This is a genomic window from Bowmanella denitrificans (genome assembly GCF_002887595.1).
Lineage (GTDB): Bacteria > Pseudomonadota > Gammaproteobacteria > Enterobacterales > Alteromonadaceae > Bowmanella > Bowmanella denitrificans.
This window is the reverse complement of record NZ_PEBU01000004.1, coordinates 115,344-173,014: the sequence shown is the minus strand read 5'-3', so window position 1 is coordinate 173,014 and position 57,671 is coordinate 115,344. Positions and strand designations below refer to the sequence as shown.

Annotated in this window: 52 protein-coding genes and 2 tRNA genes (2 of these 54 cut by a window edge); 24 read left to right on the top strand and 30 right to left on the bottom strand. The window is 51.2% G+C overall.

What is annotated here, in order from left to right; all coding sequences use genetic code 11:
* From CSR04_RS09940 to CSR04_RS09905, 8 genes are all read right to left on the bottom strand, one after another.
* Positions 1-3,678, bottom strand: the 5' portion of a protein-coding gene (locus tag CSR04_RS09940; protein WP_102796131.1) for a non-ribosomal peptide synthetase. Its footprint begins 8,925 nt before the window's first position; only the first 3,678 of its 12,603 coding nucleotides appear in the window; its start codon is at positions 3,676-3,678; its stop codon lies beyond the left edge, outside the window.
* Between the two features lie 166 nt (positions 3,679-3,844).
* Positions 3,845-4,996 (bottom strand): sulfotransferase family protein, encoded by a 1,152-nt coding sequence (locus CSR04_RS09935; RefSeq protein WP_172449309.1) that lies wholly within the window; start codon positions 4,994-4,996, stop codon positions 3,845-3,847.
* A complete protein-coding gene (locus CSR04_RS09930) occupies positions 4,989-6,185 on the bottom strand; it encodes a GNAT family N-acetyltransferase (RefSeq protein WP_172449308.1) in 1,197 nt (398 codons plus the stop codon). Before CSR04_RS09930 ends, CSR04_RS09935 begins: the two co-directional genes overlap by 8 nt.
* A gap of 171 nt (positions 6,186-6,356) precedes the next feature.
* Entirely contained in the window at positions 6,357-6,779 is a 423-nt protein-coding gene (locus tag CSR04_RS09925; RefSeq protein ID WP_102796288.1) for a CBS domain-containing protein, read from the bottom strand.
* Between the two features lie 142 nt (positions 6,780-6,921).
* Positions 6,922-8,394 (bottom strand): DNA recombination protein RmuC, encoded by a 1,473-nt coding sequence (rmuC, locus tag CSR04_RS09920; RefSeq protein ID WP_425427686.1) that lies wholly within the window; start codon positions 8,392-8,394, stop codon positions 6,922-6,924.
* A gap of 187 nt (positions 8,395-8,581) precedes the next feature.
* Positions 8,582-9,088, bottom strand: a complete 507-nt coding sequence (locus CSR04_RS09915; RefSeq protein ID WP_102796128.1) for a hypothetical protein — start codon at positions 9,086-9,088, stop codon at positions 8,582-8,584.
* Between the two features lie 6 nt (positions 9,089-9,094).
* Complete coding sequence (locus CSR04_RS09910) at positions 9,095-9,718, bottom strand: 3'-5' exonuclease (protein WP_172449307.1); 624 nt, start codon at positions 9,716-9,718, stop codon at positions 9,095-9,097.
* A gap of 166 nt (positions 9,719-9,884) precedes the next feature.
* Positions 9,885-11,315: a chitinase gene (locus tag CSR04_RS09905; protein ID WP_102796126.1), complete on the bottom strand. Its 1,431-nt coding sequence runs from the start codon at positions 11,313-11,315 to the stop codon at positions 9,885-9,887.
* A 179-nt stretch (positions 11,316-11,494) separates the two neighbouring features.
* Here CSR04_RS09905 and CSR04_RS09900 point away from each other — a divergent pair, with 179 nt between their 5' ends.
* Complete coding sequence (locus CSR04_RS09900) at positions 11,495-11,836, top strand: FKBP-type peptidyl-prolyl cis-trans isomerase (protein ID WP_102796125.1); 342 nt, start codon at positions 11,495-11,497, stop codon at positions 11,834-11,836.
* A gap of 71 nt (positions 11,837-11,907) precedes the next feature.
* Here the strand turns inward: CSR04_RS09900 and CSR04_RS09895 are convergent, their stop codons facing one another.
* Together CSR04_RS09895 and CSR04_RS09890 are read right to left on the bottom strand one after the other, a co-directional pair.
* Entirely contained in the window at positions 11,908-12,285 is a 378-nt protein-coding gene (locus CSR04_RS09895) for an antibiotic biosynthesis monooxygenase (RefSeq protein ID WP_102796124.1), read from the bottom strand.
* 15 nt (positions 12,286-12,300) lie between these two features.
* Entirely contained in the window at positions 12,301-13,419 is a 1,119-nt protein-coding gene (locus tag CSR04_RS09890; protein ID WP_102796123.1) for an MBL fold metallo-hydrolase, read from the bottom strand.
* A gap of 117 nt (positions 13,420-13,536) precedes the next feature.
* Here CSR04_RS09890 and CSR04_RS09885 point away from each other — a divergent pair, with 117 nt between their 5' ends.
* Complete coding sequence (locus tag CSR04_RS09885; protein WP_102796122.1) at positions 13,537-14,136, top strand: TetR/AcrR family transcriptional regulator; 600 nt, start codon at positions 13,537-13,539, stop codon at positions 14,134-14,136.
* A gap of 254 nt (positions 14,137-14,390) precedes the next feature.
* On the opposite strand, the gene nadA is transcribed toward CSR04_RS09885, so the two are convergent.
* Positions 14,391-15,449, bottom strand: a complete 1,059-nt coding sequence (nadA, locus tag CSR04_RS09880; protein ID WP_102796121.1) for a quinolinate synthase NadA — start codon at positions 15,447-15,449, stop codon at positions 14,391-14,393.
* Positions 15,450-15,563: 114 nt separating this feature from the next.
* Here nadA and CSR04_RS09875 point away from each other — a divergent pair, with 114 nt between their 5' ends.
* The 3 genes from CSR04_RS09875 to CSR04_RS09865 all read left to right on the top strand — a co-directional run bounded on the left by CSR04_RS09875 (position 15,564) and on the right by CSR04_RS09865 (position 16,724).
* Positions 15,564-16,298 carry a ferredoxin--NADP reductase gene (locus CSR04_RS09875; protein WP_102796120.1) on the top strand — a complete coding sequence of 245 codons (735 nt, stop codon included), beginning with the start codon at positions 15,564-15,566 and terminating at the stop codon, positions 16,296-16,298.
* A gap of 221 nt (positions 16,299-16,519) precedes the next feature.
* A tRNA-Lys gene (locus tag CSR04_RS09870) sits at positions 16,520-16,595 on the top strand.
* A gap of 53 nt (positions 16,596-16,648) precedes the next feature.
* Positions 16,649-16,724 (top strand) — tRNA-Lys (locus CSR04_RS09865).
* A 233-nt stretch (positions 16,725-16,957) separates the two neighbouring features.
* Here the strand turns inward: CSR04_RS09865 and CSR04_RS24925 are convergent.
* The 8 genes from CSR04_RS24925 to ybgC all read right to left on the bottom strand — a co-directional run bounded on the left by CSR04_RS24925 (position 16,958) and on the right by ybgC (position 22,316).
* A complete protein-coding gene (locus CSR04_RS24925; protein WP_172449306.1) occupies positions 16,958-17,131 on the bottom strand; it encodes a hypothetical protein in 174 nt (57 codons plus the stop codon).
* A gap of 115 nt (positions 17,132-17,246) precedes the next feature.
* Entirely contained in the window at positions 17,247-17,996 is a 750-nt protein-coding gene (ybgF, locus tag CSR04_RS09860) for a tol-pal system protein YbgF (RefSeq protein ID WP_102796119.1), read from the bottom strand.
* Between the two features lie 9 nt (positions 17,997-18,005).
* Positions 18,006-18,548, bottom strand: coding sequence for a peptidoglycan-associated lipoprotein Pal (gene pal, locus CSR04_RS09855; RefSeq protein WP_102796118.1), 543 nt, complete (start codon positions 18,546-18,548; stop codon positions 18,006-18,008).
* A gap of 37 nt (positions 18,549-18,585) precedes the next feature.
* Positions 18,586-19,938 carry a Tol-Pal system beta propeller repeat protein TolB gene (gene tolB, locus CSR04_RS09850; protein WP_102796117.1) on the bottom strand — a complete coding sequence of 451 codons (1,353 nt, stop codon included), beginning with the start codon at positions 19,936-19,938 and terminating at the stop codon, positions 18,586-18,588.
* Positions 19,938-20,810: a cell envelope integrity protein TolA gene (gene tolA, locus CSR04_RS09845; protein WP_102796116.1), complete on the bottom strand. Its 873-nt coding sequence runs from the start codon at positions 20,808-20,810 to the stop codon at positions 19,938-19,940. The genes tolB and tolA overlap by 1 nt, the downstream gene beginning before the upstream one ends.
* Positions 20,811-21,233 (bottom strand): protein TolR, encoded by a 423-nt coding sequence (gene tolR, locus CSR04_RS09840; RefSeq protein WP_102796115.1) that lies wholly within the window; start codon positions 21,231-21,233, stop codon positions 20,811-20,813.
* Between the two features lie 8 nt (positions 21,234-21,241).
* Positions 21,242-21,928, bottom strand: a complete 687-nt coding sequence (gene tolQ, locus CSR04_RS09835) for a protein TolQ (RefSeq protein ID WP_102796114.1) — start codon at positions 21,926-21,928, stop codon at positions 21,242-21,244.
* Positions 21,918-22,316 (bottom strand): tol-pal system-associated acyl-CoA thioesterase, encoded by a 399-nt coding sequence (gene ybgC / locus CSR04_RS09830; protein ID WP_102796286.1) that lies wholly within the window; start codon positions 22,314-22,316, stop codon positions 21,918-21,920. The genes tolQ and ybgC overlap by 11 nt, the downstream gene beginning before the upstream one ends.
* Positions 22,317-22,955: 639 nt before the next feature.
* On the opposite strand from ybgC, the gene CSR04_RS09825 reads away from it, so the two are divergent.
* Positions 22,956-23,570: a hypothetical protein gene (locus CSR04_RS09825; RefSeq protein ID WP_102796113.1), complete on the top strand. Its 615-nt coding sequence runs from the start codon at positions 22,956-22,958 to the stop codon at positions 23,568-23,570.
* A gap of 70 nt (positions 23,571-23,640) precedes the next feature.
* Here the strand turns inward: CSR04_RS09825 and ruvB are convergent, their stop codons facing one another.
* The 5 genes from ruvB to aspS form a co-directional block, all read right to left on the bottom strand.
* Positions 23,641-24,648 carry a Holliday junction branch migration DNA helicase RuvB gene (gene ruvB / locus CSR04_RS09820; protein WP_102796112.1) on the bottom strand — a complete coding sequence of 336 codons (1,008 nt, stop codon included), beginning with the start codon at positions 24,646-24,648 and terminating at the stop codon, positions 23,641-23,643.
* A gap of 32 nt (positions 24,649-24,680) precedes the next feature.
* On the bottom strand, positions 24,681-25,301 hold the full coding sequence (ruvA, locus tag CSR04_RS09815) for a Holliday junction branch migration protein RuvA (RefSeq protein WP_102796111.1): 621 nt from the start codon (positions 25,299-25,301) through the stop codon (positions 24,681-24,683).
* A gap of 266 nt (positions 25,302-25,567) precedes the next feature.
* Positions 25,568-26,092, bottom strand: a complete 525-nt coding sequence (gene ruvC / locus CSR04_RS09810; protein WP_102796110.1) for a crossover junction endodeoxyribonuclease RuvC — start codon at positions 26,090-26,092, stop codon at positions 25,568-25,570.
* A 2-nt stretch (positions 26,093-26,094) separates the two neighbouring features.
* Positions 26,095-26,538: a dihydroneopterin triphosphate diphosphatase gene (gene nudB, locus CSR04_RS09805; protein WP_102796109.1), complete on the bottom strand. Its 444-nt coding sequence runs from the start codon at positions 26,536-26,538 to the stop codon at positions 26,095-26,097.
* Complete coding sequence (gene aspS / locus CSR04_RS09800; RefSeq protein WP_102796108.1) at positions 26,535-28,295, bottom strand: aspartate--tRNA ligase; 1,761 nt, start codon at positions 28,293-28,295, stop codon at positions 26,535-26,537. The genes nudB and aspS overlap by 4 nt, the downstream gene beginning before the upstream one ends.
* A gap of 174 nt (positions 28,296-28,469) precedes the next feature.
* Here aspS and CSR04_RS09795 point away from each other — a divergent pair, with 174 nt between their 5' ends.
* From CSR04_RS09795 to CSR04_RS09725, 16 genes are all read left to right on the top strand, one after another.
* Positions 28,470-29,330: a DUF72 domain-containing protein gene (locus tag CSR04_RS09795; RefSeq protein WP_216362542.1), complete on the top strand. Its 861-nt coding sequence runs from the start codon at positions 28,470-28,472 to the stop codon at positions 29,328-29,330.
* A 123-nt stretch (positions 29,331-29,453) separates the two neighbouring features.
* Complete coding sequence (locus CSR04_RS09790) at positions 29,454-32,741, top strand: S41 family peptidase (RefSeq protein WP_102796107.1); 3,288 nt, start codon at positions 29,454-29,456, stop codon at positions 32,739-32,741.
* Positions 32,742-33,191: 450 nt separating this feature from the next.
* Positions 33,192-34,391, top strand: coding sequence for a tetratricopeptide repeat protein (locus CSR04_RS09785; protein WP_102796106.1), 1,200 nt, complete (start codon positions 33,192-33,194; stop codon positions 34,389-34,391).
* A 10-nt stretch (positions 34,392-34,401) separates the two neighbouring features.
* Positions 34,402-35,598 carry a hypothetical protein gene (locus CSR04_RS24920; RefSeq protein WP_172449305.1) on the top strand — a complete coding sequence of 399 codons (1,197 nt, stop codon included), beginning with the start codon at positions 34,402-34,404 and terminating at the stop codon, positions 35,596-35,598.
* 18 nt (positions 35,599-35,616) lie between these two features.
* Positions 35,617-36,804 (top strand): hypothetical protein, encoded by a 1,188-nt coding sequence (locus tag CSR04_RS09775; protein ID WP_102796104.1) that lies wholly within the window; start codon positions 35,617-35,619, stop codon positions 36,802-36,804.
* A 23-nt stretch (positions 36,805-36,827) separates the two neighbouring features.
* Positions 36,828-38,303 (top strand): tetratricopeptide repeat protein, encoded by a 1,476-nt coding sequence (locus tag CSR04_RS09770; protein ID WP_102796103.1) that lies wholly within the window; start codon positions 36,828-36,830, stop codon positions 38,301-38,303.
* Positions 38,300-40,387: a PEGA domain-containing protein gene (locus tag CSR04_RS09765; protein WP_102796102.1), complete on the top strand. Its 2,088-nt coding sequence runs from the start codon at positions 38,300-38,302 to the stop codon at positions 40,385-40,387. The genes CSR04_RS09770 and CSR04_RS09765 overlap by 4 nt, the downstream gene beginning before the upstream one ends.
* Positions 40,384-40,545: a hypothetical protein gene (locus CSR04_RS24915; protein WP_172449304.1), complete on the top strand. Its 162-nt coding sequence runs from the start codon at positions 40,384-40,386 to the stop codon at positions 40,543-40,545. Before CSR04_RS09765 ends, CSR04_RS24915 begins: the two co-directional genes overlap by 4 nt.
* An 8-nt stretch (positions 40,546-40,553) precedes the next feature.
* Positions 40,554-41,354, top strand: coding sequence for a MotA/TolQ/ExbB proton channel family protein (locus tag CSR04_RS09760; RefSeq protein WP_102796101.1), 801 nt, complete (start codon positions 40,554-40,556; stop codon positions 41,352-41,354).
* A 5-nt stretch (positions 41,355-41,359) separates the two neighbouring features.
* The gene (locus CSR04_RS09755; protein ID WP_102796100.1) at positions 41,360-42,574 is read left to right on the top strand and encodes a hypothetical protein; all 1,215 of its coding nucleotides are present in this window, start codon (positions 41,360-41,362) and stop codon (positions 42,572-42,574) included.
* Positions 42,571-43,653, top strand: a complete 1,083-nt coding sequence (locus CSR04_RS09750) for a vWA domain-containing protein (RefSeq protein ID WP_102796099.1) — start codon at positions 42,571-42,573, stop codon at positions 43,651-43,653. The genes CSR04_RS09755 and CSR04_RS09750 overlap by 4 nt, the downstream gene beginning before the upstream one ends.
* Complete coding sequence (locus CSR04_RS09745) at positions 43,650-44,654, top strand: vWA domain-containing protein (RefSeq protein ID WP_102796098.1); 1,005 nt, start codon at positions 43,650-43,652, stop codon at positions 44,652-44,654. The genes CSR04_RS09750 and CSR04_RS09745 overlap by 4 nt, the downstream gene beginning before the upstream one ends.
* Before the next feature lie 46 nt (positions 44,655-44,700).
* Positions 44,701-45,321, top strand: coding sequence for a hypothetical protein (locus CSR04_RS09740; RefSeq protein WP_146027142.1), 621 nt, complete (start codon positions 44,701-44,703; stop codon positions 45,319-45,321).
* Positions 45,318-45,980, top strand: a complete 663-nt coding sequence (locus CSR04_RS09735) for a hypothetical protein (protein ID WP_102796096.1) — start codon at positions 45,318-45,320, stop codon at positions 45,978-45,980. The genes CSR04_RS09740 and CSR04_RS09735 overlap by 4 nt, the downstream gene beginning before the upstream one ends.
* Complete coding sequence (locus tag CSR04_RS09730) at positions 45,964-47,427, top strand: M48 family metalloprotease (RefSeq protein WP_102796095.1); 1,464 nt, start codon at positions 45,964-45,966, stop codon at positions 47,425-47,427. The genes CSR04_RS09735 and CSR04_RS09730 overlap by 17 nt, the downstream gene beginning before the upstream one ends.
* A gap of 93 nt (positions 47,428-47,520) precedes the next feature.
* Positions 47,521-48,894, top strand: a complete 1,374-nt coding sequence (locus tag CSR04_RS09725; protein WP_102796094.1) for an amidohydrolase family protein — start codon at positions 47,521-47,523, stop codon at positions 48,892-48,894.
* A gap of 236 nt (positions 48,895-49,130) precedes the next feature.
* Here CSR04_RS09725 and CSR04_RS09720 read toward each other — a convergent pair whose 3' ends face one another.
* Positions 49,131-50,048, bottom strand: a complete 918-nt coding sequence (locus CSR04_RS09720; protein ID WP_102796093.1) for a histone deacetylase family protein — start codon at positions 50,046-50,048, stop codon at positions 49,131-49,133.
* Complete coding sequence (locus CSR04_RS09715; RefSeq protein ID WP_102796092.1) at positions 50,045-51,886, bottom strand: GNAT family N-acetyltransferase; 1,842 nt, start codon at positions 51,884-51,886, stop codon at positions 50,045-50,047. Before CSR04_RS09715 ends, CSR04_RS09720 begins: the two co-directional genes overlap by 4 nt.
* Before the next feature lie 172 nt (positions 51,887-52,058).
* Here CSR04_RS09715 and CSR04_RS09710 point away from each other — a divergent pair, with 172 nt between their 5' ends.
* Both CSR04_RS09710 and CSR04_RS09705 read left to right on the top strand, forming a co-directional pair.
* Positions 52,059-53,867: a diguanylate cyclase gene (locus CSR04_RS09710; protein ID WP_102796091.1), complete on the top strand. Its 1,809-nt coding sequence runs from the start codon at positions 52,059-52,061 to the stop codon at positions 53,865-53,867.
* Positions 53,867-55,111 carry an MFS transporter gene (locus CSR04_RS09705; RefSeq protein WP_102796090.1) on the top strand — a complete coding sequence of 415 codons (1,245 nt, stop codon included), beginning with the start codon at positions 53,867-53,869 and terminating at the stop codon, positions 55,109-55,111. Before CSR04_RS09710 ends, CSR04_RS09705 begins: the two co-directional genes overlap by 1 nt.
* 55 nt (positions 55,112-55,166) lie before the next feature.
* Here the strand turns inward: CSR04_RS09705 and CSR04_RS09700 are convergent, their stop codons facing one another.
* From CSR04_RS09700 to CSR04_RS09685, 4 genes are all read right to left on the bottom strand, one after another.
* Positions 55,167-55,607: a tellurite resistance TerB family protein gene (locus CSR04_RS09700; protein WP_245921515.1), complete on the bottom strand. Its 441-nt coding sequence runs from the start codon at positions 55,605-55,607 to the stop codon at positions 55,167-55,169.
* Positions 55,604-56,305: an EAL domain-containing protein gene (locus CSR04_RS09695; RefSeq protein ID WP_245921513.1), complete on the bottom strand. Its 702-nt coding sequence runs from the start codon at positions 56,303-56,305 to the stop codon at positions 55,604-55,606. The genes CSR04_RS09700 and CSR04_RS09695 overlap by 4 nt, the downstream gene beginning before the upstream one ends.
* Before the next feature lie 69 nt (positions 56,306-56,374).
* Positions 56,375-57,373, bottom strand: a complete 999-nt coding sequence (locus CSR04_RS09690; RefSeq protein WP_102796088.1) for an NAD(P)/FAD-dependent oxidoreductase — start codon at positions 57,371-57,373, stop codon at positions 56,375-56,377.
* Between the two features lie 49 nt (positions 57,374-57,422).
* Positions 57,423-57,671, bottom strand: the 3' portion of a protein-coding gene (locus CSR04_RS09685) for a S1/P1 nuclease (protein ID WP_102796087.1). 534 nt of this gene lie beyond the right edge of the window; only the last 249 of its 783 coding nucleotides appear in the window; its start codon lies off the right edge, out of view; its stop codon occupies positions 57,423-57,425.

The following is a 57,671-nucleotide window of genomic DNA, read 5'->3' as shown; positions in this document are numbered from 1 at the left end:
GGCCAGGTTGCAGACGCCCTGGTGGGCAATCGCCACACCTTTGGGTTTACCGGTCGAGCCAGAGGTATAAATGATGTAAGCCATGTCCTGAGCCAGTACCTCCACCTGCGGAGGTTCATCACTCTGCTGGCCAAGACTAGCCCAGTAACTGTTCAGCTCCAGCAGTTCCACACCCGCCGTCTGATATGCGCTCAGGTATTGCGCCTCAGTGATCAGCAGTCGCGCACCACTGTCGCTCAGCATATTTTCGCGCCGCATTAAGGGATAATCCGGATCTACCGGCACGTATACAGCACCGGCTTTAAGCACGGCCAGAAAAGACACCACCAGCGGTATGCCGCGCGCCAGACTGATGGCTACCGGGTCACCTTTACCGACGCCTTTGGCGATCAACACATGCGCCAGTTGGTTGGCGGTGCGCTCCAGGTCCTGATAATTCATTTGCTCTTGTTGAAATACCAGAGCCGTATTGGTCGGCGTTTTTAGTGCCTGTCGGCGAATCAGCTCATGAATACCACAATTGTCAGTGAATGGCCGGGCCGTCTGATTCCAGGCCAGAATTTGCTGACGTTGCGCAACTGACAGCAGTTTAAGTGAACTGACTGATTGCTGAGGATCGCTACTGAGCTGCGTTAGCAAATACGCAAAACTATCGGTTAGCCGCTGCATAGTCTTTTCACAGAAGAGCGAACTGGCATATTCCAGCTCTCCTTCCAGCCCCCAGTCTTCGTCCCAAAGTTGCAGGGTCAGATCATATTTTGCGGTACCATTATCCAACTGTCTCGGCCTTGCCAGCACCGCATTAGGCAGAATCTGTTCATTTGCCTCTTGTTGTTGCATGGCAAACATCACCTGAAACAGTGGCGACAAATTGGCCGCTCTGGAGGGGTTTAACGCCTGAACCAGCTCATCAAATGGCAACTGCTGGTGATATAGATTCTGACTGCTTTGGCGGTGAATCTGTTGCGCAAACTGGGCGAAACTGTTGTGCGGCTCAAGACTGGAGCGATAGCAGAGTAAATTGACATAGAAGCCAATGCGCTGCTCACTGCCAGGCTGGTTGCGGTTGGCGACCGGTACACCAATCACCTGATCCTGCTGACCATTGTAGTGATTCAGCAGCACTTTAAACGCAGCCAGATAAAAGGAAAATATCGACACATTGAGACGCCGGGCCTGCATGGCACAGCCCTGAGCCAGGGCTTTGGGTAAGGTAAAACGCAGGCGATGCCCCTGATATTGCCACTGAGCTGGCCTGGCATAATCACCTGGCAGACTGGTAACAGGGGGCGCATCCTGCATCAATGCCTGCCAGTAAGCCAGGCTTGCTGCCTGTTCAACCTTGGGCCAGGCGGTTGCGTTACTTGCTATTGTGTGTGGCACCGGCTTGCCACTCAGACATTGCTTATAAGCATCAAGCCATTGTTGCCAGAACAGGTCAAAAGACCAGCCGTCAGCAATACTGTGGTGTAAACAGATATACAGCCGATATTCAGCATCACTAACCTTAAGCAGCGCTGCACACCATAAGGCTTGACCATCCAGATGAAATGGCTGCCTTGCCGCGGCTTCCATCCACTGCTGTGCAGCGTCGCTGGCGTTCACTTCGTCGCTCAGAACGACAAAGTTCAAGTCTGGCTCTGACGCCAGAGGCAGCGGCATAAACTCACCGTCTTGCAGGATAACTCCGGTTCTCAGTGCTGGCTGAGACGCCACCACAACATGCAATGCTTTTTGCAGTGCTTTAACATCCAGGTAACCCTGCCAACAACTTTCATAGGCCATGTTATATAAGGCACTGTCAGGATGACGATGCTGGAAGAAACACAACCGTCGTTGATCCGGCGTAAGTCCTTCTGATGCGGCTGATGGCGTGGTATCAGCCTGATTATTATGTGGCTTAGTCAGATAAGCGGCCAGTTCGGCAATAGTTGGGTAGGCAAACAACGTGGCAGGATTTAAAACGACAGCGAATTCGCTTTGCACCAGACTGTTAAGCTTCAAGCCTTGCAGCGAACGGCCACCTAATTGAAAAAAATTATCGTGGCGTCCAATGCTGTCCATATTCAGCACTTGCTGCCAGCATTTCGCCAACATTATTTCCCACTTCCCCTGCGGGGCTTCAAACTCAGCATCCAGCGCATTGGGCCGACCCGACGGTGGCATAGGTAAGCTGCGACGGTCCACCTTGCCGTTGGGTAGAAGGGGGAATGATTGTAGCTGAATAAAATGTGCCGGTATCATATGGTCAGCCAGGTGAGCGCGTAGGCTCTGAGCCAGGGCATGCGGCGCTATGCTTGTTGAGCTAATCACATAGGCAACCAGTATGGCCTCTTCGTCACCAACAGCTTTCACCACGGCAGCCTCAACCTGCTCGACGGCTTCAAGGGCCAGTTCCACCTCGCTGAGTTCCACGCGCTGCCCATGAATTTTGACCTGCAAGTCGATGCGCTCCATCAACTCCAGCTCACCGGATTCATTAACCTGTGCTAAGTCTCCGGTTCGGTATCCAGGCACGGATTCATCGCCTATTGCAAACCAGTCCACCAGGTCTTGCGGGGTTTTGCCCAGATATCCAGCCGACCTGTGCGGAGTTACAATGACGACTTCTCCTTGCCCACTTTGTTGCGCTTCACCGCGCTCATTCAGCAGTAAGAAACGCGCGCCGCTGATGGGTCGGCCAACCGGTATTCTTTTGCGCTCTGCGTCGGCAGCTGACACCGGGTAAAAAAACTTGGCCAGGGTGGTTTCAGTTGGACCATACAGATTAGTCAGGCTGGCATTGGCAAAGCGCTTGTGCGCGAAAAAATGCTCCACCAGCCTGGGTTTCAGTGGTTCACCGGCCAACAATACATGACGGAGCCTGGAATTGACCGGCTGCGTATTGGCGTTGTCCAGCAGGATGGCAAACAGGGATGGCACATTATGATGCACCGTCACCCCGCTTTGCGCCAACCAGTCATTGGTACGCTCTGGATCCAATCGAACACCGGGATCCGGCGGGATACACAATGTTGCACCATTGAAAAGCGGCAGCAGTACGTCCCTGAGGAAGGGATCAAAGGTTTGTGGTGTCAGCAGACTCACTTTGTCCTGCGCCTGAATCTGCAGATAGTCGCTTTCCCAATCAATAAAGGCACATACCCCTTGGTGGCGGCCCAAAATTCCCTTGGGCACACCAGTGGAACCCGATGTGAAATACAAATAGCCAACCTCCGATGACACTTTGGTCCCGGTCAGTTCGTCAATGGCTTGGTGCAGATTTGTATAAGTCTGCACTGGTTGTTGATCTTCCTCCAGCAACAACACCGCTAAGGATTGCTGAATGCGCTGCGCCAGTTGATCCAACTGGGCCAGCCAGTTGGCCGTGGTGATAATCAATATGGGCTTTGCCTGTGACAAAACCTGCTGTTGACGTGAAGGGTGCTGGAATGGATCCACAGGCGTAAACACACAGTGACTCTGACCAATCGCCAGCATGGCGCTGATGAGCTCCGGCTGAATCCCCAGATAAGTGCAAATAACGCCCCCGGAACAACAATGGCGGCTAATTTTGGTGCTCAACAAATCTGCCTGCTGCGCCAGTTGGGCATAACTCAGGTGATATTGGCCATATTCCATGGCAATGCGCTCAGGAAAGCGGTGTGCAGTTTGCAGGATGCGCGCAGCAAAGTTCATGTTTCCCTCTGAATCCTTAAGTTAGTGGCAGAACCAAAAAGCGATGTCGACACGCCAAACTAGCATAGAAATTTGGCCTGTTTAGCCTTTGCGCAGAGATGCTGACAAAGGCGAAAATAGGCCGGAAAATTACTGACAAACACATGACATCTGTCACTTGCCAGCCTTACCCGGCGGCTCGGGATGAAGACACTGAAGGTGCATCCGGTTGCCAGTCGCAAAATCCGTCATGCCATTGCTGACGCAGGGTATTCAGCAGCTCATCATCACTTTGGTAGGACTCAACGGCATAGTGCTGATGCGCCATAACAAAGTGCTCAAAACGCGACTTGACCTGCTCAAAACCTGGCAGTTGTAAACGCTCATACAACGACGCCAGGTTGCCAACGGGGTCATGGACCAGATCTTCATACCGCACCTCAAACAGGTTGTTGGCGGGTATCAGGTGGCGCTCATCAAAATAGCGTTGCAGCAGGCTGGGATAAATGTTCATCACCGCGGCTTTGTTCTGCTCTTCTGTCAGCGTTTGTATGGCAGAGTCCTGACACATCTTGCGATGTAACCTGAGGGTGGAATGAAACACATCCACAGGGTTACGTTTGATGTAAATGAACTTGGCATCAGGATATAGCTGCAACAGCAACTTGACCCGGGCAGTGTTGATAGGATTCTTGAGCAGCAGACGCTTTTGCCGATACAAAAAGTTCAGTTTTTTGATGACCTTAGCATACTGCTGCTTCCACTGGCTGGCCGCCAACGATGTATTGCCGAAAAACAGAAAACGTTGGAAGAAGGTCTGGAAAGCTGCAGGGAACAACCATGCCAGATAGCAGGAGCCCTGTGTGTAAAGCAGGGCATATTCTTCCTCAAACGCCGCATCTGGTGTCAACTCAACATCATCCATAGGGCGTTTTTGCGGCACCTGGTCATCAAAGAGTTTTTTCAACCATCCCAATTTGTCCAGGATCAGGCAGCAGGGATAGGTAGATGCATGGCGCAGGGTCAGACAGGCAAACTGCGGGTCCTGGCTGAGCAAATAGTGAAAATAGGTGGTACCACTGCGCCAATGTCCCAACAAAAAAACCGGTTGATGAACAATGGGAGTGCGTGTGATCCGTCGCTGGTACAGCAGGTATTCCAACCATCCCAACAGCGTAAAAAACCAGCCGAATAACAGGAAATATGCAAGGTAATCCACCAGCAAGGATTCCTTATCTTTGGCAACCTGCCATTGCGTTTGCCGCCAAAATTTCAGAAATCGAAACAGCGACATCCCCATACCAATCTGGGCGTCCTTGTGTTTTTTATCTTTATTCATCTTTGCCTCCGACATGACTATGGAAGTGTCTGTTATCAGATACCTTAAATACCCGGTAATTGGGTTGCGGCGGTGGGCTTGTCAGCATGTCCTGACCAAACCAATCCAGCAGGATGCGGCCAAGCCTGGTGCGAGCTTTGAGAAGCAAGGTCATAGGTACCGCCTGACATCCCAAGCGGGCCTTGAAAGTGTCAGCGGCCTGCCCCACATGAATACTGTCGAAGGGACCTTTTTCCAGCGCCTGCTCAATGGCGGCGTATACCAGGTTGTAGTAGACATTGGTCTGCCGATTGGCCTGATAGTCCAAACCGGCAAACAGCAGATAGAAACGTTTATGACTGAACAAAGACAGCATAAACCCGACAGTTCGTTCCTCTTTAACCGCCAACGTCAGTAACAGTCGATCAGATTGATGCCGTATCAGTTGCTGAAAAAAGTCATGCTCCAGCACTTCGAATCTGTAGGCAGATTTCTTCACAACGGCCAGATACAACTGGTAAAGATCAGGCCCAAAGGCATCGAATAACTGTGCTTTGGAAAGATGGGAGATGGCAAAGCCAGATTGCAAAAAATGCTGCTGTGCCCTGCGCACATTGGCACGGTACTTGGCCTGAAGCGCCTGACAGTAGTCACTGAAGCGACGAAATTTTGAAGGAAAATAATAATAGGGAGGACTGGGCGCCAATTGATAACCGTAGTTTGTCAGTTTGCCTAACAGCGGCAATTGTTCAGGTGCTGACTCCGTCACCATATGCAGGCTGCAACGACATTGCCGCCCGACTTGTTCGAGGGCATTTTTAAGGGTTTCTGCCAGAGCATCACCGTCTACCTGGTTGTGTACCACCAGCAGATTGCTTCCCAGGGATACGGGTGGGCCACACAACAGCAGTGGCAGCTTCAGAAAACCCGGCCAGATCCGGCGAATACTCCGCAGCAGTCGTTGCCGCTTTGCGCCCGGTACATTGAGTGGATCCCAGTTAAACAGTGACAACACGGCACAGGCCACACATTGCTGCTGTGCATCAAAAAACAGGGCAAAGAAACACCGATCGGCAGAAGACAGACTGGCGTGAATGGCACGTAAAAACGCTAAATCAGCCAGATCATGAGCGGCATGGCGCTGAACAAAGTCCTGCCAGCCGCTTTGCTCAAGCTCGGCAGGTTCCTGAAAAAGCCGAAAGTGATACATAGTTCCCTGATATCCCATACAAGCCTGACGTCAGAGATTCAGGCGGTGAAATGGCTTGCAGGAATTCTATGGGATCGGCTCTGGTCTTGTTGTTCTGTTGTGTCAGGCTTTGTCAGTAGTCTGGTATATTGGAGATTGCGGCTTATGGCAATTTATTGGGATCGCAAAAGGTCAACACGCTCTACTATCTTTCATTTTTTCAATTTGCCGGAAAATATCCCGCCAACTGAGTATCCCCACCCAGTGCTTGTTGTCATCAACCACAGGTAAACAGGAAATAGCATGGCGGTTAAATAAGCGAACCGCCTGCAACACGGAGTCATTGAGATTGATAGTAATCAGATTGCGGCTCATGATTTGGTACACTTTTTTCTGAAAAGACGCCATATCCCTGGCATCTGCGCTGTTTGAACCAATACGGGCACTCACCGCTTTAAGCAGATCGCGATCAGAAATCACCCCTAGCAGGGTTTTGCCGTCCACCACCAGCACATGATGAAACTTATGTTTCTGAAAAATCTCGTGCACCCGGTACAGATTGTCATCCATCTTTACCGTTACCACCGGTGCGCTCATAATCTTGCTGACTTTCACAATTTCTCCCTGCAAAACATCAACATAGGCCACAGTATCAATCTAATGCGGTGTTTGCACTTTTTGCAAGTCCTGACTCCATAATTCCATGAAATGCGGGAATACCCACGCCCAAAGCTGAAACGGCAGGAAAGAGACTATCTCAGTCCTGAGAGTCATCTTCCACCGATAGCTCGGCCAGGCTGTTGCTGATCTTTTTCGATGACTGTACGCCAAGGCTTTTAAATTCTTCTGCGCGTCGCACCAGATTGCCGCGTCCTTCGGACAACTTTTTGATGGCGCCATCATATTTTTTCTGCACCGTCTGTAAGGACGTACCCAGCCCTTCCATATCGGCCGTAAAAGCCACGAATTTGTCATACAGATCGGCCGCTTTCTTGGCTATCTTCTGGGCGTTCTGGTTCTGATACTCATACTGCCAGATATTATTGATAGTGCGCAGGGCCACCAGTAAATTAGTGGGACTGACCAGCATAATATTGTTATCGAGGGCCAGTTTGATAAGGTCGGGGGCTTGATCGATGGCCAGCAAAAACGCTGGCTCTACCGGCACAAACATCAGTACGTAATCCAGCGTCCGCACCCCATCCAGCTTTTGGTAATCCTTGTTACCCAGCCCCTTGATATGGTTACGAATAGACTGAATGTGCTCGCTCAGGTGGCGGGCACGGCTGTCGTCGTCCTGCTCGTTAAAATAACGTTCATAGGCCGCCAGCGACATTTTGGCGTCGATGATCACATCCTTGCCGCCGGGCAGGTGCACTATCACGTCAGGCTTGTAGGCCTTACCCTGCTCATCTTTGTACTGGCCCTGCGTCTCGTATTCATGCCCTTCGCGCAAGCCCGACTCGGTCAGTATGCGTTCCAGCACAATCTCCCCCCAATTCCCCTGCTGCTTATTATCGCCTTTCAGGGCTTTGGTCAGGGCCGCGGCTTCTTCGGTGATTTGTTTGTTTAGTTCTTTGAGGCCCAGTATTTCGGTTTTCAGTGACGCACGCTCCTGCCCTTCACGTACGTACTGATCGCTCACCTGCTTTTTAAAGCCTTCAATCTGATCTTTAAGTGGCGTCAGTAACGAGTCCAGGCTCTGCTTACTGGCCTGGCTGAAATTCTGGGTTTTCTGTTCAAAGATCTTATTGGCCAGGTTTTCAAACTGCTGTTTAAGGCGTTCTTCGGTTTCCTGCAACATGGCAAGCTTTTCTGCCATAGCCTTTTGTTCCTGCTCAAAACGCGCCGCCTGTGATTCAAGTTGAGTGCGAAAGCTATTTAGCTGTTCATTGGCCTGTTGCCATTTGTCCTGCCACTCGCGACTTTGTGCCTGTAATTCAGGGATCCGCTCGGCCTGTTGACGAAACTGGCCAAGCTGATTTTGAATTTGCAGTTGCTGTTGATGATAGGCTTCTATACTGCGTTCCTTGTCCCTAACCTCGGTATAGGCCTGATGCAGACTGTGCTGACTTTGCTCCAGTTGCTGCGCCAATTTTTCCAGCTCACTGTGCATTTGCAGTTTATCGGCACGGGCACGGCTAGCCACCACCAGCCAGCTTATCAGACCACCAGCCAACACACCGCCTAAGGCCAAAGCCAGTTGCAGGGAATTCAGTTCCAATTGCACTATTGTTATTCTCCAAAAATAGCGGGGCAGCACTCAGACAGATGCCGTCACCACACAGATGCTTGCTATCCTGCCATCTTAGCACGGACTGTCAGGCAAACGCCCAGACCTTAAAAGGATAAGGTCTGGGGATGCAAGGTATCGCTTTGGCAACTTTGTTGCAGGATATCAGAGCGCTCAACACGCTCTAAAACCCCTGCTTCACCAGCTTTTTAACCCTGGCTTTGACAGATGCCGGCTCATCCTTTAATGCCATCTCCAGTAGCTGCGTTACGTCTGACTGCAGCTCGGGATACTGCAGGGCAAGGTGATAAAGGCCATGATACGACCAGGCCCGCACAAACTTATTGGGGTGCCGCAGGCCATAGCGCAACTTGGCCTCCACCGCCGTTTTTCTGAGCTGATCCACTGACAAGTACGCGAAACTTTGCAAGATGTGCAGTTGCGCCTGCCAGGCGTCAATAGTGACAAAGGCGTCCAGCAACGTTGCCTGCAGTTGTGCATTCAAGTCCTGGCCATGTTCCAGTGATGCCTTTAACAGCCAGGTCACGCCAGGTTGTAACTCCGGCACTTGTATCAATTGCATCAACTGCGTTAGGAAATCCGCATCCACGCTATATTCTGTATAGATATGACGAATGGCGGAGGCAGACTTACCATCCCAGCCATAGAGAGCCTGACGAAGTGTTTGCATACTTGCTCAGTTGCTAAAAAGCTGCGGGGCGGTGACCAGCAGTTGCCGATAAACACATAAACTAGCGTATGCATCATTGGCTGCATAGGCCAGTTGTGTAGCGGATAACGGTATTTTTGCCCAGTTTGAGGTGGACAAATGTTTAGACTTAGGCAGATATTGCTTAAGTACAACAGCCACTGCCGCCTGCACACCGACCTGATCTTTATAACCCAGAGATTTTACCAGCTTGGCCAAATCCACACAGGGTTTAAGCGTCACCCCCAGTTTATGTTGCAGTGGCCCTTTATCTGATCGAAGACCAAAGCCTACTTTGAGAATAGTGTCGGCCTGAATAATGTCCGCCAGGTGCGGGTTGCCTTCAAGCAAGGATGCACTGAATAAAAACGCCTGACTATCAGTGGCCAGTTGCAGCAAATGCGGCCCGCCAGTTGACTGATTGGCGACAAAACTCGGTTTGCTCTCTGTGTCAAAGCCCAGCACATCAGCCTGGCTTAGCACGTGGCAGGCATCCGCCACTTCATTGGCGCAGGTCAGCATATGGATATTTTCTGGCTGCAAGCCAACAAATGCTGGCAGCTCGCGGATTTGCTGTTTAGAAGGCCGAAGCAGATAAGAATGAGGCTGCATGGTCAATCCCTGAGTTTTTTGCAGCCTAACGAATTTACCTATGAATTGGCAAGGGCTGCGGGGCCTCTTGTGCCCTGCGCATAGTCTTGCCGGGTTAGCGGGCAGGGAATCCATTGGCGGTCTTTCGAACAACAATGACCGCCAGGTAAAGCGCCGACGCTAGCGATTATGGCAACAACTCCCAGACATTGCCCTGTCCGGGTGTATCGCCTTGTGTCCACCACTTGGCTTGATAGTTGGCGCCCTGATAACTGACCTGATCACCATTGTTATACACCTTCCCTGCTTCCCAGGCAGGCGTGCCGTTGCCCGGTGGATCAGTCGGTGGAATATCAAGGTTATCCACGACCCTGACCGCAGGCCAGTTGGCGTGAGACTGATAGAAATTACTCACGCATTTCTCATAGTCACCAGGTACCAGTGCAGAATAAGCGGTCTGATAGCCCACCAACTGACATTCAAAGGAATATCCCCCCGGCCTGTCGGCAAAGTGCTCCCAGTTTCCGTCCCAGTTGGTATACAGCACATCGGTGGCACCGCTTAAATTCAAACTGCCATAAGGCGTCTGCTGATAACAGGTATTCAATTCATCGGCTTGAATAGGAATTTGATAGTAATCCGCTAAGCCTTGCCAGTAGCGAATACGGTTTACCGGTTGACCTTTGTAGCGATTTTGCTGACCACACTCAACGCCGCCATTGATGATATTAATGGTGGTGCCAAAGCCATAACCAATCCCCGCATCCACTTCCCGCTGAGAGGGTATCCAGGTGCGATCAATCACATGCAACATGGCAGGTTTAGGGGCTTGCGGGGTAAGGAAAAACCAGATGGCGGATGCCAGATTCAACCATGAATCAGCCACCAGACCAGGATTATTCAGCAACACGGTCGCATCACCGTCGTACATCACTTCGGAAAAGGCCCCATAGTTAAAGTGATAGGACAGTTGTTTTGCGCCGCGCCCAAAGTAGCCTTTTCCCGGAGAACAAGGCCAGCGTAGATTCTGCCAGTCGTTCTGGCCACAGCCTGTGGTGTAACCTGCCTGCCCTTCTGACCAGCCCATTTCCCGCACATGCACCAGGGCCTGCTGCCACTCCTCCAGACCAAGCGGATTATCCCAAATATTGGTTTTAGCAATATGGCCACCGGTTTCCTGCGCAAAGTGCGCAAAGGCGGTAATAATAGAACGTTTACAAATCGCATCGGCATCGCGGCCATCGGTATAGTCGCCGCAAAAGGCCGGAAATTTGCCAATGGCACGTAAGAAACGGGTATAAGTGTATTCCGGCGCCGCCATTTGCGTCAGATATTCCCACTGGGCCTGGGGAAACACGCGCTCGGCCCGCTTTACGTTGTCCGGATTGCTGCTGGCATCGGGCACAATCGCCTCTACTAGCACATTTGACCGGGTTTGCAGGGCGTCAGCCCAGAGTGCATACATGGGGTTGGCAGTAAGCGCCGCCTCTGTAGCCTGCACTTCTCCTCTATCCAGCAAATAGCCACCGGGATTATCAGGATCAGGTTGCGGATGTATTGCCAGGGTCCCACTACTACTCATAACTAAAACACTGATTAACCAGTTTTTATATTGCATTTGCTGTCTCCGATTAATTAAGTAAAAACATTTTACTTAATTAATATTTACATTGTTTTTACATTCATACAACCGGCATATCGCTTAAAGCGATACAAGGAATGATCAGAGCCTGTCTCAGTAGCTGCAAGTTGGGCTGTTTTCTGCAACACTGGGCTATTTCGCGCAGGACAACACAGATGACTGATGCAATTAAAATTGAAGACCTGATAACAGGTACAGGTAAAGCTGCCGTTAAAGGGGCACTGATCACCGCCCATTACCGGGGCTGGCTGGAGGACGGCAGCGAGTTTGACGCATCTTACCATCGCGGCAAACCTTTCCAGACCGTTCTATCGTCTACCAAGGTGATCCAGGGCTGGTTTCTGGGTCTGCAAGGCATGCAAGTAGGGGGTAAACGCAAACTCTGGGTACCGGCATCGCTGGCTTATGGAGAACGTCAGGTTGGCGATATGATCCCAGCAAACAGTAATCTGATCTTTGAAATTGAGTTACTGGAAGTGCTGACCCGTGACGATTAATGGGTCAGCACTGGATAACAAGTACAGCCCCGCAAAGGAGTGGTTATCACCCCGAACTGGGGCAAACCACACTAGTTTAGCCGCCGTCCGGATAACTGGCGGAGGGGATCTGACAACACCTGTAATCCTGGCCACAGCGGCTCAAAGTGTTTAACCGATTCAGACACTGTGGTTTCCAAGGTGGCAATATCCAACGCCGCCGCAAAACAGGCCAATAATTCAGACTCGCTTGTCTGCCTAAGTTGCTCTTTATGCCATTTGGAGTAGAGCGTGACGCTGGTTCCATCCAGACTTTGATGCAAGCTGGCCGAGACGAAACCCGGTATGCTTCTGACAGAATATTCGGTGCAGTGCGCCAGTATATCCACCAAATGGCGTTGATGCTGCACAGCGACCCTGAACACATTGATATGCGTCAGCAAGCTATCCTTGGCGTTGATATTGGTCATATAGGTATCCTTGACTTAAAATTGTGGCGCTAACGGACTTTGTGGCATTAACGGCTGCCACCAACGTTGTACCTGCATGGCGCCAAGCAGACTTAATACCTCGCCGGGTATTGGCGTAGACAGTGGGATCCCTTCTGCACTGGCCAATTGACTGATGCGTTCCAGTGGTTCGTACCAGGCATGGAACGCCAAATCAAATGTGCCATTGTGAATAGGTATCATCACCCTGCCCTGCAAATCTATATGAGCCTGCAGGCTTTGCTCAGGGGTCATATGTACATCGGGCCAATCACTATCATAGGCACCGGTTTCAATCAGGGTGACATCAAATGGACCATACTTCTGGCCGATTTGTTTAAAACCCTGGAAGTACCCTGAATCCCCACTGAAAAACAGGCTGTCGTATTGGCTTTTAATCACCCAGGAGCCCCACAAACTGTTATTCGCATCACTGAGTCCGCGTCCTGAAAAATGCCGGGTGGGGGTAAACGCCAGCATTGCCTTGTCGGTGTGCAGTTCTTGCCACCAGTCGAAGCTTAAGATCTTGTCCGCATCAATCCCCCACTTCCGTAAGTCCCCTTCCACCCCCAGAGGCACCAGGAATTGTTGAGTTTTATGATTTAGCTGCTGTATGGCCTTTTTATCCAGATGGTCATAGTGATTATGGGAGATCAACACCTTATGGATGTCAGGCAAGTCTTGGATACTTATCGGGGCCTGATGAAATCGCTTTGGCCCGACAAATGTAAAAGGTGAAGCACGCTGTGCAAAAACCGGGTCAAGCAACCAGAATTCACCATACACCTTCAGCAACACTGAAGAATGCCCCAACTTAATCAGATGTAACTCGGTATCAGACAGTTGCAATAACTGCTCACGACTAAGTGACTTCACCGGTAAAACAGTATCTGGCATGGTATGCACCTTTTTCTCGGTAAAGAAACGCCACATAATCTCCAGCGTCTTCGCTAAACCTGTGCCAGGCACGGCATCATCATTGTGGAATTTGCCTTGGCTAAAGTTAGCCTTCGTGATGCTGTGCTGTGTGCCCATCGCGCTGAGTTGATTATTCAATGCCGCTCCCCCCAGGAACAAAACCAGGACAATGCCTGCCAGCCAATAACGGTTTTTCATTCGCCACCAAATGTAAACTACACGGTGTAGTTTAGACAACACAAAAGAAAAGTAAACTACTAAGTGCAAGTTTTTTTATTAGGAGGTAAACTGCGGGGTAATTGAACAAGGTGATGTATGAAACTATCGGATCAAAAGCGACTGGATATTCTACAAGCGGCTGAACAGTTGTTTTATCAGCAAGGACTGGAGCAAACCAGCATGGATCAGGTAGCGCAACTGGCGAATGTGTCCAAGCGCACAGTGTATAATCATTTCGACACCAAAGATGCGTTGTTTCAGGCCATCCTGGATAGAATGCGAGAGCAACTGGGTAGCACCGCTGCGGTACAGTTTGATGCGAATCAGGCGATTCAGCCACAACTGCTGCATATTGCTCAGCAGGAAGCGCAGCTATTGATTTCAGATACTTTCCTGCGCACCGCCAGGGTGGCCTTCCTGCATATGCTGAAACAGCCCGAGCTGGCGAAGCGCTTCAGTGGCAGTAAAGTGGGCTGTATGAGTTTTCTTGAAACCTTCCTGCAACAGGCCGTACAGGCCAATGCACTGAAAATTGATGACGTTGAGCTGGCAGCCAAACAGTTTGTGATGCAGCTGAAATCCTTCCTGTTCTATCCCAGACTCTATGGTTTTGATGAGCCTGATGCGAGGCAGCAGCAACATATCATCGAAGAAACAGTGAGCATGTTTCTGGCCCGTTATCAGGTAACTGCCTAAAACGTTTTGCATAAATACCGAAAAGCTCCTGGCATTTTAAATTTGCTGTGCTTTACTTTTGTCTGTCAGGCCAATGCTGCATAAAAAGCCGCCGTACAGGCATATTGCCCGGACAATCGGCGACGACACTTAGGCAGTAGTGGCCTGGCCCTAATCTCCAATGTATTCCGTTCTCAATGTAAATGTTTTTTGCAGCACATAATAAACCCCCCCATACAGAGATGGGGGTTTTTATTTCTATCAACCGGTCAACATCAGGCGTTGCCTTTTACCTTCATTTTATGTGCAGCGGCAAAGTCCAGCATTCGGTTCAATGGCAGCATCGCTTTGACTCTGGTGCCCTCATCAACAAAAATTTCATGCCCATTGCTATCTGTAAGTGCCTGCTCAATAGCTTGCAGACCGTTCATGGCCATCCAGGGACAATGGGCACAACTTCTGCAGGTTGCTCCGTTACCGCCAGTAGGCGCCTCCAGGAAGATCTTACCCGGTGCAGCCTGCTGCATCTTGTAGAAAATACCCTTATCGGTAGCCACAATCAGGCGTTTATTGGGTAAGGTTTGCGCAGCTTTGATCAATTGTGAAGTCGAACCCACCGCGTCAGCCATGGCAACAATATTGGCTGGTGATTCAGGGTGCACCAGTATCGCTGCGTCAGGATACTGCTGTTTGAGGGCTTGCAATGCCCTGGCCTTGAATTCATCATGAACAATACAGGCGCCCTGCCACATCAACATCTCAGCACCGGTTTGCTTCTCAATATAAGCGCCCAGATGACGATCTGGTCCCCACAGTATTTTTTTACCCTGACTGTCCAGATGTTCTACGATTTCCAGCGCGATGCTGGAGGTTACCACCCAGTCTGCCCGGGCTTTTACTGCCGCAGAGGTATTGGCGTACACCACCACAGTGTGTTCAGGATGTTCATCGCAAAAGGCACTGAAACGGTCTATGGGGCAACCTAAGTCCAAGGAGCAGGTGGCTTCCAGCGTTGGCATCAGAACGGTCTTTTCCGGACTGAGGATTTTGGCCGTTTCGCCCATAAACTTCACGCCAGCTACAATCAGAGTTTGTTCCTTGGCATCACGGCCAAATCTGGCCATTTCCAATGAGTCAGACACACAGCCGTTGGTTTCCTCGGCGAGGGCCTGAATGACCGGGTCGGTGTAATAATGTGCCACCAGTACAGCATTTTTTTCTTTCAGCAAACGCTTGATACGTTCACGATAGTCACACTGCTCCGCTTCGCTTAACACCCTGGGCTTGGGTGGAAACGGATAATCGAGAGTATCAATGGTTTGAGTCTGGATCATGGTACGGCATCGGTCTTGCTAAAAAGGGACCGAATTATACTAGCTTTGCCTGAAAATTGATATGGTAGCTGGGTACTCCCCTCATTTGAGGTAGGTCATGCAATAGGAGGCATAATGTGGGTTGAAGGCAAAGTCATAGAACGACGGGATTGGAATGATAAGCTATTCTCCCTGTTTATTCAGGCAGACATTGCGCCATTCTTACCCGGACAGTTTATTAAGGTTGCACTGCCAATAGCTGGGAAGCGCATTGGCCGCGCCTACTCCCTGGTAAATGCCCCCGGCAGCGCCACACTTGAGATCCTGGTCGTAGCCGTGGAACAGGGGCAGCTGTCACCAGCTTTGGCAGCATTGTCAGCCGGTGACAAGCTGGAAGTCAGTGCCAGAGCCAGTGGATTTATGACTCTGGCAGAGATACCCAAATGTCGCGATCTGTGGATGCTGGCTACCGGCACCGCTGTCGGTCCCTTTGTATCGATGCTGCGTGCCGGGCAGCTTTGGTCGCAATGTGAAAATGCGGTGCTGGTATATGGTGTACGTTACGCACATGACCTTGCCTATATAGATGAACTGAATACCCTTGCCAGCCAAAATCCATCATTGCGCTTGATGATTAGCGTGACCCGTGAAGCCATACCAGGTGCATTTAATCAGCGTATTACTGAACTGATTGCAACGGGGCAATTGGAGCAAGCAGCCGGTTTACCCATTAATACCGACAATAGCCACTTAGTACTTTGTGGTAACCCGGATATGGTAAGTGAAACCCAACAGTTGCTGCTGGAAAAAGGCTTGCATAAACACTTAAAACGTCAGCCTGGTCATATTACCGTGGAGAAGTACTGGTAAGGAATTATACTTGCGGCTGGCCGGCACTTTTATCTCCCAAAACCAGGCCCAGAACAGTGGAATTAACCAGTATTTTCAGACCTTATGGTGCTATTTTTATGCAAACAGCCTATAAATACAGCACTCAGTAAGAAAAATGTCACTTTCTTGGAGAATTGGGTTGCGCCAGGTTCGGAAATAAGTATTATATGCGCCCGTTGCAGCAGACAACGAAAACAAGTGGGTCGTTAGCTCAGTCGGTAGAGCAGTTGACTTTTAATCAATTGGTCGCTGGTTCGAATCCAGCACGACCCACCACTTTCTCCAGGCATTCAGCCCAAGAGAAAATCTGCTACCTTCCATAAGATTGTGGGTCGTTAGCTCAGTTGGTAGAGCAGTTGACTTTTAATCAATTGGTCGCTGGTTCGAATCCAGCACGACCCACCACAATCACTAAAACATCCAGAGAAACAAAGCCTTCCATTTTGCTTAATACAACCTATATGGGTCGTGTGGGGTGAGAACCAGCTTGGTTCGACAAATTTTTCTGGAAAAAATTTGAACATCGCCCCGTCAGCGATGGCCCGCAGGGCAAAATACAGGATGTATTTTGTAATCCAGCCCACCACAATCACTAAAACATCCAGAAAAACAAAACCTTCCACTCTACTTAATACAACCTATATGGGTCGTGTGGGGTGAGAACCAGCCGGTTCGACAAATTTTTCTGGAAAAAATTTGAACATCGCGCCGTCTGCGATGGCCCGCAGGGCAAAATACAGGATGTATTTTGTAATCCAGCCCACCACAATCACCAAAACATCCAGAAAAACAAAACCTTCAACTCTACTCAATACAACCTATATGGGTCGTGTGGGGTGAGAACCAGCCGGTTCGACAAATTTTTCTGGCACAAAAAAACGCCGCACAGCAAGCTGAGCGGCGTTTAACGAGATTTGCAACTGGCTGTTAGTTAGCCTTTAACGTCCTGAGTCTGGGCTCTGCCAGCTTCCTGGCAGACGAATCAGGATATTCACGAATAACTTGCTCGTAAAGTTGCTGAGCGCGTGCCAGGTTCGCCTGGTTTTGCGCAATCATACCCAGTTTAAGCAAGGAATCCGCTCGTTTATTGGAATCAGGAAACTCACTGATCACCTTGTCGAAATGTGAGGCGGCTCCACTCCAGTCTTGCTTGTTAAACAGCAACTGCCCCAGCCAGTATCTGGCATTGGCGGCAAAACTTGAGTTTGGATAAGCCTTCAGAAACGCCTCGAACTCAGGGATAGCCTGATCATAACGCTTATCACGTAGAATCAGATTTACCGCCCGGTCATAGGCCTCCTGTTCACTGGCAGAACCGGCTGCTGGTGTATCCGGTGTCATACCCGACAAATCTGCACCTGGGGATGCAGGACGATTCATCACCGCATCGATACGTTTGTCGATTTCGAGATAAAGCTCGCGTTGACGCTCAAGAATCTGCTCCAGCTTGTGGCTATGTAATTCCACCATACCGCGCAGTTCGTTCACCTCGTTTTGCACCTGATCCAGTTGCGCCTGCACTGAATGCTGAGCATTGGTTCTGGCATCCACCATACGCTCTAATGCCGCCATCCTGCTTTCCAGGCTGCCGGATGTTACATCAGTCACAGGAGCAGGAGCTGCTACAACCGCAGCCCCCATCAAAGTGCCAATTAAAGCAACGCTAGGCTTGATCATCAGCAAGGCTTATCGATAAACCAACACGCCACGACGGTTTTTGGCAAATGCCGCTTCGGTCAGGCTGGCATCGGCAGGCTTTTCTTCACCGTAAGAAACCACAGAGATTTGCGAGCTGCTTACGCCAGCGTTTTGCAGGTAAGTAGCCACAGATTTAGCACGACGCTCGCCCAAAGCAATGTTGTATTCTGGCGTACCACGGCTATCACAGTGGCCTTCCACTGTGACGCGCTGACCAGGATTTTTCACCAGGAAAGCAGCGTGCTTGTCCAGAATACCGTAATAAGAAGAGCTGATAGTGGAGCGGTCAAAATCAAAATACACCACTTGCTCATTCTGCAGGGCATCCAGCTCTTCACGCATCAGTTCCTGAGGAGATTTAACGCGCTCCATAGTACCAGTTTGAACAGTGGAAGACGTATCTTGCTCTGTACTAGTTTGAGTTTGATTAGTAGATGCCTGATCATCAACCTGACTGCTGGAAGAGCAAGCCATCAGAGTGATTACCGGCAGAGCAATGATGACGCCCTTGAATACTTTGTTTAGTTGCATTCTCGTGATCCTTATTGTTTTCAAAGGTTTTAACAAATTACATTAAAAACGGCGACCAGCTTGGTGATTTAACCTGTCCATTAGCCGCAGGCAACCTCGCTTTAAAGCGCCCGTCCAACGATACCAGCGATAGCACCTGCCTTCTGTTATGCAGGGTGCTGTATATTATCATACTGCCGTTTGGCGCAATACTGGGTGACTCATCCAGATAGGTTTTAGTCAACACCTGCATCAAACCAGACGCCAGATTCAATCTTGCAATGTGATAGTTACCGTTTGTACGGTTCACCATCACCACTTCTTTACCGTCGGGCGTGACAGTGGCCCCCAGGTTCATTTCTCCCTCAAAAGTCAAGCGGCGAACCTTGCCCGAGCCTAAATTTACGCTATATAACTGAGGTTTACCACCCCGTTCTGAAGTAAAGATAATGTTTTGCCCGTCTGGCGTCCAACTCGGTTCAGTGTCGATATTTCTGCTGTCAGTAAGGCGGCGGAGCTGGCGGCTGGCCAGATCCATAATATAAATATCCGGATTGCCGTCTTTGGACAGCACCATGGCCATTTGCTTGCCATCCGGCGAGAACTGCGGCGCACCGTTAATACCTGGGAAATCAGTTATGCGTGTGCGGCTCATGGTATAAATATCCTGGATATACAGCTGCGAGCGACGGTTTTCGAAGCTCACATACGCCAGTTTAGTGCCATCAGGAGACCAGACCGGCGACATCAAAGGTTCTTTGGAACGCAACAGTACCGTTTCGTTGAAACCATCATAATCTGCGACCACCAGTTGATAAGGGAATTCTTCCTGACTACGGTCACGCACAATCACGTAGGCAATGCGGGTAAGAAAAGCCCCTCGTTCACCGGTAAGCTTCTCATACACTATGTCGGAAATGCGGTGGGCATGCTGGCGAAAACTGTTGCCATCAATGGCATGCTGACGATTAGCGAGTACATGATCTTTACTATTAACCAGTTTGCCATTGCTTAGTACCTGCGCCTGACCGCCGGTAATCTGACCTCGCAATACGTCAATCAGCTCGAAAGACACCAGATAACGGTCAATGCCCTGCTCTTCCACTTTGCCCACCAGCACGGCTTCTATGCCTTTTGCGGCCCAGGCAGCGTAATCCATCTCACTATCCTGACTTGGCATCTGCGGCATATCAGCGGTTTTAATCGGATTAAACTTACCACTTCTGGCCAGATCAGCAGCAATCACTTCGGTCAGATTCATCGGCATTTGCCCCGCACCGCGCCATTGGAATGGCACAATTGCCACAGGGCGGGCAGTGTCGATACCTTCGGTAATCACAATTTCTAATGTGGCATGAGCGTTAAGCACGCAGCAGGTATATGCCAGCAGGGCTATAAAGAGTTTTTTCATCACAAATTCGGCTCTACGGTTAAGTTAATATCTCTAAGTTTTTCAAATACATCTGGTTCGGGTGAAACGGGTAATGTTTCTGCCTTATATATGGCGGTTTCGGCAGCGCGACATAATATGGCGTCACCGCTGAGAATGCGCACCTGAGTAACCAGACCATTGGACGCCAGACGAATATTCAGACGGCATGATTTTCCTTTGTAAGATTGATCGACAATCAAATTACGTTGGATGGTTTGCTTGATCAGCGCAGTATATTTTTGCAGCTCGGTCAGCACTTGCTGATTACGACGACGTTGCTGGGCAGCACGCTCAGCCTGCAGTTGTTCCTGCATTTGCCGCTCCATTTCGGCCTGTTCCTGTGCTTCGCGTTTCTTACGTTCATCCTCAGCCTTTTTCTCGCGCTCACGCTTTTCCCTGGCGGCTTGCTCTGCTTTTTGGCGCTCCAGCTCTTTGCGTTTACGCTCGGCTTCAGCCTGTTCGGCCTTGCGTTTTTCCTCAGCTTTTCGCTTTGCCTCTGCTGCCGCAGCCTCGGCCTTACGCTTGTCATCAGCCCTACGCTGTTTTTCCAGTTCCGCCTCACGGGCACGCTGTACCTGTTCCTGACGCTTTCTCTCGGCTTCCCTGGCCTTGCGCTCAATCTCCGCCAGGCGCTGCTGCTCGGCCCGTCTTTGCGCATCTTTTTTATCCTGAATGCGCTTAGCCTGTGCCTCTATCGCCGCTTTATCAATAGCGACGGCCTGCACTATCTGCACTTGAGGCAAATCAGGCGTGAGAGTCGGTGTGTGAAAGTCAACACTGACGAACAACAACAATAACAACACCACATGCAGGGCGGCGGATTTCCCCAGGGAAACCTTCAACTTGTCCATCTACTGCTCCGTGGAATCCGTCATCAAACCCACAGACGGCACCCCAGCGCGTTGTAACAACACCATTAACTGAACAACCTGCTCATAAGCCACCCGACCATCTCCTTTCACGACCACAGGGGCTTCGGGTTGCAACTCTAATTGGGCGGCCACCAAAGCGGCAAGTTCATCCGCCGCCAATGGGCTTTCTGGCTTATCACCGACATTCAGGAAATACTCGCCGTCCATATTGACCGACGCAATAATTGGCGGCTTGGAATCGTCTGACAAAGCTTCTGCAGAGGCTTTTGGCAGTTCCACCTTGACACCTTGTGTCACCAGCGGTGCAGTGACCATAAAAATGATCAGCAAAACCAGCATCACGTCTATATAAGGAACGACGTTAATTTCCGAGACCGGGCGGCGACGCTTTCTCTCGTACATATTCGCTCCTAAGCTGCGCTTTCACTGGCATGAGACTGACGGTGCAAAATACTGGAAAACTCTTCCATAAAATTGGCATAGCTGTTTTCCAACTTCTCCACCTGGTGGCTGAACCTGTTGTAGGCTATTACCGCCGGAATCGCCGCAAACAAGCCCATAGCAGTAGCAATCAGGGCTTCTGCAATACCCGGTGCGACCATGGCCAAGGTGGCTTGCTGTACTTCTCCCAGTGCAATAAACGCGGTCATGATACCCCATACCGTACCAAACAGGCCGATGTAAGGGCTGATGGAGCCTGCTGTAGCTAAAAACGGCAGGTGACTTTCCAATGCATCGACTTCTCTGGATAGGGCAACCCGCATAGCTCGGTAGGTGCCATCCATGACCGCCTGAGGCGATGCTGCCGCACTTTTACGCAGGCGGGCAAACTCTTTGAAGCCGGCAACAAATAAGCTGGCCATGCCGCTGACCTGGCTTCGTGCAGAAATTTCCTGAAATAACCGGTTCAAATCGCCACCGGACCAGAATTTATCTTCAAACTTGCGCATTTCCGTTTGCGCACTTTTCAGCGCTTTACTGCGCTGAAAGATAAAAGCCCATGACACCACAGACGTGGCAAGCAACAACAACATCACCAGTTTAACCAACAAACTGGCCTGCAAAAACAAGCCTAAAACAGACATTTCACCTGACACTGGACAGTTCCCCTAAAATAAATGTCGGTATGGCAAGGGGTTTCATATCAAGTAAATTGACACAAGCCACCTTAACCGAAGCGCACACTAAAACCTTATTGTTCTGATCTACAATATTTTGTTCGAATTGCAGGCTGGCACGTTTAACGTTACTCAAACGGGACTCCACCCTGAGTAACTGATTAAAGCGGGCGGCCGCCTTATAATCCAATTCCACCCGTTTGACGACAAAACCTATGGATTGTTCCAATAACAGATCTTGTTCTATACCTAAGGCGCGTAACCATTCGGTTCTGGCACGCTCCAAAAATTTTAGATAGTTGGCATAGTAAACGATGCCTCCCGCATCGGTGTCCTCATAATACACACGAATTTCATGCAGATGGATGGTCACGGATAAAATATTCCAAACGCTAACATTAGCCGTCTAGCATACCAAGCCTGGTTATCTTCTGTAACAGGTAGATTGTCGCAACAGATGAAAAAACATACCAATCAAGTTTTATTCCTGTTCCTTATGTTGCGCATGCTCCAGCTCGATTAGCAGAATGAAAAAATATAAAAGCCACCATTATTCGCGGCATTTGCATATCTACCCACTAATACCGCATAAATCGATAAGACACGACCAAGCCGATAGTATTTTTAATAGATTACAAAACAAGCAAAAACCCAAACCCTTATTTTTAAAGGGGTTCATGGCGTTTATTTCAGAAAAATGACAATAACAATTTTACACAATAGATTTACACATTAGTTTTAATAATGCCAAATCACAGAAAAACTCAATTGTGCACATACTGAAAAGCCGTAAAATACGCTTCGTATTCTGAGCTAGCGCACGATGTTTCATCTTTGAGAGCCAGATGCAGTGTCACATCTCCTGTTGACATGTTCCCTGGAAGGGTTTTCCTTTTCCTTCAACACTTGTTGCTTTTGCCCACCTTTTAGGTGGGCTTTTTTTTGCCTTCTTATTTATATTAACTAGGCTTTGACCAAAGCAGTTATTGGAAAAAGGAGAATAGGAATGTCATTTAAAACCTTACTGCTGGTCTTGTTCTGTATTGGCAACCCGGCGTCTGCCGCTATTATCAGCCACTATGGTTACAGTTACGATTCCACCACCAGCATAACCACAGGGGATGGTTTGCAGTGGTTGCATTGGGACGTCACCGCTGGAATGTCCATTGACCAGGCCCTTGCCACATACTCAGCCGATGGCTGGCACTTGGCTGGCAATTCGCAAGTGGTCAATATTATGCAGGTATTTTTCCCCATGTATAACTGGCTACCAACTCTGGATGAAAATACCCGTCTAGGCGTATTTGTCAGCGTCGCAGATACAGATTACTACCGACATTTTGGCCAGATCTTTGGCCTGACCTTTAATGACGGCTTTTCATGGACCACCGCTCTGTTCGGCCATGACGAAGATAGCGATGGGTATTACCGGTCGGTCTGGGGAGCGTATACCGACTATGAGCCGGTTGTTGCTATTGAAGGCGATATACAGGACTACACCAGAGATTATCAGGCATCGGATGTAGGAATTGCACTGGTTAGATCAATACCGATCAGTGAGCCTGCCTCTTTAAGTCTGATGCTATTAATAGGTTTGTTCTGGCCTTTTAAGAAGCGCTAACAGTTACCTGTTATAAATGTCTGCGATAGCGGCTGGTCGACAATCCCTGCCCCAATTATCACAGCATCGGCTAATCCGGATTTAGGTCAAAGCCCATATGTAAAAAGGCTCGCTGCGTTGCGATACGGCCACGGGGTGTGCGCTGCAAAAAACCCTGCTGAATTAAAAACGGCTCAATCACATCCTCTATGGTGTCTTTCTCTTCACCAATGGCCGCCGCCAGATTGTCCAGCCCCACAGGTCCACCATCAAACTTATCAATAATGGCGCTTAGCAGCTTTCTGTCCATATAGTCAAAGCCTTCTTTGTCCACGTCCAGCATATCCAGTGCTTTGGCGGCCACGTCCTGGCTAATATGGCCATCAGCTCTTATTTCTGCGTAATCCCGCACCCGGCGCAGCAAACGGTTCGCAATGCGCGGCGTACCGCGGGCGCGTCTGGCCACTTCTACTGCCCCCTCTTCCTGCATAGCCAGATTCAGATAGCTGGCTGAGCGCTGCACTATCTGGGTCAGATCACGTACATTGTAAAATTCTAAACGCTGTACAATGCCAAAACGGTCGCGCAGCGGAGAAGTCAAGGAGCCGGCTCTGGTAGTGGCACCCACCAAAGTAAACGGCGGCAGATCCAGCTTTATGGAACGGGCAGCAGGTCCCTCACCAATCATAATATCCAGTTGGTAGTCTTCCATTGCCGGATACAAAATCTCTTCCACTACAGGGCTAAGCCGATGGATCTCGTCAATAAACAGCACATCATGGGCTTCCAGATTGGTCAGCAAGGCAGCTAAATCACCGGCTTTCTCCAGCACGGGTCCTGAGGTGGTTTTAATATTCACCCCCATCTCGTTGGCCACAATATTGGCCAGGGTGGTTTTGCCTAATCCAGGCGGGCCAAATATCAGCAGATGATCCAAGGCGTCCTGGCGCTTTCTGGCCGCCTGAATAAAGATCTCCATTTGTTCACGCACATGATCCTGACCCGTGTAATCGGCCAGCATTTTAGGGCGTATAGCCCGATCAACGGCTTCGTCTTCCTGGCTGGCGGTGGGTTGAATCAATCTGTCTGCTTCGATCATGTTTTACCTGTCTGGAATCATGTGACAATGGGTTACAGCATAGAGCGCAAGGCGTCACGAATCAGTTGTTCGGAACTTGTTCCTTCCTTATATAAACCTTTTACGGTTTTTTCCGCCTGCGCCGGTTTATAGCCAAGGGCCACCAGGGCGCTGATGGCTTCATCACGAGGATCGTCCGATACCACAAAGGTATTTTCTACCGGACCAGACTGCGCGGCAAGGGCAAATGCCTGATGCTCGTCACCGATAAAGTGTGCCAACCGGTCTTTCATTTCCACCAGCAACCGTTCCGCCGTTTTGCGCCCCACCCCCGGCAACTTGATCAACGCATTGACATCCTGGCTCTGCACGCAATATACAAACTGACTGGCAGACATGCCGGATAAAATGGTCAATGCCAGTTTGGGTCCTACCCCATTGGCTTTGATCAGTTCCCGAAACAGTGCACGCTCGGCTTTGGTGGCAAAACCAAATAACAGCTGTGCATCTTCGCGCACCACAAAATGGGTATAAACAATAGCCTCCAAACCAAGATCCGGTAACTGGTAGAAGCTGGTCATGGGCAACTGAATTTCATATCCCACACCTGCCGCCTCAATAAGAATTTCCGGTGGCTGTTTTTCAATTAACACACCGCGAATCCGACCTATCATTGTTTTTCCTTTCTATTGGTTGTAACCACAGTGACACAGAGGGCAAAGAGTATGAGAAATTTAATTTCTTCCTGCTGGCTATTGCTACCTGGTCGAAACCCAAACCAGGCATTTATGTGTTTGTTAATTCTGCCTGCCACTGCAAACACACTCTGAGCTTAGGTTTTTGGCATTACGCATTGTGCAGATACCTTTGGTCATTTGATTCTCTTCCACATCCTGTCTCTCCGCGTAACCTGTGTCTTTTTGGTTACGGTCAGATACCACTATCGTCTTAACCGGCCTCGTACGGTTTTACTGGCCTGGCCTGCCAGTTTGACCAGGCTCTGGTTAGTGTGACCATGACAAAGCGCCACAGCCAGAGCATCTGCAGCATCGGCCTGCGGTTTGCCGGGCAGCTTCAACAGGTAGGTCACCATGTGCTGTACCTGTTCTTTGGTGGCACTGCCTTTGCCCACCACCGCCTGTTTTATCTGTCTGGCCGAGTACTCAAATACATCCAGCCCCTGATTGGTGGCACCGACAATAGCCGCACCGCGGGCCTGCCCTAATTTCAGCGCCGAATCCGGGTTGCGGGCCAGAAATACCTGTTCCACGGCCATCTGGTTGGGCTGGTATTGGGTGATAAGTTCGGTAATACCGTTGTAAATTTGCTGCAGTCGCTCTGGCAATGCGCCATCAGGTAAACGGATACAACCGCTGCCCAGATATTCAAACTTACTGCCAATCTGGCGAATTATGCCATAGCCGGTAATGCGGGAGCCGGGATCAATGCCCAGAATAATGCTCATAACTACGCCCCCCAGTCTTTGCCCAGATGCTGAATAGCCTGGCGATTAGTGGCGGACCAGACCTTGGCGGCGGCATCAGACCAGGGTAACCAAACAAACTGGCTATGCTCGGACAAACGGACCGTCTGCCCGCTTCTGACCTTAAGACTAAATACATATTCAGTGTTGCGGGTAACACCGGGTTCGTATCGATGCCGCCAGGCTGGCCGGATCTCATACTCGTTAACCTGACGGCTGTCAATCAATGTGTAGCCCAGTGCACGCACATCGATACCGGTCTCTTCCCATACCTCGCGACATGCAGTTTCAATGGGCTGCTCGCCAGTTTCCATCGAGCCGGTGACCGATTGCCAGAAGCTAGCATCGTCCAGACGCTGCATCACCAGCACCCGGTGTTGGTCGTCATAAATCACGACCAACACCGAGCGCGGCTGTTTAAATATCATTGACTGGTTTTAACGGTCTGGATTGCCAGTTCTTTCAAAGCATCCGGATTGGCCGGTGATGGTGCATCGGTCAACGGACAGGCTGCAGTGGTGGTTTTGGGGAAGGCCATCACATCACGGATAGAGGTCGCACCAACCATCAGCATCACCATACGGTCCAAACCAAAGGCCAGACCAGCATGCGGCGGAGCACCATAGCGCAGCGCTTCAAGCAGAAAACCAAACTTCAGTTGCGCTTCTTCATCACTGATGCCCAGAATGCGGAAGACCTCGGCCTGCATGGCCTGGTCATGAATACGCACAGAGCCACCACCCAGTTCCACGCCGTTTAACACCATATCATAGGCATTGGAGACGGCATTTTGCGGATCGGCTGCCAGTTGCTCCGGTGTCATATCGCGGGGCGAGGTAAACGGATGATGCAGCGCATACAACTGACCATCTACTTCTTCGAACATAGGGAAGTCAACTACCCACAATGGGCGCCATTCCCCTTGCAGCAGATTCAGATCCTCACCCAGTTTCAGACGCAGTGCACCCAACGCTTCTGTCACTACCCGCGCAGAATCGGCGCCAAATAGCAGAATATCGCCGGATTCAGCGCCAGTGCGGGCCAATAAGGCATTGGCCACCTCTTCACCGAGGAATTTCAGAATAGGTGATTGCAAGCCTTCCATGCCGGCGGCTTTATCGTTAACCTTCAACCAGGCTAAGCCCTTAGCACCATAGATACCGACAAAGCTACCGTAATCATCCAATTGCTTGCGGGATAGCGTAGCACCACCCGGCACGCGGATCACCGTCACACGGCCTTTGGGGTCGTTAGCCGGACCACTGAATACTTTAAATTCCACGTCCTTAAGTAAATCGGCCACATCGGTCAGTTCCAGCGGGTTACGCAGGTCCGGCTTGTCGCTGCCGTAACGCTGCATCGCTTCTGCGTAGGTCATACGCGGGAAGTCGCCCAGGTCAACATTGAGTAAATCAATGAATAAACTTCTGATCATGCCTTCGGTGATCGACATTACCCCATCGGCATCCAGGAAGGACGTCTCAATATCAATCTGGGTAAATTCCGGTTGCCGATCGGCACGCAAGTCTTCATCGCGGAAACATTTTACAATCTGGTAGTAACGGTCCATGCCCGACATCATCAGCAATTGTTTGAACAGCTGTGGTGATTGCGGCAGAGCAAAAAATTCGCCTTTATGGGTTCGGCTTGGCACCAGATAGTCGCGGGCTCCTTCTGGGGTCGCTTTGGTCAAAATCGGGGTTTCAATATCAAGAAAACCCTGCTCTTCAAGATAACGACGCACTGCGCCCGTTACCCTGGCACGGAACATCAGACGTTGGGTCATCAGCGGACGACGTAAGTCAAGGTAACGGTATTTAAGGCGCTGCTCTTCTGAGTTGTCCTGATTGAAATCCAGCGGCAGCGGCGCAGCTTTATTTAATACCGTCAGGCCTTTACCCAGAATTTCAATCTCGCCGGTACTCATGTCTTTATTAACCTGGCCTTCCGGACGGGCACGCACCAGTCCCTTGACCTGCACGCAAAATTCATTGCGCACTTTATTGGCCTGCTCGAACACCTCAACTAAATCCGGATCGTACACAACCTGCACTATGCCCTGACGATCACGCAGATCGAGGAAAATAACCCCTCCCAGATCACGTCGACGGTTTACCCAGCCTGTCAGGGTTACTTCCTGACCAATATGGGATGCATTGATGTTGCCGCAATAGTCTGTGCGCATGAATAAAACCTTGTATTTGAAAAGTCGGCCCTGAAATAGCCGAGAAAATGCCTGTACCAAAGGCCGCATAGTATACCCAAACCAACTGAATATGCGAGGTGTACCACGGGCTTGTCACAACTGTTGGTATCTTTGTTAGACTGTGTGCCCCGAAATCCAGCATCAGACGTTGTCATGCAACAAACCAGCGCCCTGTTTAGCGGTTGTCCTATGTGGCACATGGATGCCTGGACAGGCACATTGTTTCCGGCAAGCAGCGGTCAGGGACAAAGCCTGTACCATTACAGCCGCCTGTTTAATTCGGTAGAAGGCAATACCAGTTTCTATCAGATTCCGGATACCGCCACCCTGCATCGCTGGCAACAATCTGTGGCGGAAAACTTCCGCTTTTGTTTCAAATTTCATCAAAGTATCAGCCATCACAAGTTACTTAGCGATATCGAGCCGGAGCTGGACACTTTCCTCACCCGCTTTCGTCCTTTGGCGGCACAGACAGGTTGCCTGATGTTGCAACTTCCTGCGCGCTTTTCCCCTGCGCATCTGGGGCGACTCGAATACTTTTTACGTTTGTTGCCCGAAGATTTTCACTATGCAGTAGAAGTGCGCCATCCGGCATTTTTTGCCAAGGGTGAAGAGGAGCGGCAATTTAATCGCTTACTGATGAAGTTTGGTGTCAACAGGGTGATCATGGATACTCGCGGCCTGTTCAGCGCCCCCGGTCATCAGGGTTTATTGGGGCAAGTAAAAATGAAAAAGCCCCGAGTGCCGGTCAATGTCATTGCCACAGGCCAGCGCCCTGTAGTACGTTTTGTTGGCCATCCCGAGCTGCATGCCAACCGTATTTTCTATCAAAGCTGGTACGCTAAGCTCCAACAGTGGCTGGAGCAAGGCAAAACTCCCTTTGTATTCTTCCACCAGGCCGACAACAGTCAGGCGCCCTGGCTGGCAGAACAATTTTTCCGGGAATGGCCACATTCCCCAGCGCCGGTGCAATTGAATTTGCCTCGCCTGAGTAGCCAGGAAAGTCTGTTCTAGCACGCCAGAAATGTTGCGACATCCTGTTACAGTTTTGCGACAGGTCCGGCTTCACAAGAGCCATTCCCTGCCCTAGTCTGGTCCTTTTGACATAACAACGATAAAAGCCCGAAGGACACCTCCATGAAAAGAAAACTCCTTGCCACTATGCTGTTTGGTGCCAGTTTCACTGGCCTTGCCGCTGAAGGCTACTACCGCTTTCCCGCCTTGCAAGGCGATACTTTGGTATTTACAGCCGAAGGCGATTTATGGGTAGCCGGATTAAACCAGCCACAGGCCAGACGCCTGACCACGCACCCAGCAGAGGAAACTCAGGCAGCGATTTCCCCAGATGGACAACAAGTGGCTTTTGTCGCCAACTACGAAGGGGCCAATGAGGTCTATGTATTACCTCTGCAAGGTGGCGTAGCCAAGCGGATTACCTTTGAGCAAGCTCAGGTGAAAGTGCATGGCTGGACCGCAGAAGGACAAGTGTTATACAGCACAACCGGGCGCACCGGCATGTCTAACAGTTGGAATCTGGTTAAGGTCAATCCGCGCGACCTCACGACCGAAGTATTGCAAGTGGCTGATGCCGTGGACGGTGTGTTGGACAGCCAGGGTAAAAACCTGTTCTTCAGTCAGTTTGGGTTGCAGATTTCCACCGACAATACCCGCCAGTATCGGGGCGGCGCCACGGGCGAGCTTTGGCACTTCCAACCGGATTCGAATCAAGAAGCAACACCACTTACCACTCAGCATGAGGGTTCAGTGCGCGGTCCAATGCTGCATGGCGGTAAACTTTACTTTATCAGCGATGCCAGCGGCTCTGACAATATCTGGCGAATGAATACCGATGGCAGTGCGGTGGAACAAGTCACCCGCTTTACTGATTATACCGTGCGCCATGCCAGCCTAAGCGGCGACAAGCTGGTATTTCAGTTAGGCGCCGATATTCAGGTGCTGGATCTGACCAGCAATCAGTTAAAGGTGGTGCCACTGGATCTTACCTCTGATTTTCCTCACTTACGTGAACAGTGGGAAAACAAACCACTTCGTTATCTGACCTCCAGCACCTTGGCTGGCGAGCAACAAAAAGCGGTACTGACAGCCAGGGGGCGAATTGCCATTGCTGGCATCGACAAATCCCGTCTGGTGGAGGTGGACACGCCCAAAAACTCCCGTAGCCGCAATGCCTTGTTGAGTCATGATGGCAAATGGGTGTACGCCTTTAATGATGCCAGCGGTGAGATGGAAATTTGGCGCTATGCCGCGGATGGTTCCGGTGCGGCAAAGCAACTCACTAAAGATGGCAATACCTACAGATGGAATCTGAGCCTGTCGCCAGACGGTACATCACTGGTACATGACGATAAGAATGGTAATGTCTGGTTACTGGAGTTAACTAGCGGCAAAAATCGCAAGATCCTCAGTGGCTATGCAGGGTTATCGCCCGTATCCAGCATAAGCTGGTCGGCCGACAGTCAACTACTGGCCATTGCCGGTAACGGTCTTGATAAGAACCGCAGTCAGATAACCCTTTTCGACATTAAGCAAAACAAAACCCAAATCCTGACCTCAGAAAAGTACGAGTCCTATGCCCCTACTTTTAGCCAGGATGGGAAATGGCTGTATTTTCTGTCCAATCGTCATTTTGTTGCTACTCCAAGCTCCCCCTGGGGGGACCGTAATATGGGGCCCGCATTTGACCGACGCAGCCAAATCTTTGCTCTGGCGCTGGATAAAGATGCGACCTTCCCATTTCAGCCCAGCAATGAGTTGATGGATAAACCAGGGCAAGACCAGCCTCAGGACAAAAAAGAGAATATAGACAAAAAGGCCGATAAGCATTCGGCCACAGCTGCATTTGACTGGCAAAATGCCGACAAACGACTCTGGCAGGTGCCGGTGCCAGCCGGTAATTATCAAGCGCTGCAGGCAGGCCAGGATTACCTGTACCTGATCGATCAGGTCAGTGAACCCGGCACAAAGCCCCTGTTGAAATCTATTGCTATTGACCCTGACGCCAAAGTGGAAACCTTTACCGACGCAGTGGAAGAATTTAGCCTGTCATCCGACGGTAAAAAACTATTAGTGCGTAAACAAGGTAATGATAACGGCAATATCTTTATTGTCGATGCCAAGCAGAAGTTCCCAGGCGATGCCAAGGATAACAAGATTAACGGTCAGGACTGGCAAATGTTGCTGTCGCCCAAACAGGAATGGCAGCAGATGTTTCACGATGCCTGGCTGATGCACAGAGATTCGCTGTTTGATAAACGCATGCGCGGTGTGGACTGGGCGAAAGTGCAGGAAAAATACCAGCCACTGCTGGCACGCATTACCGACCGTCATGAGCTGAACGATGTGTTTGCACAAATGATGGGTGAGCTGAACACCCTGCACTCACAGGTCAGGGGGGGCGATATGCCCACCGATAGCGACAGACCCAGAGCCGCATCCCTGGGCGCCGAGTTCCGACAAAGCAAAGAGGGTGTGGAAATCGCGCACATTTATGTTTCCGACCCGGAACTCCCAGAACGTGCTTCACCGCTGTCAAAACCCGGTGTGGATGCGCAAAACGGCGATCTGATTCAGGCAGTAAATGGCCAGCCCATTAGCGATATAGGTCAGCTTTACCAGGTCCTGCGTAATCAACTCAACAAACAGGTATTGCTGGAACTTAAGCGCGGCAAGCAGCTTCACAAAACCGTGGTGACCCCCATCAGTAGTGGCGAAGCGAATCGTTTACAGTACCTGGACTGGGTCAACCACAACCGCAAGTTGGTTGAACAAGCCAATCCGGATTTTGGTTACTTACATATTTACGCCATGGGCGGCAACGATATCGCAGAATTTGCCCGCGAGTTCTATGCAAACTTCGATAAAAAGGGCTTAATCATAGACGTACGCCGTAACCGCGGCGGCAATATTGATAGCTGGCTGATTGAAAAGTTAATGCGCAAGGCCTGGGCTTTCTGGCAGAACACCCGGGGGGAAGCCTACACCAACATGCAGGCAGCTTTTCGCGGTCATCTGGCGGTACTGGCGGATCAGTACACCTATTCAGATGGTGAAACCTTCACGGCCGCCATCAAAGCGCTGGAGCTTGCCCCTGTGATTGGCAAGCGCACCGCGGGTGCGGGGGTTTGGCTAACGGGCCGTAATCGTTTGGCAGACAATGGCATGGCCAGGGTCGCCGAGTTCGCCCAGTACGCCATGGATGGTCGCTGGATAGTGGAAGGCTATGGCGTAGAGCCTGATGTGGAAGTGGACAATCTGCCACATAGCACATTTGCGGGGCAGGACGCACAATTGCAGCAGGCATTAAGCTACCTGAAGCAACAATTACAGGATAAGCCAGTACCAGATTTAAACGCTTCTCCCCTGCCTGATGTCAACACCCCGGCCAGGGATATAAACGCCAATTAATCTTATTCAAGCCGGTCATCTGACCGGCTTTTTTTATTACCACTGAAAAATAAAAATGGCGCAAAACCCCACTCTTCAAGCGTCCAACCACATTCAAAAAATAATCACAAGATTTTTTTTAACCTTTTGATTACATCTTAACTATACTCGCATTAAGGCACTTGCCCGGCTCCCTAAGCTTATGATTCATAAGAAAGGATGTCACCGTTGTCATTGGCTGACAGTAAGGTGTAGGGGATAGCGGACAGGACAAAAGAGGCTGATCGCCAAGCAGGTCGATCAGTTCCATTCGCAACAGGACTGAGCGTAAAAATACAAGATCCGGCAGGCAGCTGAGCGAACAGGACACCGGGAAACACACAGTATCACTATCTGTAGAAAGTGCTTCGGCAATCAGGTCGAAGAGATTGGTTATCAGGTAAAAATCAGTTCGTTTCTTGGGGTTGTACCATGCAAATTGCTACCCGTTGTGGATATTTTGGTCAGTGCTTGTGCGCACTGCTGTTGTCAATCAATGCCGTGCAGGCAGAGCTGGATACTCAGCCAGTCAGACCTTATCTGCTTGAAATTGATCGGGTACAACAGGAAGAAGGAACGTACAGCCCTCAACTTGGGCAACTTCTAACCCAGCTTGGCGTTGCTTACCAGCAACAGGAACAACACCAGTTGGCCCTCGACAGCTTTGCCAGAGCATTACAAATCACCAAAATAAATGAAGGCATTTATGCTCTGAACCAGCTTGCAATCATGGACAAAATGCAAAGCAGCATGATGGCACAGCACCGTTGGAAAGACATGGATGATCAGCATCAGCGAGCCTACTGGCTGGTCAATCGTAACTTCAGGCCAGACGATCCACGCTTGCTCCCTTACCTGTTCAACTATGCCAATTGGTTATTGTTTGTGCACAACCATGAATTTCAAAACGAAACCTATGTCAGGTTGCTGCAATCCGAGGCACTTTTTAAGCAGACCCATGACATTATCATGGCCAACTACGGTGACAACGACCCTCGTATGGTGCAAAGCCTGAAAGGATTGGTGATGACCAGTTTTTTCAAATCTCAGCTTGGTCCTGCCCAACTTGAGTTTGATGTGGACGGGGTGGACATGACCCGCCAGGGTAGCTTTTACATGGGCCTGCCTGCGGTAGATTACCGCACCGAGAATTATCGGGAAGGCAAACAGGCACTGGAAAAAATGGTCGCCATCTATGATGGCCAACATGAAGGGGTAACGGGCCAGGATAAAGTACTGGCCAGGGTTGGCCTGGCCGACTGGTACTTAATGTTCGGCAAGTCCACCACCGCTTTTGATACCTATCGCGAAGCCCGAGATATTGCCCGCCAGGAAAATGCACCAGCCGCCTTTACCTTATTTGACTCACCTACCCTGCTACCGGACTCGCGGCTGTATTTAGGCGACAGCAGTGGTGAAAAAGAGACAGAGCGCTTTGTGTTAGCCAGGTTTGATGTCAATGCCCACGGCAAAGCCAATAATATTGAGTTGCTTGACTCCAATCCCCAGGACGCCACAGCCATGCGCTCTCGCGCGTTAAGATTCTTGCGTTCCGCCAGTTTTCGCCCACGCTTTAGTGAGGAAGAACCGACTGAAACTCAAGGGGTTAAGCTGAAAATCAGTAACCCATAGGAGCAGCATCATGTCGAACCGGCACCTCCCCAGATACAGTACCTTGACACTGCTTTGCAGTTGTTTACTGCTAGCAATCAGCGGTTGTGAATCCACATCCCAGTCACCGCCGTCGATGCCACAGCCTTCCAAGCCGATGCCGCCCAGTTCATCATCCGGTTCCGGACAACAGAAGAGTCAGCAGCAAGGTCAGGGGCAAAATCAGTCCAGCTCCAGCATGCCATCAAATAGCGGCCAGTCATCCAGTTCGTCCAGCCAGTCTGCTGCCAATGGCAAAACCAGCAGTTCGGCGTCGACGTCTTCACAGCAGGGCCAACAACAGCAAGGGCAGCAACAAGGTAGCCAGGGGCAAACCAGTCAAAGCCAACAATCTGGCAGCGACCAAACCGGTCAGGCGACCGGTCAGGGGCAACAACAAGGTGAAATGGGTAATGGCGAGATAATGCCACAGCCCGGAGGTGGCCAGGCAGAAGAAGACTTGGGTGGCGACGCTAGCGGTAACAACGACAATACCGCGGAGCAGCCCAGCGATATTCAGGGCGAAGGACAGAGCGAATCAGACGATATCGACTTTTCAGAAGAGGTCAATGCATCAGCCTCCTCATCATCTTCATCTTCATCTTCATCTTCATCTTCATCTTCATCTTCAGCATCATCCTCGTCATCGGCGTCAGCGTCTTCCAGCAGCAGTGCCGCTTCGGCCAGCCATGCTGGCGGTCAAAGCGGTGGTCAGCCCTCCAATGAACAACTGATTGCCCGGGCCGATGCGCAGTTAGAAAGTGCCATGGGGCAATACGACCAGATGATCCTGCGTGAAAATGCCTATGTCCGTGACAGAGCTGCGCAGCAAGGGGCGGAAATTCCTCAGCAGCCGGAGTCCATGGAAGAAGAGCCTGCAACGGCAGGAGAAGGTAGTTTTGGCGGGGAACAGGATAATGGCCAACCTGCCGGCGGGAATGATAGCGCATCGGCAGGATCGCAGCCCTCTTCTGCGGGCTCACCACTGCCCGAGGGTGGGCAGGCGCTGCCCGGCATTGATTCCGTTCCCGCGGATATCCCGGAGGCCAGTGATGATGATGTGGTAGCCAGGCAAATCCGCGAAGCAGCTATCAAGGAGTCGGATCCGATACTAAGAGAAAAACTCTGGAATGAATACCGTAAGTACAAAGGCCTGCCGCTGAAGAAAAATGCAGGTCAAGCCGACTGATATGCACAGGAGCCTATTATGAAAACCTCAGCCTCCCGGATGTCATTATCAGCCTTACTGCTGATACTGGTTGTTAGCGGGTGTGCCACTTACCAGGTCAAAACCACTAACACAACGCCTATCGTTACCCAGCAGACCCTGCTGAGTGAAGACCAGTTGCTGGATGTGGCTATTGTGCGTTTTGATCCCGGCGAAATGCCAACCGAGCAAGATGATAACCCGTTGTATTTTGCGGAAATCCGCAAAGCTGAAAGTCAGTATTTTCCCTTTCTGCTTATGCAGGCTATGCAAAAAAGCGCCGCCTGGGGCCCAGTCAGGATCGTGCCGCAAGGCAGTGTGCCACTGGATCTGAACGTCACTGCCAAGATACTGTCCTCAGACGGTGAACAATTAAAGTTATGGGTGCATGCATTTGACGCCACTGGCCGCACCTGGCTGGAGAAAGAATATCAGGGTCTGGCCAGTCGCTACGCTTATGATCCGAAACATAAAGACAACAGTGAACCTTTTGCCGACCTGTATAACCGTATTGCCAACGATTTACTCAATTACCGCCGCCAGTTAAGCAACCAACAGGTGGCCTATCTGCATGAACTGGCAGCCCTGCGTTTTGCCGGTAATTTTGCTCCCCAGGTATTTGCCGACTATGTGAACCAGAATAATGACGGTTATTACCAGATAAGCCGACTACCGGCCTCAGGTGACAGCATGATGCAACGTCTGCAGTCCATTCGGGAACGCGACCAGATGTATATCGACACGCTACAGGAATATTACTCCCAATACGCCCGGGAAATGGCGGTGGCTTATCGGGCCTGGCGTGGTCAGAGCTATCAGGAGGTCATTGCCATGCGAGAGCTGGAAGAAGAAGCCCGTAAACGCACCATTCTTGGCGCTGCGGCTATTGTCGGTGGCGTGCTTGGCGCAGGCAGTCCTGATGCGGTGGCCAGAGCGGCGTCTTATGTGGGGGTGGCCGGTGGGGGCTATATGCTGAAAAGTGGCATGGATAAATCCGATCAGGCTCAGATCCACATTGATGCCCTGCTTGAGCTCGGCGAGTCACTGGAAGCCAGTATCGCTCCACAAAGTATTGAGCTGGAAGATCGCACCGTCACGCTGTCTGGCACGGTGGACGACCAGTATCAGCAATGGCAGGCACTGCTAAAGGAAATTTATCAACTGGAACGCGGCGAATCCGTGCATTAGTGACTTAAAACTCCGGAGCAGTTATGCGTGAACAAATACCAGATACCTCCCAGCCTCGATTTGTCACCGATAAAGTCGGTACGCCCCTGCGTCCCAAGGGCAAACCGCTTTACCTGTTGCCACTGGTGTTGCTTTGTGGCCTGCTGATTTGGCTGATCCTGAATATGCCGCAATGGCTGCCAAAAGCAGAGAGCCCAACCTTACCGCCGCCCCAGCCCGTCGCTGCTAAGCTGGAAGACACGCCATTTCAGGATGCGCAACTGGCGAAAGCCCGCCGTGAAGCTCAGGATATTTTACAGCAATTGCTCAGTGTCCAGCAGACGCTGGAAAGTCAGGCCGTATCGCGCTGGGCAGAAAACGCCATGCAAGCAGCTTTGAGACAAGCCGAAGATGGCGATAATTTCTACCAGCAGCGTCAATTTACCCAGGCTCTGGACCAATACCAAGCCAGTTTGAAGGCACTGCAAACCTTGCAACAACAAAGCGAGCAAGTTTTTGTGAAGGCAATGACCGAGGGCCAACAAGCATTAATGGAGGATGATCCGGAACTTGCCCTCAGTGCTTTTGATCTTGCCCACGCCATCCATCCAGAAGATAAAGATGCACATGCCGGTCTGCTGCGGGCGCAAAGTCTGCCACAGGTTTTAAAGCTGCTGAAATCCAGTGGCTATGCCGAAGAGGATGGCAAAATTGATGAGGCCATCGATTTCGCCAGTCAGGCCCATGGACTGGATAATCAACATCTACGAGCCAGCCAGACATTAGCACGTCTTCAGCAAAGTAAACTCGACCAACTGCACCGCCGCTATATGTCAGAGGGATTAACCGCACTGGCAGCAGAAAACGCGGGGGAGGCTATCAACGCCTTTAACCAGGCACTGAAGCTTAAACCCAAAGATGCCGACAGTTTAGACGCTCTGCGTCAGGCCAAGAGCAAGCAACTGGCCCAGCGTATTGCGGGGTTAATGCGCCAGGGTCAGCAGCTTGAAGCACAGGAGCGCTGGACAGAGGCCATTGAAAATTACCAACAGGCCGACGCATTACAGCCCAACCTGGTCCAGGTCAGGGTGGCCTTGCTCAGGGCCACAGCCAGAGCAGAATTAGATGAATTGCTCAGAGCCAGGCTAGCCGAACCTCTGGCCCTTCGCGATGAGCGTCAGTATGCCAGTGCCACCGCACTGCTTGAACAAGCCAGCCGCATTAACTTACCAGGCCCCAGACTTAGCGATCAGATCTCCACACTGCAGCATTTGCTGGTACAGGCCAGGGATCCGGTCAGTGTGCAATTGATATCGGACAATCAGACCGAAGTTCAGCTATTCAAAGTAGGTGGACTGGGCACCTTCGACAGCAAACAACTGCATTTATATCCGGGCAAATACACCTTGCTGGGTAAGCGTGAAGGTTACCGGGAAGTGCTGCATGAATTTATCTTAAACGCCGGAGACCAGGCCCCTGTCATCCATATTCGTTGCACCGAGAAAATAGGCAGCATATGAGTAATTTGCAGATAAAAAATGCGACATTGATCACCCCTGCTGTGTTCGAGCCTGGTGGCCGTCAGCCATCTCGCCCGGCCCACTCCTTTAGGCCATGGCATTATCTGTTGGGGTTAATGTTATGCCTGTTGTTGGCTATTCTGGCGTTTCTGCTCAGTGCCACCAGTCTGGAACTGCGCGTCACTCCGGTAAACAGTCAAATCCAGTTAGACGGTCCTTATCATATTGAGCTGGGGGAGAGAACCTTATTGATGCCCGGCCAGTATCAATTGCAAATCACCCATCCAGGTTACCAACAGCATCAGCAGGTACTGGACACCAGCAGTAGCGATAATTTCAGTCTGGACATTCACCTTGCGCCACAGCCAGGTCGTTTACAACTGGCGACCAATGTCCCCGCACAGGTTTTTATCGACGGCCAAGCCGTTGGCAACAGCCAGCAGGACATCACCAATCTGCCATTGGGACAGCATCAGTTGCAACTCACTGCAGAGCGGTACCTGCCTTATGAGCAACCCATTGAGATTGTCGGCTTTGGCAAACTGCAGACCCTGAGTGTTGAACTTAAACCGGGCTGGGGTACACTGCAACTGGACAGCTACCCACCTGGCGCCACGCTTAGCCTGAACGATGTGCCACAAGGTCAGACACCTTTGCAACTTGAGCTGATGGCCGGTGAACACCGGCTGCAACTGTCACATCCTGGTTACCAAAGCTGGCAACAACGTTTGCAGATAGAACCCGGACAAAACCTGAGTATCGAGCAGGCCAGATTGCTGCCCGCATCAGCCACATTGAATCTGAGCTCAAAGCCAGTCGGCGCCAGCGTTACCCTGGACGGTTTGTATCAGGGCAAAACGCCAGTAGTTTTATCGCTGGAAGCCAACAAAACCCATCAGTTACAGCTACTGCTGGAGGGCTATCAGCCGCTGGACCGAGAAGTGCAGGCGCCATCGGGATCTAAGCAGGCACTGGATCTGCCACTCACTGCCTTACTTGGCAAAGTGGCCATCAGCAGCGAGCATCAGGATGCCTTGCTGTATGTGAATGATATTCTGATGGGCAGGGCCAACCAAACCCTCGAACTGGCCACACGCCCGCAACGCGTTCGCATCACCCTGGACGGCTATGCTGACTTTACCCGCGAACTCACTCCCAGGGCCGGACAACTGATTCGCCTGCAGGCCAAGTTGAAAACCCTCGAGCAGGCCAGATTTGATGCCTTACCCAAACAGTTGCAAATACTGGGTGATGCCAGATTGCATCTGTTTCATCCCCAGGTCAGCTTCCAGATGGGGGCATCACGGCGCGAACAAGGCCGTCGTGCCAATGAAACCATACACAATGTAAAGCTCAGCCGCCCCTTCTATCTGGGCGCCACAGAGGTCACCAACCGCCAGTACCGGCAATTTGAGTCATTTCACAGTTCATCCCATGCTGAAGGTGCCAGTCTGGATGGGGAAAACCAGCCCGCGGTTAATGTCAGTTGGCTAAATGCCGCCCGTTTTTGCAACTGGCTGTCGGCGCAACAGGGCTTAGCTCCGTTTTACCTGATTGAAGATAATCAGTATCAGGGATTTGATGCCACATCCAATGGCTATCGTTTACCCAGTGAAGCCGAGTGGGCCTGGGCCGCTCGTTACCAGAATGCAGCGATGCAACAATTCAGTTGGGGCCAGCAACTCCCCCCTCCCCCTGCCAGCGCAAACCTGGCTGGGCTGGAAAGTGCCGCATTGGTAGGGGATGTGCTGGCAAATTTTGAGGACAAGTTCCGGGTCAGTGCGCCGGTGGGCAGCTTTGCTGCCAATGACAAAGGGCTATATGACCTGATGGGCAATGTCTCTGAATGGGTGCATGACGTATACCAGATTCATTCAGGACTGAATTTCAAGGCTGAGCAGGACCCTCTGGGTAGCCAGCAAGGCATACACCATGTGATTCGCGGTGCCAGTTGGGCACACGCCCGACTGACCGAACTGCGCCTTTCCTATCGTGATTATGGCAGCGAACCGAGACGCGATCTGGGCTTTCGCCTGGCCCGTTATGCCGAACCATTAAGCAATGTAAAGGAGACAACGCCATGAGTAGAAAGCTGAAACTCTTGCTGCTGGCCTTGGTGCTGGCATGTCAGACCGGCCAGGCCTTTGCACCGGATCAGCCGGCCCCAAACCGTCAGGGCTTTTTTATTCCATCTGAGGAGATCTCTGAAGATTCCTCGGTTTCCTTTCCTACGGACATTTGAGGTTTACCATGGACAATCGTGCGCCACGCGAATTCATCTATCAACTTTTCAGTCTGTTGATGGCCATCATTCTGGTACATGGCCTGTATGTTTCTCTGATTCGTCCCCGGGCCGATGCCCTTATCCAGCAGCAAATAGAACTACAAAGTCAGGGCCAGACAATTCAGGCCCAGCGCTCATGGTATGTCGTGCTGAAAGATTTTGAGCAGGAAAGCTGCTTTATTCTGATGTTGTGGGCCTGCTCCATCATGGCCTTTAAAGCCATGCAACTGCAAAAAGAGCGGCGCATGCTGGATCGCCACTGGTTACCCACCGAACAGGGTACCACCATCTTGCCCACTGATGCGGTGGACTTATCCCGGCCATTGCAAGCCTTGCCTGAGCAGCAGCAACAATTGCTGGTACCGCGCACCCTGCTCACGGCCCTGCAACGCTTTGGTGCCACCGGCGATGTGGCGGCATCAGCGGAGGCGATAAAAGAGCAGTGTGATACCGAATCTGACCGCCTCGACAGTGAGCTTTCGCTGGTGCGCTATATCGCCTGGGCCATTCCGTCCATTGGATTTATCGGCACAGTACGCGGCATAGGCGATGCACTGGGACAGGCCCACAAAGCGATTGAGGGCGATATTACCGGGGTCACCCAGGCACTGGGAGTGGCATTTAATTCCACCTTTATCGCCCTTCTGATCAGTATTTTCATCATGTTTGTCAGTCATCAATTGCAATTACAGCAAGAGCGGGTGGTAACTCAAACCAAACGCTACACCGATGAGCATTTATTGCGCTGGATGAAACAAGTGGAGTAAGCATTGTGGATGTTCTTGAGATCAATGATATTGCCCTGCGACTGCATCGGAATGAGCAGTGTTTTGAACACCAGTGCGTGATTCTGGAACAAGGCAGTGCGCTGCTGTTCAATGCTCAGGCCCTGTCGGCCCGACGTTTGTACCCCAGGCACTGCGCCAGTACTTACTGGCAATATCTGAGCCTGGAACAAGGCAGGCAAATTGGCGGCTTTCGTCACCCGGCCGATTTGGCGCATCAACAACTCCTGGCCATGGCTGAACAATTTGGTCCGTCTCCTGTGTTGCTGGCGGTGCCGGCCAGCTTCGGCGAAGCACAGCTCAGTTTGCTACTGGGGATTTTGCGTGAGACGCCATGGCAGGTGCAGGGCATGATCAATCAGGCGCTGGCCTGCTTGGCAGAGCAAGCCGAATCTGGCAGCCATGCGCACCTGGAACTGCATGCCCAGCAAGTTCTGTTAACCCAACTACAAGCAGATGCGGATATCGGCGTAACCTCCTATCAACATTTCTCGGCGCTGGGCTGGGACAATCTGCATGAACATATTATGCGACACCTGACCCGCCGCTTTATTCAGGAGCAGCGCTTTGATCCCATGCACAGGGGGGAAACCGAACAGGCGATGTATGAGTGGACCCAGGCAGTATGCAGCGGACAGGCAAACAATGAACTGGTGATTGCCAACAAAGTACTGCGACTTGATGGGCAGGAAATAAGCGAGCTAATCTGCCAGTTTTTTATACCGCTGCAACGCGCGCTGGAATCGCAGCAGGCAAACCTGTGGCTCAGCCCCCGACTGGCCGCCCTGCCCGGTCTTGCAGACCTGCTGAAAAACGCAAAGTGCCTGTCCTTAAACGCCGCCATCGCAGCCTGTAAGTATGTGTCGCCCAGCCCTGATTCCCAGGCCATACCGTTAATTGACAGCCTGCCGCGGACCAGTCAGAGCACCAGACTGGCCTGGCCAACCCACATTCTGTTTCAGGATCACGCTTTGCCCCTGACGGCGGGGGGATATGGCTGGCAAAACCACAGGTTAACGCACATGAGCGATAGCCCCGCGTTTTTATTAAACAGACAAGATAGCGGCTTTGTGCTGGTCGCCAATGCGCCCTGGCAAGCCCGTTCTGTGCGAACCGACGGTCTGCTCAGACTGGGTGATGAAATAACGCTGTGCCAGGGCGAGCAACAGCATCAGCTTCGCTTTATCCGGGTGCTGCCATGAGCAGAAAAGGTCGTCGTCAAGCATCCAATTTCAGCCTGGCTTTTTTAGATGTTATGTCTTGCGGCTTTGGCGCCGCAGCCTTGCTGTTTCTGCTGCTTAAACACGGTATTGATGAAAACCGCGAGCAGGTGGAGATGATGGATGAATCTGAAGTGCGCCTGCTGGAAGAGGAGATCCGCATTGGCAAGGAAGATCTGGTGCGTGCCAGAAATGTGCTGTCAGAGGTGGACATGGAACTGGCTGATGCTCAGGGACTGGCACGGCAGATAGAAGAGCAGTTGCGTAATCAGCGTAGTCACCTGGACGTGCTGGATCCTGAGCAATGGGACGAAGAAATTAAAAAACTCAAAGAGCAACTGGCCGCTCTGGAGAAGGAGAAGCAGCAATTACTGGCCGAACAGCGCGAAGGGGAAAATGTTCAGAAATTTGTTGGTATGGGGGACAGGCAATACCTGACCGGTTTACGCCTGGGAGGGGAAAGAATTTTGATCCTGCTGGATGCCAGCACCAGTATGCTGGATGAGCGGCTGGTTAATATAGTGCGCCGACGCCATATGCAGGAGGACATTCAGCGTGCATCACCTAAGTGGTTACGTGCCCAGGATCGCGCCGCCTGGCTGGTATCGCAATTTCCCAAAGACAGTCATTACCAGATTTACCTGTTTAATACCGATGCGCATGCTGCCATTGAGAATACTCAGGGCAGTTGGCTGAAGGTCAGTGACAAAGACAGCCTGGATAAGGCCATGGCTAGTGTACGTAAACACCTGCCTGGCGGCGGTACCAGTCTGGAGCGGGCATTTCTGTCGGCCGGCGCACTGGATCCGTTGCCTGACAATATCTTCCTGATCACCGATGGCCTGCCCACCCAGGGGCTGAATGCCAATAAGGAAAACACCATCTCCGGTATTGAGCGGCTGGAACTGTTTAAAAAAGCGGTACAGGGGCTGCCTCAGGGCGTACCGGTCAATACCCTGCTCAGCCCGATGGAAGGCGATCCTATGGCCGCTGCGGCGTTCTGGCAATTGGCACAACTCACTGGCGGCTCCTTCTTAAGTCCATCGGAGGACTGGCCATGAAACGCAGACAAGTCACGGATATTTTCAGTATCTCGTTTTTGGATGTTATTTCCTGCGGCTTTGGCGCCATTATTATTCTGATGCTGATTGTCCGCAATGTGCCCCCGGATGTGATTGAGCAGGCGCAAATCGATAATCAGGGCCTGGTGCAGGACTTACAGCGTCAATTGTTTACCCTGCGCGGCGAAACCACCACATTGAACCGCCAGATGACTGCCAAACACGAGCAACTTTCTCTTGAACTGGCGCGGATAGCCAAACTGCGTACCGAAATGGATTTGCTACAAAGCCGTTACGCCAGATTATCAGAAGCCGAACAGGTCAGTGCCAGACAAAAAGGCGAACTGGAACTGGCCAGGCAAAGTCTGACCGAGGAAATGCGCCGCCTGTTGGGGGATAACTACAAGCGTAAGAATGATCTTATCGGCGGCATCCCGGTAGACAGTGAATACATCATTTTCATCATCGACACGTCCGGCAGCATGGTCAATTACGGCTGGCAACGCATGATCGATGAAATCATCGCCACATTGGATATTTACCCCAACGTTAAAGGGATCCAGATCATGAATGACATGGGCGACTATATGTTCACTAATTATCGCCGTGAGTGGATCCCAGACACACCAGCCAGGCGCAGCGCCATTGTCGAGCGGCTGCGTGGCTGGCACCCCTTTAGTAATTCATCCCCGGTGGAGGGTGTACTGGCCGCCATCCGCTCGTTTTACGCCCCGGACAAAAAAATCAGCATCTATGTATTTGGTGATGAATTTACCGGCCGTTCCATCAAGCAGGTGGTGGATACGGTGTCCAGAATTAACCTGATGGCAGAAGGTAATCAGAAACGGGTGCGCATCCACGCAGTGGGTTTACCTGTGCAGTTTGCCAATCCGCCGCAGTACCAGATGACGGGCATCCGCTTTGCCGCCCTGATGCGCGAACTCACTCTGCAAAACGGTGGCACCTTTATCGGCCTTAACGATTTTCGCCCTGGCTATTAATACCAGGGCGAAGCTTTGCTTATGACATGGTTGGAGGAAATCGCTTATGCAATCCCGGCTGTTATGCATCTTGATGTTGAGTTTATTGCTTTGCAGTTGCTCCGGCAGCTTCAAGGTTAAGAGCCAGGTTCCAACACCCCTTATCCAGCCAATGCCGTTAACGGTGGGCACCTATTATCCCAAAGAACTGCGCCAGTATCGGTATGAGGAAAGTAATGAAGCGCGCAAGGAATGGAAGATAGAACAAGGCGATGCACAGATGCAGATGTTCAGTCAGGTACTGGCGGGCATGTTCGAAAACGTGGTGGATCTGAATCAGCAGCAAGGGGCTGCAGATCTGATCCTGACCCCCAGGGTGGAGGAATTTCAATACACCGTGCCCCGGGAAACTCGCAGCAATATTTACGAAGTGTGGTTTAAATACCACCTGCAGTTACATGAAGGCAGTGGCCGACTGGTGGCCGACTGGTTTATGACCTCCTATGGCAAAACCCCCACCGCCTTTGCCACCAGTGACGCAGGAGGACTAGACCTGGCAATACAAATGGCTCTGCGTGATTCAGGAGCCAAATTATTAATGGATTTTTCCAGGGTGCCGGAAATTCGCCAGTGGATGGAACAAAACCTGAATAAATCCACCCTTGCCATCCGCGGAGAACAGCCATGAAACAGCTAATACTGCCCTTCTTTATGCTGCTAAGCGGCTGCTCCAGTGTCACCATCGACGAATTTCGCCATAGCAGCGCCAGCCTGCATCAAGGTGAGTCCATAGTCATCCTGGGTCGCCGCCATGCCAATAATTACGAAACCGAGCCGTCGCTGATCAACTGTCTGCAGGAAAGCATGACAAAACAGGGCCTCAACGTGATTCCTGAACAGCAGTTTCTGGATGAGTTTTATCCTTTCTTTGAACCCCGCACCGCGCCGCTGAACCTACCGGGCATGAACCGACTACAGAGTCAGGAACGGCTCGCCAGCCGCATGCAACAACATAAGCTACGCTATCTTATCTGGGTGGACGGTAATACCGAAACCACCTCCAGCGTTGGTTCAATCAGTTGTGCGCTGGTGCCAGGCGGTGGTTGCCTGGGATTTGGCAGTTGGGACGAAGAGGCGGGCTATGAATCTATTATTTGGGATCTGAAACGCGAAGTGGTTGCCGGGCGCATTCATGCCAGCGCCAAAGGCACCTCCTATATGCCTGCCGTGGTGGTGCCAATTCCCTTACTGGCACAAGTGGAAACCGAAACCTGCCGCGGTCTGGGTAAACAATTAACCGAATTTTTCAAACCACAGGGAGAGACCAATAATGCCGTACAGAATTAGCCTGTTGCTGTTTTTTGCCGCCAGTCAGTTTCTCAGCGGCTGCGCCACCAACCCGGCCACCGGGGATGCCGAATTTGTCACTATGTCTGAAACCAGGGAGTTGGAAATTGGTGAGGAGATGCATAAAAAGATCCTCGAAACCCAGCCCATTTATGAAGATGAAAAAGTCACGGCTTATGTTAACCGGGTAGGGCAAGCCCTGGCCAAAGTCGGCGAACGCCCGGAACTAACTTACCACTTTACGGTATTGGACAACCCGCAGATCAACGCTTTTGCCTTGCCCGGTGGTTATATCTATGTCAATCGAGGCCTGCTGGCTTACATGCACAGCGAAGCGCAACTGGCCGCCGTGCTTGCCCACGAACTGGGCCATGTCACTGCCCGTCATGCGGTGCGCCAGGATACCGCCCGCACCGGCGCGCAGGTGCTCAGTGTGATGTCGGTGCTGGCCACAGGAAGCTGGGCGGTGGGAGATGCTGCCAGCTTGTGGAGCAGTGCCGCAGTGATGGGCTATGGCCGGGAAATGGAGTTGGAAGCCGACGGCCTGGGTGCCCGCTACCTGTCCAAGGCCGGCTATTCACCCCATGCCATGATCGAAGTTATCAGTACCCTGAAGGATCAGGAGAAATTTACCCGGCACTTAAATGCCAAGACCGGTCGCCAGCAAACTTACCACGGCCTGTTTTCTACCCACCCACGTAATGATACCCGTCTGCGCGAAGTCGTGGACAAGGCCGCCGAACTGGAAAAACACACTCAGGTGGTGGAAAAAGATCCGGCGGAATTTCGCAGCATTATGGATGGCCTGGTGTACGGCCCAAGCTACCGGCGTCCGGATGACAAAAAAGATGATGAGGACAACCGCTTTACGCACAATCGGCTGGGCTTCTCCGTGATCTTTCCCGACGATTGGCAGGTGACGAATGCCGGGCATACCATTATTGCCGAGGCCCCGGATAAAAGTGCGCTGATGCATATGGAAGTGACCCGACGCCAGGAAGAACTCCCCCCTGGCAACTATCTGCGCAAATACTATGATGTTCCTTTGCTGATGCGTTCTGAGGATTTCAGCCAGGCTGGCATGCTCGGCCATACCGGTATCCGCCCGGCCGATGACAAATTACCTCAGCCCAGCCGGGTGGCCATTTTCTATCGCGGCTCGCTGATTTATATGCTGCAGGGAGAAGTGCATAAACCTGACCCAGACACCGACTATGACAAGCTGTTTCTGGACAGTATTCATAGCTTTGCACCAGAGCGCGGCACCGCAGCCTTACCCAAGCCCAAGACCATCAATTATGTGCAAGCAGAGCCTGGCATGACCTTCGCTGGTATTGCCAGAAGTATGCGTATTGGCCGCTACGCAGAAGAACAGCTCCGGCTGATTAACGGCTACTATCCCAGCGGTGAGCCTAAAGAAGGTGAGTGGCTGAAAATTATCAGGTAACTTACTAGCTAGGGGCGTCAGCCCCTCTGGCTGGATTTTAACCAGCAACTGACTTAAGGTGGAATGGCTCGCTAACAACAATAAGAGGCAACCATGTCTGTCAAACGTTCAGTTCTATTTATGGCTCTACTGGTCTTTTCTTTCACTCCTGTGGCTGTAGAACGTAAAGCCCTGGTGGGTGGTCGTCTGATAGACGGCTTCGGCCACCAGCCTATCGCCAATAGTGTGATCCTGATTAAAGACGACCGAATTGAAAAAGTCGGTACTGTGGATACCCTGCCGGTACCCGAAGGCTACCAACATATTTCTACGGAAGGAATGGATGTATTACCGGGTTTGTGGGAAAGCCATGCGCATTTAATGCTGGCCGGTCATGCTAATTATGATCATTGGCATAAAGCCTATCCCGAACGTTTTAAAGATGAAATGATGCCTGCCAGTGCCTTACAATTGCTGCTGGCCGGTGTTACCAGTGCCCGTGATTTGGGTGCACCGCTGGAAGCATCTGTTGCCGTCAAGCAAGGTATCAATGAGGGCCGCATTGCAGGTCCGCGTTTATATGTGTCCGGGCCGTTTATCCAACATGAGCCCTACCCCGGCACCGAAGCCTACCGCTGGGGTATCAAAGGTGAAAATGATGCCCGCCAGAAAGTCAGGCTGTTGGCCGAGGCAGGCGTGGATATTATTAAACTGATCGACCAGGACAAGATGAGCCTGGACGAAGCCCAGGCCGTGGTAGATGAAGCCCATCAACAAGGCCTGAAAGTGGTCGCTCACGCCCACCGTCCCGATGAGATCCGCCGGGGCCTGACCATAGGGGTGGACAATTTCGAACATACCGGCCTGACGACTGCCCCCGGCTTCCCCGATGATGTGATGGAAAAACTCAAAGAGCGCACCGCCACCGGCCGGGTTGCCGGTGGGCCGCTGTTCTGGACTCCAACAGTGGAAGGACTGTGGCAATACGACCTGACCGTCGCCAATCCCGAGCGACTGGATAATAATTGTTGGCAACGTGGATTGAAGGACGACACCATTGCCGATATTCGCCAGTCCCTGAGAAATCCCGGTCAGCTTAGCTATATGCAGTTGACTCCACTACGCAAACCCACGCTAAAACATAAAATTCAGCAGTTACGGGACGCTGGCGTGGTGTTTCTGGTCGGCACAGACAGCGGCATACCTACCAAGTTTCATTGTCAGAGTACCTGGAATGAACTGGCTGTATGGGTGGATGTTATGGGCATCCCGGCCATGGATGCAATTCGGGCTGCAACCTACTGGCCATCCGTGATGATGGGGGTGGACAAAGACAGCGGTACGGTTTCTGCCGGTAAATACGCTGATATTATCGCAGTTAAAGGCGATGTACTGAGGTATATCAATCTGCTGCAGGACGTCAAGCTGGTGATGAAAGGCGGCAAGCTGTATAAACAGGACGGCCAGGTGATTGAGTCGGCACTTTAACGGCTTGGCGACAGAGGGCTGAGCGAATGCTTTGTGCCTCTGCTGTCACAGAAACCCGGCAAGAAAAGCTTCAATTACTTCTCCGCGGAGGGATAAAAAGCTCGGAGATTGGTAATATCTGATACAGCTTGTATTGAGCTTTCTGCTTGTCGTCTTTGCTGTCGGACTCACGTCCGACCCACAGTGGGTCGGACGTGAGTCCGACAAATAGATACTTTAATACCGGCAACAGCCCCCTACTCCATCATCGCCTTAATATGCACTGTCACACTGCGCCCCAGCGCACTCATCGCGTAGCCGCCTTCCAGGCTGGACATCAACCTGCCGCTGCAATGTTTATTGGCGATAATTTTCAGTTCGCGGGTGATCCAGTCGTAATCGGTTTCCACCAGGCGAAAATGCGCCATATCGTCTTCGTAGTGACCGTCAAACCCAGCAGAAATCAGAATCAGTTGTGGCGCAAAGGCATCCAGCTTATCCAGCCAATTGTCCGTTACGGCCTGACGAAATGTGTCGCCGTCGGTCCCGGCGGGTAACGGCAAGTTCAGAATATGCTCGTTTCCCGGTCCCACATTAAAAGGATAAAAGGGGTATTCATAGGACGAACAAAACAGCACGCGCGGATCATTAAAAAAGATATCCTCGGTGCCATTGCCATGGTGCACATCAAAATCCACAATGGCGATGCGTTCCAGTTTATACTTATGCATGGCCCAATGTGCCGCTACGGCCACATTGTTAAACAGGCAAAAGCCCATAGCTTTATCGCGCTCGGCATGATGGCCTGGCGGGCGCACCGCACAGAAGGCCTGCCCCGCTTTGCCCTGCATCAGCATATCCACCGCCATAATATTCGCGCCGGCCGCGTACAGGGCGGCTTCCAGGCTGCGAGGCATCATGCTGGTATCGTCATCCAGTTGCACCCTGCCTTCTTTTGGTGTGCAGGCAAATAGCTTATCCACATAAGTTTTGTCATGGGCCAGATACAGTTGTTTACGGCTGGCTTTTTTGGCCTCGGCGCGCAAGATGGAATAGTCCAGCCCCGACGCAATCAGTCTGTCGTTAATGGCGTCCAGTCGTTCTGGAGACTCGGGGTGCTCATCGCCCACATCATGTAATGCACAGGCCGGGTGACTGATAAATACCAGGCTCATGGCTGAGCCTCTAATGATAACTGCAAAATAACTTCTCCGGGATCGTCCATCGGCTGGCGTTTAAAATTGGCATTCTCAAACACCTTCAACATATTCTTGTTGTCAGAGCGCACATAGGCCTGCATGGTTTTTATGCCTCTCTTGCTGGCAATGCTGATCATCTCTGCCAGCAATTGTCTGGCCATGCCCTTACCATGGTATTTTTCCCTGGTCACAAAAGCCACTTCACAACTGCTACCGTCCTGATTCAGATAGTACCGCCCGACGGCCTGAATTTCTGACATCGAGCCATATTGCTTAACAATACACAGAGCCAAATCGCGGCTTTGGTCGACACTGACCAGACTACAGGATTTTTCCCGGGTCATCTGGGTTGGATAATAGTTGTAGCGATAAAACAGGGTTTCCTTGGTATGGGAATAGAAAAATTCCTGCAGGCGCCTTTCATCTGCCGGATTAAGCGGCCGTAAGTCAAAACTGGCACCATCAATAATCAAGGTTTTGACACTGATTTTACCCAGTTCCGGTACTTCGCGGGGGTAATCTTTCTGATAGTGAGGCACCCAATAATGTTTACGTACCTGCTCCAGCAGTTGGGCGCGAAACTTAGGATGCGCCACCCGAATCAGCTCTAATGCCCGTTCACGGATACTGCGACCTTTTAATGAGGCGACGCCAAACTCGGTCACCACGTAATGCACATGGCCGCGAGACGTAACAACGCCACTCCCCTGGGTAATATGCGGCACAATGCGCGATACCTTGCCGTTTTTGGCGGTAGAGGGTAAAGCGATGATGGGTTTACCACCGGGGCTGATTGCTGCGCCGCGAATAAAATCCACCTGGCCGCCAATACCACTGTAGAACTGATAACCAATAGAATCGGCCACCACCTGACCGGTCAGGTCTACTTCAATAGCACTGTTAATGGCCACCATTTTATTGTTGCGCGAAATATTAACCGGTGAGTTCACATAATTACTGGGGTAAAACTCCACATGGGGATTGCCATCAACAAAATCATAGAGCTTCTTGCTGCCCAGACAAAAGCTGGTCACCGTTTTACCCGGGTGAAAGGTCTTCTTGCGGTTGTTAATTACACCCTTGGCAATCAGCTCAATAATGCCATCGGTAATCAATTCACTGTGTACACCAAGGTCGCGGTGATTCTGCAGATATTGCAATACCGCATTGGGGATCTTGCCTATGCCTAGTTGCAATGTGGCCCCATCTTCCACCAGCATCGATACATATTGACCAATACGCTCTGTGACCTGGTCGGGTTCCACTTCCGGCATTTCCGGCAAGGCCTGCTGACGTTCAATACAGGCGCTTAGCTGAGACACATGCACGAAGGAATCACCACTGGTTCTGGGCATCAGCGGGTTAATCTGGGCAATCACATAGCGCGCCTTGCGCACCGCTGCCTGCACCACATCCACCGACACCCCCAGCGAACAATAACCAAATTTGTCGGGGGGGCTGACCATAATCAATGCAGCATCCAGCGGCAGAATATCGGTTTCAAACAGACTGGGGACTTCCGACAAAAAACAAGGGGTATAGTCGGCCCGCCCTTCGGACACTGCGGCACGCATTTTGTCACCGCCGATAAATAAGGTATTAACCTTAAACAGTTCATTTAATTTAGGGTCGACCCAGCGGTGATCAGACAAGGTCAGAATATGCACAATTTCAATATCATGCAGGCCCTGGGCATTGGCAATCAAATCATCCAGCAGTGCATTGGGCACGGCAGCGTGTGAGCCGAGAAAAATGCGGTTACCTGATTTAAGCAGCGACTGCCAATCCGGCCGGTTAGGCAATGCGGTATACATAGTTCACTCCTTTACGGTAGATGATTGATTATCGCATCCAGCGCGTCAGCAGGCTTTGATTTACACCAAAAGCTTTCGGGTTAGGGCTAAGTTGCCGTAACATTAGCAAATCCCGGAATACTGTTAAATCTGGTTTGAAGATAATTCAAAGCTGTACGGATGGATCCTTAATATGACTTGGTCTGGCGCATTGCCACTAAGGTTGATGATGATTTTACCTTCAACCTTGTTGTTTTTAATTGCGGCGTTGTTAATCGGTGGCTTGTCACTTAGCAGCAGCAAAGAAACAGGCCGGGCCTTTGGCCAACAATTTGCTGCCGAGCGCAGCGAGCGGCTGGCCAGCAGAGTACAGCAACTTACTGCCAGATTGCCGACCATATTGCAGTTAAACGCACAAGGGATCTTAGGCAAGCGCCTGAACATCGACGAACCCGAAACTCTGGCCCCCTGGCTTTATCAGCAAATTCAGCAGTTTGAGCGCATGACCTTTATCTCGGTAGCATTACCGGATGGGCGTTACATCACAGGTGCACGATTCCCTGACTTAGAGGCAAAACCCAAGCTTGCAGCTAACTTCATTGATGCCCCGTTTAAGTTGGCTGATTATCATGCTAAAGCTGATGGCAGCATTGGTCAGCGTCACTCAGATTTATACGATTACGACCCGCGTCAACGCCCCTTTGTCCAGCAAGCTCTAGCCAACCCAGGGGAATTGGTTTGGGGCAAGGTCTATCACTATGTCGGCATGGCTGGATTGGGCCAGAATATGTCGCTGGCGGTGACCAATCAACAAGGCCAAGTGATAGCAGTTTGTGGTGCAGATATGGCACTGATACAGATCAGTGAATTTATGCAAAGTGCCCCACTTGGCAAAGGCGGCATCGCCTTTCTGGCCGATGCTGATGGCTTGATGATAGCCAGTTCCAGTGACGCCTTGCCAGCCGTGTCTCCTGATTCCCCAACGCTCAGGTACAGTTTGGCCGACCATCCCAGTGCGCTGTTACGGACTGCCAGTCAATTGGCCTTTGACCAGACCTTCAGTGGTGTACTTCAGGTAGAGGAACAAGGCTATTTGGCAGAGATCCATCCTCTGGATCTTGGTCATGGTCTGCAGTGGCAACTGGGGGTTATACTGCCCGAGCAGGAGTTTGTCGGCCCCACTATGGCTGCCACCCGCCAAACCCTGATATTTATTCTGCTGACTCTGGTGATGCTGGCGCTGTGTGGTGCCTTGCTAGGCCGCTTGATCGCACGTCCCATTGAAAAAATTTCCCGTATTGCCAGTAATCGTAATCTGAGTGCACTACGTCAGGACAGGTATCACCAGAGTCCGATTCGCGAGGTTAAGCAGTTATCACATAATCTGGCACAGTTAGGTGATGAGTTGGCAAGCTCAATAGATAAGCTGGAAAGTCGCGTGCAACGGCGCACTGCGGCGTTACAACAAGCCAACGAAAAACTGCAGAAGCTGTCCACTCAGGATGGCCTGACCGGTATTGCCAATCGCCGGGCCTTTGACCAGCAACTGGCCTACCAGTGGCAGGTGGCAACTCGCCATCAGCAACCTTTGGCATTACTGCTGTTAGATATCGATCATTTTAAAGCGTTTAACGACCAACATGGACATCAGGCTGGCGATGAAGCCCTGATTCAGGTAGCAAAATGTCTCGATGCACAATTGCACCGGCCAGGCGATTTGGCCGCACGTTATGGTGGAGAGGAATTTGCTTTTGTTCTGCCCAGCACTGATCTTAATGGTGCAATAGGTGTTGCTGAGCAAATCCGGCGTTGTATTGCCGCTGAGCCACTGCAACTGAATGACACCACCTTGTACTTAACCGCCAGTATCGGTGTTGCCAGTCAGATTCCATCAAAACACAGCGACCATACAGGCGTTGAAGCATTGCTCAAATCAGCAGACAAAAATTTATACCTGGCTAAGGCGGCGGGCCGAAATCAGGTTTACGCAGGCACAAGCTGATGACCAAAACAGTGCACAGCGCGGATCCCTGTCAGCGCCCGTATGCAAGTCGCCATTTCAATCTTATCTGCAGCAGCTTGGTACTGACAAAACTGGGGGACTTGCTTGCGTCTCCTAAGCTCGTGCTGACCTGGCTGCTAGGCAGTGCCGGTGTTTCACCTGCTATTATTTCCCTGTTGGTGCCGATCCGCGAGTCAGGATCGCTGATCCCACAATTAGCCATTGGTAACTGGGTGAGCCGCTTTGCCAGGCGCAGCTGGTTGTGGCAATGGGGCAGTTTTTGTCAGGGTCTGTGCGTCGCCTTAATGGCACTGACACTACAACTTGGCTCTGGAGATGCGGCAGGTTTGGCCGTGCTCGGATTGTTGGCATTGTTCAGTCTGGCCAGGGGGCTGTGTTCTGTCACTATCAAGGATCTTCAGGGCAAGCTGATTAAGCGCAGCCAGCGTGGCAGGCTGTCCGGTTTTGCCACCAGTATAGCCGGCGGCCTGACATTGCTAGTGAGTCTGTATTTTTTTGCCCCCACTTCTGCCCCTCAACAACCTGTTTACTTGTGGCTGCTGGTGATTGCAGCCCTGCTTTGGCTTGGTGCATGCGCACTGTTTGTTGGGTTGAACGAAGCGGACGGTGAAACACGCCATGCAGCAAACAGCACTGGCTTGATTCAACGCGCCGCCGAGCTGCTGACAACTGACAAGGTTTTCAGGCACTTTGTTGTTTCACGAGCCCTGTTAATGGGCAGTGCCCTGGCCGGTCCATTTTTGTTATTGCTGGCACAGCAGCAACATCATGGTGCACACACCTTTGCGCTGTTTTTGCTGGCCAGTGCCATGGCGTCAAGTTTATCTGCCACTGTATGGGGCCTGATGGCTGATACTTCCAGTCGCAGGGTTATGATGCTAGGCGGCACCCTGGCCGGTAGTTGCTGTCTGGCTGTCTGGACTTGCCAATGGCAAACCCAGGGCTTGTCTGACTGGCTGTATGCGCTGTTCTACCTGCTACTGATGATGGCACATGAAGGTGTTCGCATTGGCAGGCAAACCTACCTGGTTAATATGGCAGAAGGGGTAAAACGTACCGACTATGTGTCTTTAAGCAATAGTGTGATTGGCGTACTGTTGCTACTGGCAGGGGCGTTAACCGCCGCCCTTGCCACCTGGTCAGTCACCAGCACCGTGCTTGTTTTGGGGTTACTGACCCTGGGAGGCGCATTCAGCACCTGGCGGATGTCAGAAGTGGAATAGTGGTAGGCAAAAGGCTGGATTTAAACAAAATCTATACTTGAAAGATAAACAGCCCCTAAGACTGTGCCTTTAGTTTGGTTTGAATAAACTGACTGTGGGGAATGTACAGCAAGTCAGCAATCCGGCGGATAATATGTTCTTCGTGCACGTCCAAGCGGCCATCAACCAATGCCAGACGCCACAAATTTTCCAGCATCCGACATTTTTGCTCGGCACTGCATTGTTCGTTGAGCAGTCGGGTGAAACTGACCAGATCGGCTGCCTGCTCGGCCTTTGCTCTGGACTCGGTTAGCAACAGTTTGGCCTGCGATAGGGGTAAATCAAACTCCTTTTGCAGCAATTGACATAGCAAGTCCAGTTCTGTGTCATCCAGTTGATTGTCGGCCCGGATCACTTCCATACATAATACCGCGGTGGCCAGATCCACCTTGCTGGTCTGCTCCTGCGAGACAGGGTCAAGACGGGCTTTCAGCCATTGCTTCACCTTGCTTATCAAATCCCCTCCTCCAGATGCTTGAATATCTGCTCTGCATCAGCCAGCGCCATAAACTGTGGTTTACACAGATAATACCCCTGCATATACCGCACGCCATGCGCTCTTAGAAAGTCGAATTCCGGTCGGCTTTCCACCCCTTCTGCCAGCAGCTTAATGTTTAGTTGTTTGGCAATCAGTGCCATACCACTGAAAATCGCCTGTTTAGCCGGATCATTGTCAATGCCACGGATCAGCATCATGTCCAGCTTAATGATGTCAGGCTGAAAGTTAGCCAACAGGTTCAAACCTGAATAGCCTTCGCCAAAATCATCTATAGCGGTCATAAAGCCCTGATTCTTATACGTGCGAAAAATATCCAGGATTTTCTTCACATCAACCCGCTCATCTTCGGTGACCTCAAAAATAATCCGTTCATGGGGAAAATCATATTGCCTGGCAGCACTAAGTGTTTCACGCAGACAGGCCAGCGGTTCATAGACGGCATTAGGTAAAAAGTTAATGCTCAGACGGGTCTGGCAACCTAACTCAGCAGCGATACGAATGGCGGTAATACGGCAGGTTTGATCAAAGCTATAGCGATTTTGCTCTGTAACCAGCGCCAGAATTTGCCCAGCCCCTTCACCTTTAGTTCCCCTTACCAGTGCTTCGTGCGCAAAAACACTGCGCGATTGAATATCCACTATTGGCTGAAACGCCATGGCAATTTCAAAATCCAGCGGTTTATCACATTGGCATCGGCGACAATTATCCATAGGCTCATTTTGTGTTTATCCCGACCTACTTTGAGCATAACAAAAGTTGTCAGTAAATTGCTGACAAAATTGCACAGCAGCGCGCATGGCTGACTCAACTGAGCCGCCCAGCGCCCAGTCTCCTGTGGCGGCCAGGCCTAATTCAGGTGCCCAAACAGACGATGGGCGAGGCGCATCGGGTGCCAGCCTGGCATAGCGCCAAAAATGCTGATAGCACTGCAGGCTATCAACAGCGTCCCTTTCAAACAGGCTGGCCAGAGCCATAAGCGCCGTTCTTGCGATAACAGTGCTACTAAGCTCACGCATGGCATTGGAGGCCTGATGTGTTAATTGCATCGTCCATATCTGGCTGTGCCCCTGACGCAGTGGCTTTGCACTGTCCAGCACCGCCAACTGCAGTATCGAATCACTTGGGTAGATAATCGGCATCACGTCTGGCAAAGCGGTTTGTAATTGGGCCGCCACCGTCCAGCAAGGTAACCAATGCGTCTCTTCAAAAGCCGGTAAACACACATGGGGGGCAAGTAATGCATGACTTTGTGGCCAGGGCGCAGTCACAATGACCCAATCAAATAAACCAAATTTGCATTGGCTTTCGTCCCATAAAAGCCACTTGCCCGCGCTGTTCTGCAAGTAAGTAATACGGGTAGAAGTGGCCAGCCGGCATCCCTGTAGCCAGAAATGGCAGGCAGCATTCATACCTGGGGTCAACACATAGACGGGTGTATTGTCCTTATCGGCTTGCAGCGTTTGCTGTTTTTTATAGGGCGTGACCAGCCATCGTCTGGCCACACCCTGCTGTTCAAGCTCAGTCAGATGCTCTGTCACTAAGGGATCAGTCGGCCGAATGAAGGGCGCGCCTAAATCAAACTGGCCCCAATGCGTACGCTTGCATGTGGCGCGTCCGCCCCTGCCACGGGATTTTTCAAATACGCTGATTTTATGCCCTTGCTTTTGCAAGGTCGCGGCAATTAAACAACCTGTGATTCCGGCACCTACAACTGCAATATCCATAGCCAACAAAAACCAAATAGGCTTAGTTACGGCACAGATAGGCAAAAGATCATTCAGGCAGATATTTGTTCAGTAACGAAGCCAGCCTGAGACCGGCTTGAACTATCCTTTGCTTGGCTTGCTGTTGATAGTGCTGATTTGCCACCGGGTCTATCACGGCCGGATTGGTTTGATACAGGGTGGCTGTAATAGCATAGGATTCTGCCAGCCACTGATTTACGTCAGCAGACAGCCAGTTTTGACGTTGCTCGGTTGACATGGCATCCAATAGCTGTGCGGCGAGCAAATCAGATTGAGG

Coding starts and splice junctions, on each gene's coding strand:
- tolR (WP_102796115.1), bottom strand. CDS start 21,233: ATGTACGAGAGAAAGCGTCGCCGCCCGGTCTCGGAAATTAACGTCGTT.
- CSR04_RS09760 (WP_102796101.1), top strand. CDS start 40,554: ATGGACAATCGTGCGCCACGCGAATTCATCTATCAACTTTTCAGTCTG.
- CSR04_RS09705 (WP_102796090.1), top strand. CDS start 53,867: ATGACCAAAACAGTGCACAGCGCGGATCCCTGTCAGCGCCCGTATGCA.
- CSR04_RS09875 (WP_102796120.1), top strand. CDS start 15,564: ATGTGGGTTGAAGGCAAAGTCATAGAACGACGGGATTGGAATGATAAG.
- CSR04_RS09770 (WP_102796103.1), top strand. CDS start 36,828: ATGCGTGAACAAATACCAGATACCTCCCAGCCTCGATTTGTCACCGAT.
- CSR04_RS09745 (WP_102796098.1), top strand. CDS start 43,650: ATGAAACGCAGACAAGTCACGGATATTTTCAGTATCTCGTTTTTGGAT.
- CSR04_RS09785 (WP_102796106.1), top strand. CDS start 33,192: ATGCAAATTGCTACCCGTTGTGGATATTTTGGTCAGTGCTTGTGCGCA.
- nadA (WP_102796121.1), bottom strand. CDS start 15,449: ATGATCCAGACTCAAACCATTGATACTCTCGATTATCCGTTTCCACCC.
- CSR04_RS09915 (WP_102796128.1), bottom strand. CDS start 9,088: ATGCAAACACTTCGTCAGGCTCTCTATGGCTGGGATGGTAAGTCTGCC.
- CSR04_RS24920 (WP_172449305.1), top strand. CDS start 34,402: ATGTCGAACCGGCACCTCCCCAGATACAGTACCTTGACACTGCTTTGC.
- CSR04_RS09730 (WP_102796095.1), top strand. CDS start 45,964: ATGCCGTACAGAATTAGCCTGTTGCTGTTTTTTGCCGCCAGTCAGTTT.
- CSR04_RS09890 (WP_102796123.1), bottom strand. CDS start 13,419: ATGAAAAACCGTTATTGGCTGGCAGGCATTGTCCTGGTTTTGTTCCTG.
- CSR04_RS09930 (WP_172449308.1), bottom strand. CDS start 6,185: ATGTATCACTTTCGGCTTTTTCAGGAACCTGCCGAGCTTGAGCAAAGC.
- CSR04_RS09695 (WP_245921513.1), bottom strand. CDS start 56,305: ATGGCGTTTCAGCCAATAGTGGATATTCAATCGCGCAGTGTTTTTGCG.
- CSR04_RS09905 (WP_102796126.1), bottom strand. CDS start 11,315: ATGCAATATAAAAACTGGTTAATCAGTGTTTTAGTTATGAGTAGTAGT.
- CSR04_RS09740 (WP_146027142.1), top strand. CDS start 44,701: ATGCAATCCCGGCTGTTATGCATCTTGATGTTGAGTTTATTGCTTTGC.
- CSR04_RS09895 (WP_102796124.1), bottom strand. CDS start 12,285: ATGACCAATATCAACGCCAAGGATAGCTTGCTGACGCATATCAATGTG.
- CSR04_RS09885 (WP_102796122.1), top strand. CDS start 13,537: ATGAAACTATCGGATCAAAAGCGACTGGATATTCTACAAGCGGCTGAA.
- tolA (WP_102796116.1), bottom strand. CDS start 20,810: ATGGACAAGTTGAAGGTTTCCCTGGGGAAATCCGCCGCCCTGCATGTG.
- CSR04_RS09795 (WP_216362542.1), top strand. CDS start 28,470: ATGCAACAAACCAGCGCCCTGTTTAGCGGTTGTCCTATGTGGCACATG.
- CSR04_RS09900 (WP_102796125.1), top strand. CDS start 11,495: ATGACTGATGCAATTAAAATTGAAGACCTGATAACAGGTACAGGTAAA.
- CSR04_RS09775 (WP_102796104.1), top strand. CDS start 35,617: ATGAAAACCTCAGCCTCCCGGATGTCATTATCAGCCTTACTGCTGATA.
- CSR04_RS09710 (WP_102796091.1), top strand. CDS start 52,059: ATGACTTGGTCTGGCGCATTGCCACTAAGGTTGATGATGATTTTACCT.
- CSR04_RS09910 (WP_172449307.1), bottom strand. CDS start 9,718: ATGCAGCCTCATTCTTATCTGCTTCGGCCTTCTAAACAGCAAATCCGC.
- aspS (WP_102796108.1), bottom strand. CDS start 28,295: ATGCGCACAGACTATTGCGGCAACATCAATGCATCCCATATTGGTCAG.
- nudB (WP_102796109.1), bottom strand. CDS start 26,538: ATGATATTTAAACAGCCGCGCTCGGTGTTGGTCGTGATTTATGACGAC.
- ruvA (WP_102796111.1), bottom strand. CDS start 25,301: ATGATAGGTCGGATTCGCGGTGTGTTAATTGAAAAACAGCCACCGGAA.
- CSR04_RS24915 (WP_172449304.1), top strand. CDS start 40,384: ATGAGTAGAAAGCTGAAACTCTTGCTGCTGGCCTTGGTGCTGGCATGT.
- CSR04_RS09720 (WP_102796093.1), bottom strand. CDS start 50,048: ATGAGCCTGGTATTTATCAGTCACCCGGCCTGTGCATTACATGATGTG.
- CSR04_RS09735 (WP_102796096.1), top strand. CDS start 45,318: ATGAAACAGCTAATACTGCCCTTCTTTATGCTGCTAAGCGGCTGCTCC.
- ruvC (WP_102796110.1), bottom strand. CDS start 26,092: ATGAGCATTATTCTGGGCATTGATCCCGGCTCCCGCATTACCGGCTAT.
- pal (WP_102796118.1), bottom strand. CDS start 18,548: ATGCAACTAAACAAAGTATTCAAGGGCGTCATCATTGCTCTGCCGGTA.
- ruvB (WP_102796112.1), bottom strand. CDS start 24,648: ATGATCGAAGCAGACAGATTGATTCAACCCACCGCCAGCCAGGAAGAC.
- CSR04_RS09715 (WP_102796092.1), bottom strand. CDS start 51,886: ATGTATACCGCATTGCCTAACCGGCCGGATTGGCAGTCGCTGCTTAAA.
- CSR04_RS09935 (WP_172449309.1), bottom strand. CDS start 4,996: ATGAATAAAGATAAAAAACACAAGGACGCCCAGATTGGTATGGGGATG.
- CSR04_RS09725 (WP_102796094.1), top strand. CDS start 47,521: ATGTCTGTCAAACGTTCAGTTCTATTTATGGCTCTACTGGTCTTTTCT.
- CSR04_RS09765 (WP_102796102.1), top strand. CDS start 38,300: ATGAGTAATTTGCAGATAAAAAATGCGACATTGATCACCCCTGCTGTG.
- tolB (WP_102796117.1), bottom strand. CDS start 19,938: ATGAAAAAACTCTTTATAGCCCTGCTGGCATATACCTGCTGCGTGCTT.
- CSR04_RS09690 (WP_102796088.1), bottom strand. CDS start 57,373: ATGGATATTGCAGTTGTAGGTGCCGGAATCACAGGTTGTTTAATTGCC.
- CSR04_RS09790 (WP_102796107.1), top strand. CDS start 29,454: ATGAAAAGAAAACTCCTTGCCACTATGCTGTTTGGTGCCAGTTTCACT.
- CSR04_RS09825 (WP_102796113.1), top strand. CDS start 22,956: ATGTCATTTAAAACCTTACTGCTGGTCTTGTTCTGTATTGGCAACCCG.
- ybgF (WP_102796119.1), bottom strand. CDS start 17,996: ATGATCAAGCCTAGCGTTGCTTTAATTGGCACTTTGATGGGGGCTGCG.
- CSR04_RS09750 (WP_102796099.1), top strand. CDS start 42,571: ATGAGCAGAAAAGGTCGTCGTCAAGCATCCAATTTCAGCCTGGCTTTT.